This is a genomic window from Noviherbaspirillum album, from assembly GCF_035916955.1.
In the GTDB taxonomy this organism is placed as follows: domain Bacteria; phylum Pseudomonadota; class Gammaproteobacteria; order Burkholderiales; family Burkholderiaceae_D; genus Noviherbaspirillum; species Noviherbaspirillum album.
On the sequence record NZ_JAWIIV010000047.1, the window covers coordinates 1 to 40567 of the forward strand.

Sequence of the window (40567 nt, forward strand, 5' to 3'; positions counted from 1 at the left end):
CTTGCCATGGTCAACGTGACCAATCGTGCCCACATTCACGTGCGGTTTGGTCCGCTCAAACTTGCCTTTTGCCATTTTAGACTCCTAACGATTTGATGAGAATGTCTAGGCACGTGCCTGACTGTCTTGCATTGGATAAAACCAGAAAACTGGTGCCCTTGACGTGGATTGAACACGTGGCCTCTCCCTTACCAAGGGAGTGCTCTACCACTGAGCTACAAGGGCTTTCAGGATCGTTCGAGAATTCGCAAAGCGCTGTTTCCCAAAGATCTTTATTGTCCGTATTGGCATACGTCCAACTTAAAAACTGGAGCGGGTGAAGGGAATCGAACCCTCGTCATAAGCTTGGAAGGCTTCAGCTCTACCATTGAGCTACACCCGCAAGGACCGTCAACTTCAGCCGCATTTCTACTACGTTCCCGCGGAACCACTGGTGGAGGGGGCTGGATTCGAACCAGCGTACTCGTAAGAGGGCAGATTTACAGTCTGCTGCCATTAACCACTCGGCCACCCCTCCATCGGGGAACCCCAAACTATAGGCTAATAGCTTTCCTCCGTCAACTCCAAAATCTGTTTTGTGAGTAAGTTTTTGGCTTTTCCGGGGAATCTGTGGCGTGCCTGGTCTGTCGGCTCAAGTGGCCGGCAAGGGTTCGTCCCGTTTTCGGTCCTAGAATCCGGTCTCGCGCGCCGCATTTAGAAAGTCGTCGAGAATCGGTGTGCAATCCAGAAGTTCTGAACTCCCGCCGCGATGGAATTCCGGGTGCCATTGCAAGCCCATGACAAAGCGTGCCCGCCGATACCGGATCGCTTCGACGATATTGTCCTTGCCGGATACAGCCTCGACCACGAGGTCCCTCCCGAGGTCTTTCACCGCCTGATGATGAATCGAGTTCACCAGAGCTTCCGGCCGCGATGAGTACAGCTTGCCTAGTGCCGAACCCTCGGGGAAATGGATCATATGGTAGTGACTGTCGTAAAGATCATTTACATGCTCGATGGCAGCCGGAACGTCGGAGGCGATGTCCTGGTACAGTGTGCCGCCGAACGCAACGTTGATCAATTGACATCCGCGGCAGATTCCGAGCACCGGCTTTCCTGCTTCGACGAATTCATGAAGGAGTTCGAGTTCATACATGTCCCGCGCGCGGTCTCCGCTCCATTCCGGCCGGGTTGCGACTTCGGCATAGGTCTGGGGCGAGACATCCGCACCGCCTTGCAGCACTAGTCCATCGAGATGCTTGGCATAGTCCCGCAACCGGATATTGCTGGGGTGAAGGATTCCTGCGGCATTCACTGTCGGGATCATGAAAACGAGGACATCGCGCGACATGACCCAATGCGCGATCGATTCTTCCAGGTATTGCAAGTTCTTGCTTTTCAAGCCCTTGGCACCGGCTTCGGGATGAAAGATGCGAGCGGATATGCCGATCTTTAAAGTGCGGTGAGTGATTCGGCGGAAAAAGCGGTCCGAAATCGAGCGAAAGCGAGCACCGATCAGGCGCTGGGCTTGTGTCCATGGCGGTTCGGTTCGCTGGGTTTCGAAGGAGTGGGAATCGCTTCTGCCGGTCGCGGGGGATACCGCCGGTTCGGCTGTTCGGTTGCCGTTGACATCCAGTCCCTGCTTGATTTCTTCTGACATAGTTGAGTTTTGAACGAATAGCTTTGCTTTGCTACCGGATAAGCCAACCGGAAGCATTTTGCGGAAAAACGTTTCTGACATGAATCAGTTTATCCAGTTCAATTTCGTTGCCGAACGATTGGATAAAATGAAAACGCGCCCGAACCATGGACTTAAGTTGAAAAATGATCAAGATCTTTCATAATCCGCAGTGCTCGAAATCTCGCGAGGCGCTAACTCTCGTTGAGAACTTCTGCCGGCAGCATGATATGCCGCTGGAGATCGTCAAGTATCTGGAAGCTCCACTGACAAGAAGCCAGCTCGCCGCACTGCGCGAACAGCTCGGCATTCCAGCGGAAACGATGATGCGCCAGAACGAGGACGAGTACGCGTCCATGGAGTTGGCGCAGGCTGACGACGATGCACTGCTCCATGCGCTCGCAGGCTGTCCCAAGCTGTTGCAGCGTCCCATCGTGGCTTACCGCGACAAGGCCATCATTGCCCGTCCTCCCCACCTGCTGAACGACTTCCTGCGATAGATATCAGATTCGCAGCGGCGCGCGTTCAGTCCATGCCGATCGGACGGATACCGTATTTCCTCATGATGGATTGATAGAGCTCCTTGAGCGGCACCAACCGGGGGTTGCTCGGATCGAGGCGGCGGGCCGATTCGATATACCCGCGCGCCTGGTCGCCCAGCCTGTTGTCCCAGCCCAGGTTTTCCAGGTACTTGAGAACGGCGACCGCGGCGTTGAAGACGACCTGAGGATTTTCGGGCAGTTTGCGTACGGCCGCAGTCATCAATTCCACCGCGCCCTCGAAATCACCCTGCTTCGCTTTTTCCGCCCCCGAAGACACCAGCTCCACCACTTGGCGCCGGCTTTCCTTGGCCACGGTCTCGGCCAGCTGCATCTTGCCGGCCTGCTCGAATACTTTCATGGCCTTGGCAAAGGCCGTTTCATCTGCCGCATTGCTCATGACATCGCGCATGACTTCCGAGGCGCCGCTGTCCATGTTGCGTTCCAGGCAATTTCTCGCCAGTTCCATTTTCAGGTCGTTGGAAATGCCATGGGTATCGCGGCATGCGGCCACTGCCGCAGTCAATGCCTCGGACGCCTGGTCGGCATTGCCGACCTCGATGTGAACCAGGGCTGCCGAAAACGCCTTGCAGGCGGGTGTCTTGTCGAGGTTGCTCAGGGACTTTTCCATGTCCCGGATCACAGAGGCCGCAGTCTGGGTATCGCCCTTCTTCACCAGCGTCCGGACCAGGCGGACATGGTCCTCCGGGTCGCGGAATTCCGAATACTTGGCCTTGGCGATGACTTTCTGGAATGATTTTTCTGCAGTATCGATATCGCCGGTCTCCAGCGCCACCTCTCCCAGCTTGCGCAGGCGACGGATCGCATGCGGGGAAACGGTGACCGCATCGGTCAGCACTTCCTTCGCCTCATCCAGCCGGTCGGAGGCTTCGTGCGTCTTGGCCAGCCAGTCGTAGGCGTCCATGTACTTGCTGTTTTCCTCCACCAGCGACTTCAGCAGCATTTCGGCCTCGCCAAACTTATCCTGCATGAACAAGGTCTTGGCAAGGCCGAGGCGGGCCCAGGCGACAGCCTTGGTCTGCAGCAGATTCTGGTAGATCTTTTCCGCCGCTTCGGCTTCGCCGAGGATGACATGCAGTTCGGCGCGCAGGCGCATGAAGTCGATCGAATAGCGGCGGTATTTCTCCTCCCCGATCAGGCAGATCTCGATGGCTTCATGCAGGTTGCCATGCTCCATCAGGTGATATGCGGGCAGGAATGCAGCGCGCTTTTCGATGGCGCGGGCAATCCGTTCAAGCAGGGTGTCCGCGGTGAAAGGCTTGAGAATGTAATCGGTAGGCGCCAGTTCTGCCGCGCTCACGACCTTTTCATAGGCGCGTTCGGCGGTCACGATGATGAACACGGTCCACAGCGGAATCAGCTTGTTGTGCCGCAGGTCTTCCAGCAGCTGCTGGCCGTCCTGGCCATCGCCGAGATCGTATTCGCAGAGGATGAGATCGTAGGAACGACTCTTGAGCGGCCGGATCGCCGTGCCCGAACTGACGGCATGGTCGATTTTCGTCACGCCGCACAAATTCAGCATGTTGTGCATGCTCGCGCGCATGCCGGACTGCGGCTCGATGATCAATGCGGTCAAACTTCGAAGCGAGGTCATTCTCTGGGACTTCCATGCATCGCAAGCTGTTCTGGGATGAAGGCCGGGCAAACGCATGCCGGCGGCGAAGCGCTTTTGCAGCGCCAGTTCGCCAAAATACCATTGTCGTCAGGAAAAGCAAGCCGAAAACAGGGAATGAACTGAGCACCAATTGCCTGAAAAATCAGCTTTCCGGCGCTGCGTTGGAATTCGCCGGGCGCATGCGCCATGCCGCAAGCACCGCTGCGGCGCAAAGGAACGCCACCAGCAGGAAGGTTTCATGGAATGCGGGGATTTGTGCGTTTTCCCGGCCTGGCGATGCGGTCTCGTGCACCAGGAGCCGCCATTGAAGCACGATACCCACCATGCTCACGCCGATCGCTCCCCCCAGCTGACGCAGGAAGTTGATGGTGCTGGCGCCCTGGGCAATCATGGCCGATTCGATTCCCCGCATGGCGCCCAGGCTCAGTGCGGGCAGAACGAAACCCAGTCCGATGCGGCCGACGATCGCCCACAGAATCAGAGCGAAATAGCCGGATGCCTTGGAACCGCTGCCCATCAGGACAAAGGAAAGCGCGAGCAGGAATAGACCGGCCGACACCAGTACGTGAGCGGGAAAACGATCGGCCAGCTTGCCGGCCAGGATGATGGTGACAGCCAGCACGAGGCCGGCCGGCAGCAGTACCAGTCCTGCCTGTGAAGGTGCATAGTGCAGGGCCATCTGCATGTAGACCGGCAGCAGATAAGTCGAGCCGAACAGGCCCGCGCCGTAAATGAAGGCCACCAGCGCACCCATGGCAAACTGGCGATGGCGGAACAGGCCCATGTTGATCAGGCCGTTCGAGGTGTGAACCTGGTAGTAGATGAACCCCGCCACGACGCCGATGCCGATTGACAGCATGACCGCAGCCTGGACCAGGCTGTCATGCAGGTGGACCAGTCCATTAAGCAGGCTCATGATGCCCACGCTCGCAAGCAGCAGGCCTTTCCAATCCAGAGGACGGCGTTCGCCCATCATCGGAGAATTCACCGCCAGCAGGCGCTGCACCAGGAACAGCACCAGCAGGCAGAACGGCACGACGACGAAAAAGATGGAGCGCCAGCCGAAATGCTCGACCAGGAAGCCGCCCACGCTCGGCCCGAGCGCCGGCGCCAGCACCACGCCGAAGCCGAAGACGCCCATGGCCTTGCCCTGTTCATGCGGTTCGAAGGCGCGCAGCACCACGATCGAGGGAATGGGCTGAAGCACGCCGGCGGCCAGTCCTTCCACCACCCGCATCGACAGCAGCATCGGATAATTGAGACTGAAGCCGCCGACAATGCCGCCGGCCAGCAGCAGCAGGATGGCGCCGCTGTAGGTGCGGCGCAGGCCGAAGCGCAGCAACAGCCAGGGCGTGGTCAGCATCGACAGCGTCATTGCCAGCATGAATCCCGCCGACACCCACTGCGCGCGCTCCTGCCCCAGCGTGAAATGCCGGCTCAGATCAGGCACGGCCACATTGACGATGGTCGACGACAGGATGGACGCCATGGTGCCGATCATCACGGTCATCAGGACCAGCCATTTGTAGCGCTGTCCATGGCGCTGGCGCAGTTGTTCCAGAGTGGGTTGCATTGAGGTGCAGGAAGGGAATGACAGCCGGACAGTATATGGGTTTGACAATCCGGCCGCTTACGTGCGGATAAGTGCGGATAAGTTCGGGTAAAGGCATGAAGCCGAGCATGGCTTTACCCGCACGGGGCCATGCGCGGCGGCTTGCGGCAGCGGGGATTACGCGGGCATCAGCAGAAAATGCAGGTGTAGCTGACGATCTCGGCGATGAGGAAAGCGATGAAGGACCAGACCACCGTCGAACCGAAAGGCAGGCACAGCACCACCCCGCGCAGGCGGAAGCGGATATCCGCCGGCAGCCGGCCAACCCACAGCCGGTCGAGGAAAGGCAGCAGGGGATAGAAGACAAGCAGGGCGATGAAAATCGCGGCGACCCAGCGAATCATGAGCGAGCCCTCGTCAAATCAGGTGCGCCACGGCCATGACGCAGAGCGACATCAGGATGGTCGACGCGAACGGCAGCAGGATCTTTCGTCCGAACAACGTGAACCGGATATCGCCGGGCAGGCGGCCGATGCCCAGCTTTTCGAGCCACGGCAGCGCTGCCGAAAAGACGATGAGGCCGATGAAGATCGTCAGGAGCCATCGAATCATCGGCTGCCTCGCGGGCGAATACAGTTGGCGACATTGTGCATTGCGTGCTTTGCCTTTCCTTTATAGCCGATGACTGCGGTCGTGGCGGGCGAACTTGTCGGGCAGGGCCGCTCCCTTGCCGACCACCATTACCTTGAACAGTTCACCCATTTCGGCGGGAGACACCAGCTTTTGCAGGGCATTGGCCTGCGGCAGGTAGCGTCGCGGGTCGTCGGGCGACGTACGCAGGAGCAGTTCGCCGATTCCGGCGTCGAGCAGGAAGGCGGCCTGGCCGGTATAGGACATCATTTCCAGACCGCTGTCGACGGCTGCCTGCGCCATCGCGGTGAAATCCACGTGCGCGGTGATGTCCTGCAGCCCGGGCAGGTAAAAGGGATCGGGATGCGCGTGATGCCGGTAATGGCACATCAGCGTGCCCTGGCTGCGCTGCGGATGGTAATACTCGTGCGCCGGGAAACCATAATCGATCAGGATCGCCGCGCCGCCCGCATTCCTGCCATTGGAGAGCATGGCGCCGAGGGAATGCATGAAACCGATGGCCTGCGGATGCACTTCGGTGACATACCCTTCCGGCAATGCCTCCGCATCCGGTATCTGGCGCGCCGGATCCGCGTCGCAGGGACGGTCCTGGAAGACGAAGCGCTTGCCTGCCTCGAGGGCGACGCCGCGCTCCAGCCAGCCGCCGGAGGTCTTGACCAGCAGGTTGACCGGCATTGCATCCAGCACCTCGTTGCCGAGAACGACGCCGGAAAAGCATTCGGGCAGCTGCTCCAGCCAGACCACCTGAGGGAAAGCGCGCAGTGTCTCCTGCTGCCTCGCTCGCAGCTCGCCGGACAATTCGACAATTGCATAGCGCTCGACGGCAACACCGGTTGCCTGCATTTCAGTCAACAGATCGAAGGCCAGCTTGCCGGTGCCGGCACCGAATTCGAGGATCCGGGGCTGCGTCTGCGCCATCAGGCCGGCGGCAACCTGCGCCAGCGCGGCGCCAAAAAGCGGCGTGATTTCGGGTGCGGTTGTAAAATCACCGTCTTTGCCCAGTTTTGCCGCGCCGCCGCTGTAATAGCCGAGTCCGGGCGCATACAGCGCCAGTTCCATGTAGCGGGCGAAGGAAATCCAGCCGGAATTGCGGTCGATGTCGTCGGCAATCAGCTGGTGCAGCGAGTGCGACGCGGCCAAGGCGTCCGGAGAAGGTTCAGGGAGTTGCAGTTGCATGCTCCGTATTGTATTGAAATCGGCAAGGCGCGCGGAAATTAATCCGCGCCTGCGCCTCCCGGCTGAACTTCTCGGCTAAGAACAAGGGCCGGGCCATGCCCAACTTGGATATTCGACAGCAGACATGACGATGACAACAGGAAACGACAAGGTCGCTTTGGTGACCGGCGCGGCCAGACGCATCGGCCGGGAAATCGCGCTGGAGATGGCCCGGCGCGGCTGGGATATCGCCGTGCATTACGGCAGTTCCGCACGGGACGCCGAAGCGACCGTGCGCGACATCGAGACGCTGGGCCGGCGTGCCGCCGCGCTGCAGTGCGACCTGTCCGACGAGCAGGCGGTGAGGAAACTGCTGCCGCAGGCGGCAGCGCGCCTGGGAACGGTGTCGTGCGTGGTGAATAATGCCTCGCTGTTCGCTTTCGACGATGCGGCGGCGTTTTCCCAGGCCATGCTGGACAGGCACATGCATGCCAATGTTGCCGCGCCCATCCTGCTGGCGCAGGCATTGCATGCGATGACCCCGGACGACGGAGACAGCGGTCAGGCGGTCGTCATCAATATCCTCGACCAGAAGCTGTTCAACCTGAATCCCGATTTCCTGTCCTACACGCTGTCAAAAGCCTCGCTGCAGACGGCTACCGTGATGCTGGCCCAGGCGCTGGCGCCGAAGCTGCGCGTGGTCGGCGTGGCGCCGGGCATTACCCTGGTCTCGGGCGAGCAGTCGGAAGACGGCTTCGCCAAGGCCCACAAAGTCACGCCGCTCGGCCGTTCCAGCACGCCGGAGGATATTGCCTCCACCGTTTGTTTTGTTGCCGAGTCGCCGGCGATCACCGGCACCACGCTGCTGGTCGACGGCGGCCAGCATTTGATTCCCCTACAGCGCGATGTGATGTTCATCGCCAAATAACCGTTCATACCTATGCTTTCCACTCTTTCGCATCCCAGCCTTGCCGACTGCCGCCGCCTGTTCCTTCGCAATTACGAAGTCATGATCAACATTGGCGTCCATGAATTTGAAAAGAAAGGCGAGCAGCGGGTGCTGGTCAATGTCGATCTGTTCATTCCGCTGGCCGAATCCACGCCCACCGGCGACCACCTGAACGAAGTGGTCGACTACGACTTCATGCGCGACACGATCGCCAAGCGCATGGCGCAAGGTCATATCCACCTGCAGGAAACCCTGTGCGACGATGTCGCCCGCGCCATGCTGGCCCATCCCAAGGTGCGCGCGGTACGGGTATCGACCGAAAAGCCGGATGTCTATCCGGACTGCGACAGCGTCGGCGTGGAAGTCATCCACATCAAGCCATAAGGATGGAGCGGAACATGAACGACGTCTTGCACGACGATGCCGTGATCGGCGCGAAGAAAGCGGAAAAGATCGCCTATGAAAACAACAAGCTGCACAAGCGATTGTGCAGGCAGGTAGGCCAGGCGATCGGCGACTTCAACATGATCGAGGAAGGCGACAAGGTAATGGTGTGCCTGTCGGGCGGGAAGGACAGCTATGGTCTGCTCGACATCCTTCTGACGCTGCGCGAGCGGGCGCCCATCCATTTCGATATCGTCGCCGTCAACCTAGACCAGAAGCAGCCGAACTTCCCGGCGCATGTGCTGCCGGAATACCTGACGAAGCTGGGCGTGCCCTTCCATATCGAGAACCAGGATACCTACAGCATCGTCAAGCGTATCATCCCGGAAGGGAAGACCACCTGCTCGCTCTGCTCCCGCCTGCGGCGCGGCATCCTGTACCGGGTTGCCGATGAACTGGGCGCCACCAAGATTGCGCTTGGCCACCATCGCGACGACATCCTGGAAACCTTTTTCCTCAACATGTTCTTCGGCGCGAAGATCAAGGGCATGCCGCCCAAGCTGCAGTCGGACGACGGCAAGCACATCGTGATCCGGCCGCTGGCGTATGTGAAGGAGGCCGACATGGAGCGTTATGCCGAGGTCAAGCAGTTCCCGATCATTCCCTGCGACCTGTGCGGCAGCCAGGAAAACCTGCAGCGCAAGCAGATCAAGGCGATGCTTCGCGAATGGGAGAAGAAGCACCCGGGACGCGTGGAAAATATCTTTTCCGCCTTGTCGACGGTGGTGCCGTCGCATCTGATGGATCGCGGCCTGTTCGGTTTCGCCGAGCTGCAGGCCACCGGAGAGTCGGTGCCGAACGGCGATATCGCTTTTGACGAGGAGCCCTGCTCCACCGGCGTCAACGTGGTGAAGTTTTCCGGACTGGACGACTGATCAGCATCTCCGCCGCTGCCCGGGCAGCGGCGGCCGCGGTCCAGCCACTATCCGCTCTTACTTCACTACCCGCTCTTATTTCGCCGCCAGCGAGCGGCAATCGTCTATCCATTTCTGCAGCCGCTCGCGCGCATGCTCGCGCTGCTCCTGGGTAGCCACATTGGCAATCACCGCCACCATGTCCGCCGAACCGGCGCGCGTGTCATCGAAAAAGTTCTTGTGCTCGGCATAGGTGAAGTTTTCGAAACTCCGCTCGATATACTGTCGCAGCATCGCCGATACCGCTTCCCGGGCCGGCTTCTCGGACTGGATCTTGCGCAGGATGACCAGCAGTTCCTGCTGGCGCCGGCGCCGCTCCTCCGCCCATATCTCATTGTCCAGCGGGCGCGCATCGGACGCCTTGCGGATCTGCGCTTCCTGCTCGCTGCTGAAATTCCCGAACCAGTACTCGGCCTGCTTCAGCACTTTCTTGAAACGGAAAAGTTGACGGTCCTCAAGATTACCCCGCAAGTACTCTTTACGATAGGCCTCGTTGTTGGAGGCGAACTTCTTTTCCAGGTGCGCGATCTGTTCCGGTTGCAGATCCATCGCCAGGCGGGTCAACTCCGGCAAGGCCTTGTCGATGACGACCATGGAGCGTTTCCTGATACCCGCATATTCCTGCGTTACATCCTCCGGCTTGACCGGATGCTGCAGCCGCTGCTGAATCTGTCCCAAGGTTTGCGCATAATCGTTGAGCTGCGTCTTGCGGTGCCATGCGAACAGGCGCTCGATATCCTGCCTGACCCAGGGTTTCTGCTCCTCATTGATGTCGATGTATGAATTGAGCCACCAGTAGACGACGGTGTCGCCGTTGGCATAGCCCAGCCGCAGCGCGCTGCACCCCGCCAGCAGGCAGGCACACAGGAAAATGCCGTAGCGGAGCAGGAAGGCACGATAAGGCCGCATGATAAACTTTTGCATTCTTTTCATTGGTGTTCTATGAACGTTGTCATTCTCGCTGCCGGCATGGGAAAGCGCATGCAATCCGCGTTGCCGAAGGTGTTGCATCCGCTCGCGGGCAAGCCTCTCCTCTCGCATGTCATCGATACCGCGCGCACACTGTCGCCGGGCACGATCTGCGTCATCTATGGCCACGGCGGCGACGTCGTGCCGCAAACGGTGCAGGCGGCGGACCTCAGTTTCGCCAAGCAGGAACCGCAGCTGGGAACAGGCCATGCGGTGATGCAGGCCGTACCGCACCTGCGCGACGATGCGCCCACGCTGGTGCTCTACGGCGACGTTCCGCTGACGACCAGGGAATCGCTGCAGCAACTGTTGGACAATGCCGGCGGCAATAAGTTGGCGATACTCACTGTCGAACTGCAGGACCCGACCGGCTATGGCCGTATCGTGCGCAAAGACGGCAAGATCGTCGGCATCGTGGAACAGAAGGATGCAACCGAAGAGCAGAGGGCAATTACGGAAGTCAACACCGGCATCATGGTGGTGCCGACCGCCAAGCTGAAATCCTGGCTCGGCACCCTGTCGAACAACAATGCGCAAAAAGAATACTACCTGACCGACATCGTCGCCCGCGCGGTGGCCGATGATGTGGAAGTCGTCGCGGCGCAGCCCTCGGCGGTATGGGAAACCCTGGGCGTCAACAGCAAGGTCCAGCTTGCCGAACTGGAGCGCATCCATCAGCGCAATATCGCCAACGCATTGCTTGAGCAGGGTGTGACGCTGGCGGACCCGGCGCGCATCGACGTACGCGGAGAATTGCGCTGCGGCCGCGACGTCAGTATCGACGTCAACTGCGTATTCGAAGGCAAGGTGGAGATAGGGGAAGGCGCGGTCATCGGAGCGCACAGCGTGATCCGCAATGCCCGCATCGGCAAGGGTGCGCAGATCAAGCCCTTCTGCCACATCGAAGATGCGATGGTGGGGGCCGAATCGCAGATCGGCCCGTATGCGCGACTGCGTCCCGGCACCGAACTGGCCGAAGATGTTCATATCGGCAACTTCGTCGAAGTCAAGAACAGCCAGATCGCGGCGCACAGCAAGGCCAATCACCTGGCCTATGTGGGCGACGCCACGGTGGGTTCGCGCGTCAATATCGGCGCCGGCACCATCACCTGCAACTATGACGGCGCCAACAAGTTCCGCACCATCATCGAGGATGACGCCTTCATCGGCAGCGATACCCAGCTTGTCGCTCCCGTACGCGTGGGCAAGGGCGCCACGCTGGGTGCCGGCACCACGCTGACCAAGGATGCGCCGGAAGGCAAGCTGACCGTGTCGCGGCCGAAGCAACTGACGATCGAGGGCTGGCAGCGCCCGGTCAAGGTAAAGAAATAGGCGACGCGCCCCTTCCTTGCGACCTTACCAGGGGCCGCCATCCGTCCGGGTGGCGGCCCTTTCTTCATCCTGCATGGAAGGTGGCTTATACCGCAATGCGCGTTTCAAACTTGCTTCTGTAGACTGAAAAGAAGCTGCGCACATTCCTCACATTCGCATGGCCGGCAAAGATCCGATGGGCCAGCGCATGATAGGCCGGCATGTCGGCCACCTGCACGATCAGCACGAAATCCGGGCCCTGCGATACCCGGTAGCACTGAAGGATCTCGGCTTCCTCCGCCACCAGGGCCTCGAACTCTTCAAGATGTTCCGCCCCCTGCTTGTCGAGCGTGATTTCGACGATGGCCGTCAGGGTTTTGCCCACGCTTTCCGGCGACAGGATGGCGACCTGCCTTTCGATCACGCCTGCCTCAATCAAACGCTTGACTCGCCGCAAACATGTCGGCGGGGAAGCATGCACACTTGCTGCTAGTTCATTGTTTGTCTGTGCGGCATCCATTTGCAGCGCGTTCAGGATGCGCCTGTCCAGATCATCTAGCTGGAATGACATATATAAATATTAAATTAAGCAGAAAGTTTTGAAATTATATTTCACCTCACTACATCTTTGAAATAAAAATTCATAATAATCATAAATTAGACTGCTTATTTCATACGTAGTCTTCTACGATAACACCGTCACCATCATCGCAAAGGGAGCAAGTCATGTGCGGCATCGTCGGCGCGGTAGCGCAGCGCAATATCACCCCGATTCTTTTACAAGGCCTGAAACGGCTGGAATACCGCGGCTACGATTCCTGCGGCGTCGCACTGCACGTGGATGGCAAGCTGCAGCGTTCACGCAGCACATCGCGTGTGGCGGACCTCGAATCGCAAGTGGAAAAAGCCAGCCTGGAAGGCTTTACCGGCATTGCGCATACCCGCTGGGCGACGCATGGCGCTCCCGCATCGCATAATGCACACCCGCATTTCTCACGCGAGCGCATTGCACTGGTCCACAACGGCATCATCGAAAACCACGACGAACTGCGCGCCGAACTGACCGCGATCGGCTATGTGTTCGAAAGCCAGACGGACACCGAAGTCATCGCCCACCTGGTCGACCACATGTACACCGGCGACCTGTTCGAAACCGTGCAGCAGGCGGTGCGCCGGCTGCAGGGCGCCTATGCGATCGCGGTCTTCAGCCGCGACGAACCGCATCGCGTCATCGGCGCGCGCCAGGGTTCGCCGCTGATCGTCGGCGTCGGCAAGGGCGAAAACTTCCTCGCTTCCGATGCGATGGCCCTGGCCGGCACCACCGATCAGATCATCTACCTGGAGGAAGGCGACGTGGTCGATCTGCAGCTGCAGCGCTACTGGATCGTCGATGCCGCCGGCAAGCCGGTGGAGCGCGAAGTGCGTACCGTGCATGCGCATACCGGCGCGGCCGAACTCGGGCCTTACCGCCATTACATGCAGAAGGAAATCTTCGAACAGCCGCGCGCGATCGGCGATACGCTGGAAGGCGTTTCCGCGATCATGCCCGAACTGTTCGGCGACAAGGCCTACAGCGTGTTCAAGAAGATCGACTCGGTGCTGATCCTCGCCTGCGGCACCAGTTATTACGCCGGCCTGACCGCGAAATACTGGATCGAATCGATTGCGCATCTCCCGGTCAACGTCGAGATCGCCAGCGAATACCGCTACCGCGACAGCGTGCCGAACCCAAATGCGCTGGTGGTGACCATTTCCCAGAGCGGCGAAACGGCCGACACGCTGGCCGCACTCAAGCATGCGCGCTCCATGGACATGGTCAACACGCTGACCATCTGCAACGTCGCCACCAGCGCGATGGTGCGCGAATGCATGCTGTCCTACATCACCCGTGCCGGCGTCGAAGTCGGCGTCGCATCGACCAAGGCATTCACCACCCAGCTGACAGCCCTGTTCCTGCTGACGCTGTCATTGGCGCAAGTGCGCGGCCATCTGAACGACGAGCAGGAAGCCGCGCATCTGAAGGCGATGCGCCACCTGCCGGTATCGATTGCCGCCGTGCTGGCGCTGGAACCGCAGATCATCGCCTGGGCCGAAGAGTTTGCGCGCAAGGAAAACGCGCTGTTCCTCGGACGCGGCCTGCACTATCCGATCGCACTCGAAGGCGCGCTGAAGCTCAAGGAAATTTCCTATATCCACGCGGAAGCCTATCCGGCCGGCGAACTCAAGCACGGTCCGCTGGCGCTGGTGACCAAGGAAATGCCGGTAGTGACGGTGGCGCCGAAAGATGCGCTGATCGAGAAGCTGAAATCCAACATGCAGGAAGTGCGCGCCCGCGGCGGCGAACTGTATGTGTTCGCCGATGCCGATTCCCGCATCATGCCCAGCGAAGGCGTGCACGTGATCCGCATGCCGGAGCACTACGGCGCCCTGTCTCCCATCCTGCACGTGGTGCCGCTGCAGCTGCTGGCCTATCACACCGCGCTGGCGCGCGGCACCGATGTCGACAAGCCGCGCAACCTGGCGAAATCGGTGACGGTGGAGTAAGCAAATAAGCGCCACCGGCGCTGCCGGCATCCGGGCGATGCCGGCCATCCAATGAAAAAGCCGACATGCAGGCGCTGCAGTCGGCTTTTCTGTTTGTGTTTCACGATCGGCTCCAATGCCGGCGCCATCCTGCCCTGTCAAGGCAGGGAACTGCGCGTCAGCAGCGCCCCTTCTTTGCCTGGCCCGGCGGGCAGTGATAACCGCCGCCGCCCCCGCCTCCGGTAATGACGACTTGCGCCGACGGCACATCCGGTACGACGACGCATCCGGAAAGCGCAAGACTCATGGCTGCAATCAGCGATGCGGTTATTTTTGATATTTTCATGGTGACTACCTGGAATTGAAATAAGTGAGATCGCAGGGAAAGCAAAGCGATGACCTTGCATAAGGCTAGTCTCTGCGTTGCACACAGTCAATTTTTGAATCCTCCTGTTACATGGGTGATCCTGCTCAAGCTTCTTGCTTGCATTGCAGCTGCCATAAAATCAACGGCCGGCATTGCAATGAATGCAATGCCGGCCGGATAAAGAGTCAAGATCGTCGAACTTCGAGATCTGGGAAGCAGACGTCTCAGGCTTTCTTCGCCAAGCCCATGCTTTCAATCATTTCCTTTTCTTCCTTGAAAGTCTGCTGGGCAAACTTGGTATAGGTGGCGCTATCCATGTAGATGATCGGCTGGTCGAACTTTTCAAGCGTGGCGGTGACCAGCGGATCTTCCAGTGTTTTCTTCAGGGCATCCTGCAACCGCTTGACCAGTGCCGGATCCATGCCTTTCGGTCCGCCGATGCCGAACGGGGAGTCGGAGACAGTCTGGTATCCAAGCTCCAGCAGGTTGGGCACGTTCGGCCAGCGCTTGGTGCGCTTGCTGCCGTAGGTCACCAGCAGGCGAGCGCGGCCGGCTTCGACCGCGGAAGCCCAGCCGGTGGCATCGCTATGGGCCATCACATGGCCGCCGAGCAGGGCCTGCATGCCGTCGGCATTGCCCTTGAACGGCACATGCAGCAGCTTGATGCCGGCGCGCTTGGCGAACTGCTCGACCACAAGGTGCGGCGTGGTGCCGGTGCCGGTGGAGCCGTAGCTCAGCATTTCGGGATTGGCCTTGGCGTAGTCCACGAAGTCCTTGATGTTCTTGATCGGCGAATCCGAGCGCACCACCAGGCCGAAGGTGTAGCCGGTCAGGCAGGCGATGTAGGTCAGGTCCTTCATCGGATCGAACGAGACCTTCTGCATGTGCGGCAGGCGGAAGATGCCCAGCGGCAGCTGCGACAGGGTGTAGCCGTCCGGCTGGGCATTGGCCAGCTCGCCGGCGCCGAGGATGCCGCCGGCCCCTGGCTTGTTTTCAATGATGACGGTTCCACCCAGGGCTTTGCCGAGGCTGTCGCCGAAGGCGCGCATCACCACGTCGGTGGAGCCGCCGGCCGGCCATGGGCAGATCAGGCGTATCGGACGGTTCGGGTAAGTACCCTGGGCGAAGGCTGGAAAGGCGATGGTAGCGCCTGCGGCAACGGATGCTTTCAGAAAATGCCGGCGATTGAGTTTGGTATGGGTCATGCAATGTCTCCTGGTTCTTTTATTTAAACGGGCGTGCACTGCTCAGGATAGCAAAATGGTCCGCACCCGGACAGGGTGCGGACCATGTTTCATGCTCCTAGCAACAGCCGGTTCAGCGTCCCGACGATGCAGGTGCTGCCGGAATCGGCTGGCCGCCCGGTCCGGCGGCAAAGCTCAGCGGCGACACGGCGGCCTGCTGGCCGACGCCCGGCTTGCTCCAGTCGCAGACGCCGGTCGGGAACACCGCCTGCAGGCGCTGCAGCTGGGGTGCGCTCAGGGTCTGCGGTGCATAGTCGGCGGCATTGAGCGGCTTGAGCTGGCACTTCAGGACGTCTTCCGACAGCGGTCCGCCCGCAACCTGGCGCGGCGAGCTGGCCGGGCGCAGGAAGGGATCTGCATTGCAGGCGGCCTGGTCGGTGACCTTGACCGACTGCGTCGCATCGCTGCTGAGGTAGCAGAAATCCCGTGCCTCGGCCGGCTTGGCGCGCACGATCTTTTGCTCGATCGGCAGCGTGCTGGTATCGGCCGTCAGATTGGTCAGCCACTTGTCCATGGTCAGGAACGAGTCCAGCGTGATGGCCGGGAAAGGCGCGAAGCCGGTGCGTCCGAAACGCCACATCACATGGTTGTCATGGTTGCCGTTGGCCTTGTCGAGGCGGTCGCGCAACTGGAAGCTGCGCCAGACATGATGAATGCCCGTCAGGCCTGCGGCCGAGCCGGCGGCGCCGGTGGGCAGCGGAACGATCATGGAATCATCCCAGCCGCGCAGGTCGATGATCGCCGTCTTGGCCAGCTGCTTGCCGCTGCTGACGATGCCGGCGCGGTAGGCGACTTCCAGGCCTTCCGGGTCAGCCGCGGTGCGGGTCGTGGTGCGGACCGAATCGCGGGTGATGCCGCCGATCTGCTCGTTGAGCGTGACGAACTCCTCCGCCGTGATCGCGCCGCTGACGAAGGCTCGCAAACCGTACTGCACGCCGACGTTGTCGCGGGTGTCGCGCGGGAAGTTGGTGCCCGGCACCTTGCCGAAGATCGACACGGCGCTGTCAAGCGCACCGCAACGCGGACCGGTCGGATTGGTCACCGGATCGTAGACCACGCTGGCGGGCAGGCCGCAGTTGTTGGTCGATGTCGGCGATTGGGTGATGGCGCCGGTGTCGTTGTTGGCGGGGGCCACGACGCGGGCAAAGAAATTGCCCGGCTTGGCGTTGTTGCCGAACAGGTTGTTCCAGGCATGGCATGCGGTCTGGTCGAGATGGCCATTGATCGCCGCCTTCTTCGCATTGATCTGCGCCTGGGTATAGCCGGAACCGGTCATCAGGTCCAGCCACGCCGGCTGCTGGTAAGTTTCGACCAGCATCACGCAGTCCTGGACTTCCATGGTGGTGGTTTCCGAATCCGGATAGGTGCAGCTCGGCTGGATGCCGTCGAGCAGGCCCGGCATGATGGAGGACGCGGTGTACTGGTTGATCGAGCCGCCCGAGCAGCCTGTGCCCATGGTGAACTTGATCGGGCCGAAATTCTCGGTGATGCGCTCCTTCATCATCATCAGGGTTTCGGTCATCAGTACCCGGTTCGAGTTGTACTGCGAATCGGTCAGGCTGTTCTGAGCCACCATGAAACCGCGTGACAGCGACTTGTCGTCGGCCCAGGAGCCTTGCGGGCGGAACTGCTTGCGCGGCTGGCCGGTGCTGGATCCGAACTGGTACAGCACCTTGCCGTTCCAGGTGGCCTGCGGGGCGGCGGCGGTCCAGGGCTTGGTCGGATCGGCCAGTACCGCGATGTCATAGATGCCGCGGTTGAGCGTGCCGCGTTCGCGGCGGACGATGTAGGGCACCGTCAGGCCGGTATCGGTAGTGGTGGTGGCCAGATCGGCCGGCGCGGCGGCCGCCGGGTTGTAGGGTTTGAAGCAGGCGTTGGCCGGCGCGGATGCAGGCGCGGCCGGGTCGGGCAGCGCGTTGGCGCAACCGGCGGTCGTGGTCTTGTAGAAATAGGCGACTTCAGTCCTGATGTTGCACTGGGCATCGGTCGCGGTGGTCGACAGGCCGCTGGCGTTGGTCGAGGGCGTGGCACCGGATTCGGGCTGCGCAGCCGGGGTCGCGCACACCCAGGGCTGGATCTGCGGCCCGGAGATGATTGGTCCGCCGACCGGGAAGTTGGTGACCTTCAGGGTGGCTGGCGCAATGCCGCTGCCCTGGGCAGTGATCGTATTGTCGCCGTTGGCCAGGCCGGTGACGAGGCCGGTATAGCGGCCGTTGCGCAGCGCGAAGGCGCTGCTGACGTCGCGGCCGCCGACGTCGACCTTGATGTCCGACGCATTCACGCCGGCCGGAACGCCAATCTCCACCAGCGCGTCGCCGCCGCTGACGAAGTCGGCCCGGCTGGACAAGACCTTGATCTCCGGGGCGGCGGCGTTATTGCCGCCGCTGCCGCCGCATGCCGCCAGAATCATGCTGATTGCAGTCACGGGAAGGGCCCGCGACCACGGCTTGAAGTCAACCATCTGTGTCTCCTGTCTGTTGTTGTAGGCGTCATCGACGCGCCGCATCCAGTGTCACATTGGACGCAGGATGGCGAAAAAAATAATAGGAAGCCTTGCCATGCCACACAAGTCGGAAAGCGCAGGCGCGGCTGTCAGAAAGTTCTGACAGTCGCACGAAGCAAAGACATGCTGCATTGCGATTTCCATGCAACGTCCGGCTACATGCTGCAAATGGAGCGAGAAGCGAAGAGCTTGCGGATCAGGCGGACGCAACCCGCCGCAGCGGGATATTGCGGCAAATCAAATGCGGCCTACCCACCCGGATGTCTTCAGTCGATGAGCTTGTTGCGCACCGCGTACTGGATCAGCTCGGCATTGGTGCTGACGCCGCGCTTCTCAAGAATGCGGCTGCGGTAGGTGCTGACGGTCTTGACGCTGATGGACAGCTTGGCGGCGATCATGGTGAGGGATTCGCCGCGCACCAGCATGTCGAAGATCTGGGATTCGCGGATCGACAGTTTCTTTTGTTCGCCGGGATTGTCGTCGGGGCCGTGCAATGACGAAATCAGCATTTCGGTAACCGCCGGCGTCATGTATTTCTGCCCCTTGGCCACCATACGCACCGCGCCGATCAGGTCGGCAGCTTCCATGTCCTTGGCCACATAGCCATGGGCGCCGGCGCGCAGCGCGCGCAATGCGTATTGCTGCTGCGAATACATGCTGAGCATGATGACTTTCAACTCGGGCGCCTCGACCTGTATCGTTTCAAGCAGGTCGAAACCGCTGCGCGCCGGCAGGTTGATATCCAGCAGCAGGATGTCCAGATCGCCATGGCTGCGCAGGCGGGCCAGCCCATCGGCCCAGTCTCCCGCCTCGTCGACCACGCAAAAATCCGGTTCGTCGTGCAGCATCTTCTTCAAGCCGGAGCGGAACATGGGATGGTCGTCGATGATCATCAGTCTAATCATGCGGAGCCCCCTTCTCATGCTCGCCCTGGTCGTCGGACTCCGCCGGGTCCAGCGGCACGCAAAGCATGATGGTCGTGCCCAGCCCTTCGGTGGATTCGATGGCCAGCGCGCCGCCGAGCTCGCGGGCACGCTCCTTCATCGACAGCAGGCCGAAGCAGTGCGCCGCCGATTCCGGCGCCGTGGCCACGCCCGCCGGCATGCCGCGTCCATTGTCTTCGATGTGCAGATGCAGCCTGCCCTGCTCCACCGCCAGCCGCACCTCCACTTCCGTTGCCTGGGCATGGCGCGCGACATTGGTGAGCGCTTCCTGGAAAATGCGGTAGACCATGGTGGCGCGGGAGCTGTCGAGGGGAAGGGGAAGTTCCTTGGGACACATGGCGGCGTGGATGCCGGAGCGCTTCTCGAAGCGCTCCAGGTGGGATGCCATCGCGGTCGCCAACCCCAGATATTCGAGCGCCTGCGGATGCAGCGACTCGGAGATTTCACGCACGCTGTTGATCGCTTCCTGCAGCAGGCCGTTCAGGTCGTCGGCAATCTCGCGGATCTCGCCGGGCGCGGCGCGACGCAGGATGCGGCCGACATTGAGCTTCATGGAAGTCAGCAGGCCGCCCAGCACGTCATGCACTTCGCGCGCATAGGCGGAACGCTGGCGTTCGCGCACGGCGATCAGGTAGGCCGCCAGTTCCCGGTACTGCTGTTGCGAGCGCTCCAGTTGGCGGTTGCGCTCGAGCTGATCGGTCACCTCGATGCCGACGCCGACCACCGCCGGCCGCCCGCGATAGTCGAGCGCCATGCCATGCACGTCGATGAAGACGATGCTGCCGTCGCGGTGCAATCCGCGCACCACGAAGCGCATGCTGGGCTCGACCCCGGACACGCGCCGATGATAGCGGGCGCTGACTTCCTCCGCATCCTCCGGCGGCACGAACCTGCTGACCGGCTGGCCGATCAACTGCTCCGGCGTATGCCCGGTCATCGCCGCCCAGGTGGCGTTGGCATATTGGAAGACTTCATCCTGGATGATGTAGACCCCGGCCAGCGCCTGCTCCACCAGTCCGCGGAAGGGAATGCTGCCGAGTTCGAAGTCGTGTGCCGGTTCGGTCATGGAGGGTTGGCTGTGGTGCGGCTTAACTGAATCGGTCGGATCAGTCGAGTTTGGCGCCGGAGCGCCTGACGACTTCCTGGTAGCGCCTGTTCTCGCGCCGCACCAGTTCCGCGAACTGCGCCGGGGTGGTGGGCGCCGGCTCGGCCGCAATCTTCAGCATGCGTTCGCGCACCGCCGCCGACCGAAGCGCAGCGGTGAACTCCCGGTTGAGCCTATCGATGGCCGCCGTCGGCACGCTGGCCGGCGCAAAGATACCGAACCAGGTCGTGATTTCGAAGTCCCGGAAGCCGGCCACGCCGCTTTCGGCGATGGTCGGCAGGTCGGGATAAGCGGCGGCCCGGCGCAGGGTGGTCACCCCGAGCGCCTTGATGCGGCCCTCGCGGATGCGCGGCGCCGCCGAACCGAGATTGTCGAACATGAGCTGCACGTCGCCGCTCAGCAGGGCGGTCTGCGCCGGAGCGGCGCCGCGGTAGGGAATATGCACCATGAATACGCCAGCGAGCTGCTTGAACAGTTCCGCCGCCAGATGCCCGCCGCTGCCGTTGCCGCCGGAGGCGAAGTTGATCTTGCCGGGATTGCGCTTGAGATAGCCGATCAGGTCGGAGACATTGGCAATCCTGTTCTGGCTGGCGAACTCGGTATTGAGCACCAGCACGTTGGGCAGGTCGGCCAGCAGCGTGATGGGCGCGAAGTCCTTGAGCGGGTCGAAGGGCATGCGCGGATACAGCCAGGGATTGATGGCATGGGTCGACAAGGCGCCGATGCCCAGGGTATGACCGTCCGGCGCCGCCTTGGCGACCGCATCCATGCCGATGTTGCCGCCCGCCCCGGAGCGGTTTTCAATCACGACATTGCCCAGCGTGGGCCGGACTGCCTCGCCGACGATGCGGGCGACCGCATCGAGCGGCCCGCCCGGCGGGAAGGGAACGATCAGGGTGATCGGCTTGGCGCCCGGATTGAATTCGGAAGTTTGCGCCTGCGCGGGCGCGGCGAGCAGGCCGGCGGCCGGCGCCGCCAGTGCTGAAAGGGTCGCGAGCGCCAGCTTGCGGCGGCGTGCCAGGAAGGTCGGCTTTCGGTTCATGGAGCGTGTGCGATCAGGTCGTGGAAGGAGCCGACAGTATAGCGAGTGGATCGCGGCATGCCAGCCGCGACGATGACGGTGACGATGAATGCGGCATGGAGCCGATTGCGGCTCAATGCAGATTGCTTGCAGCCGCCTCGCCGGCTCCGGGAAACCGGTTCATCCGCGACCAGTTGCCGTTTTGCATCAACTCCTCGAATTCCAGGGCCGGCACGGGCGGGCTGAAGATGAATCCCTGCGCGCTGGTGCAATCCCGGGCCTTCAGGTAGGCCAGCTGCTCGGCGGTTTCCACGCCGCCGGCGACGACGGCGATGCCGAGGTTGTGCGCCAGGCTGATGATGGCCGACGTGATCGCCGAATCCTCGCGCCGGTGCGGCAGGTGCCGAACGAAGGCCTTGTCGATCTTGAGGGAATCGATTTCGAAGTCGACGAGATCGCTCAGCGCGGTGGCACCGGTGCCGAAGTTGTCGATGGTCAGGCGTATGCCCAGCGAGCGCAGGTACGACAGCTGCTCCTTGATCTCCGGATGCTGGGCCAGCATCGATTCCGGAACTTCCAGCTCCAAACTGGACGGTGCGATGCCGGCATCGGCCAGCACGAAGGGAATCATGGTGACGAATTTCGGATCGCTGAACTGGCGCGCCGAGCAATTGACCGACAGCCGCAGTTCGGAAAGTCCGTTTGCCTGCCAGCGGCGCACCTGGTGGCAGGCTTCGCGCAATGCCCATTCGCCGATATCGACGATCAGGCCGCTCTGCTCGGCGATTTCCAGGAAGTCGTTCGGCAGGACCGTTTCCAGCTCGGTGGCGTTCCAGCGCAGCAACGCTTCCACGGTGGAAACCTTCCAGCTGCTCAGGTCGATCAGCGGCTGGTAGTACAGCTCGAACTGGTGGTTCTTCAGGGCTGCGCGCAAGGCGGCTTCGCGGTCGCGCTTCCAGGTCTGCTCGGAGAACAGGTCGGACGTGTAGAACTGAAAATTGTGGCGGCCGCTGTTCTTGGCGCGGTACAGGGCAAGGTCGGCGCGCTTGAGCAGCTCCACCGAGTTCCTGCCGTCCTTCGGATAGATGCACAAGCCGATGCTGGTGCCGCTCAGCACTTCCTGGCCCTCCAGCTCATACGGGCGCCCCAGTTCGAGCACCAGCTTGCGGGCCAGCGTCTCGGATGCATTCGGCTGCGAGACGTCGGTCTGGATGATGACGAATTCATCGCCGCCGAGCCGGGCGACGAAATCGGTCTCCCGCAGCGACGACCGGATGCGCAGCGCCACTTCCTTGAGCAGCAGGTCGCCGGTGTGATGGCCGAAGGTATCGTTGACATGCTTGAAGCGGTCGAGATCGAGCAGCAGCAGCGCCATCGGCAAGTTATTGCGCTGCGACAGCGCGATCGACTGGTGCAGCTGGTTGCTGAAATAGACCCGGTTGGGCAGGCCGGTCAGTACGTCATGGTTGGCCAGGAAATGGGTCTGCTCTTCCGCCAGGCGGTGCGAGGTATGGTCGCGCATGATCTTCACGAAGCCGCGCAGGCTGCCGTCGGTTTCCAGCAGCGGCGTGACCGCGCCGGTGGACCAGAAGCGGGTGCCGTCCTTGCGCAGGTGCCAGCGGTCATCGTCGGAACGGCCGCGGCTTTTCGCTTCTTCCAGTTCTTTCCAGGGCTCGCCGGCGCTGCGGTCCTCGCTGGTAAACAGGCGCTCCACATGCTGCCCGACCGCTTCCTCCACGCTGTAGCCGAAGATGTGCTCGGCGCCGCTGTTCCAGCTGACGATCAGGCCGGCGGTGTCGAGCATCATGATCGCATGGTCGGTCGAGGCCTCGACCAGCATCCGGAAATCCTGCTGCGACCGTTTCAGCGCGCGCTCGGTTGCCACCTGCTGGGTGATGTCGGCATTGGTTTCCAGATAACGGTAAGGTTCGCCATCGTGGAATTCGAGCGCCCACTGGCTGAAGATGGTCAGCTCCCGCCCGTCCCTGGTCGTATGAATGACTTCGCCTTCCCAGTAATGCTCGCGGCGCAGCGTTTCGCGGATCTGTTCCAGCGGGACGGAATACCGGGTGCGCAGCAGTTCATGGCTGACCTTGCCGAGCGCTTCCTCGCGGCTGTACTGGTACAGCTTTTCGGAGCTGCGGTTCCAGTAAGTGATCACATCATCGGTGGTGCGGGCGAGAATGGCGTCACGCGCCAGATCGAGCAGGCTGGCCTGTTCCTGCAGCAGGCGCGCCTGCCGGACGGACTCCTCGTCGCGGCGCCGCAGTTCCGAGATATCGTGGAAGACCACCACGCCGCCCACCGGAGCGCCGGCATTGTCGAGCAGAGGACTGGCATTGGCGCTGACCCAGATGCCGCCGCCATCATTGTTCGTCGGCACGAAAGCGATGAAGCCATTGATCTGCTCGCCGCGCAGCGCGCGCCGCATCGGCCGTTCCTCGGGAAGATACGACGTCACCTGGTCCGGCCGGTACAGGTTGATTGCGCCCATGTAGCCATGTCCGACGACAGCCGACGGATCGAGCCCGAACAGGTCCTGGGCGGCGGGATTGATCAGGATGAGACGCTCTTCCAGGTCGGCGACGACCACCGCGCCGGCCATGCTGTGCAGAATGGAGTGCGTGATGTTGGCCTGGCGATGGATTTCCTTTTCGAGTTCCTCGCGCTGCGTCATGTCCCTGAGCGAGGCGAGAAACACCGGGCAATCCGCTGACGCGATCGCCGTCACGGTCAGTTCGATGTTGATTTCGCTGCCATCCTTGCGCCTGGCCGGCATTTCCATGCGCTTGTTGAATACCTTTGCTTCGCCGGTTTCCAGATAGCGGCGCAGGCCGGCGTGATGAGCTTCGGCATAGCGCTCGGGTACGATCGTGTCCGTCAGGCTTCTGCCCAGCACGTCTTCCCTGCTCCAGCCAAAGGCTTCCTCGGCCTTGCGACTCCAGTCGAGGATGCAGCTGTCCGCATCGATCGCAATGAACGCATCAAGCGCATTGTCGATGATAAGCCGATAGAGCTCCTCGGCTTGAATCGGCTCCTGGAACAAGAGTTTCATTAAGGTTTTCAGCGACGCAATATGTACGTCGTTCTGACAACATGCCCGCCCCCGGGTTTCTTGAAATGCAGCAGAAAGTGAGAAAACGCAACGGGTTCGGAGGCGGCGCGCGGCGAGCCGGCCCTGTTTTCCGATAGCCGGAGTATTGCTGCACCAGCCTTGCCGGCGGTGCAGACAAAAGGATCAGGCCGCCAGCGCGAGCTTGCTGGCGCAGGCCTCGCGCAGGTGAAAAGGCAGCCATGCCCATAGCACCCAGTTCGCAAATTCCGGCCCGTTCAGCAGCGCGGCATTGCCGTCGTCACCAAGGTAGCGCTGAACATCTTCGCTGCCCGCATGCTGACAACCGATCTCGCTGAGGATATAGAGGTCACGCATCGCAGCCAGGTTTTCATGAAGAAACAGCACCAGCACGACGGCGGCGGTATCCGGGTCGCGTCGGGCATTGAAGAATGCCTGCGCCCAGATGCGCATGTATTCCGCGAAACTGATTGTGTCGCTGATGCCGAAACGCGCCTCCAGATAAGCGGAAGCGGCCGGGCTATAGGTAATGCGTGGACCGAAACTGCGGCTGTCGTGCCAGAATTCGTTTTTTCCGATGCGGTAAATGAAGGCTTCCGGACAGCGGCTGGAAGACAGGCCGCCCAACTCGCCATTGCCGAAGATGGCCTCGAGTTCCGCCATGCGGTGGCGAACCGTCAACTGATGGTTGGAACGAAAATCTGGAAATGGGAGCATGCTGGCCTCGAAGTATTCAATATGCCTGGGTGGCAGATCGGCAAAGCGAGGCCGAGTAACGATTGTCGGACGCGGGAACAGGCGACCTTGAAGGGAGCGTTTTGCCGGCGCGCGGAAGCGGGATGAGGCTCCTCTTGCGTGGGAATCCGGCAAAACGATCGGAAGACCAGCGAACAATACCGCAAAATCTTGCCCAATTGCAACCAGTCTTTTCTTTTGTTTCCTATAAATACGGGAAGTTGTCTATTCGTTCATTCGTTCATTCGTTCCGTCCGCTCATCAGCTTATTTCGCCCGGCCGTGTTCCAGAAAACTCGGGCGAAAGGCATTCAGGGTCTCTTCCGCCTTGAGCAATTCATTGGCCACCTCATTGATCTTGCGGCGATGGGAACGCGCATGATCGCGCAACACTTCGAATGCGGTATCCCGGTCGGTTTGAAACCGCGCCATCAGCAGGCCGACGGCCATGCTGGTTTCCCGGCCCGCCGCCAGGGCGGCGGTAAGATTGATTTCGCTGCGCTTGAGGCGCCGGATGTCATCGGCGCGCGCCAGCGCCGCTTCCACCGCCGGCACGATCTGCGCGGCCTCGACCGGTTTGACCAGATAACCGACGGCACCGTAGGTGGTGGCTTCCCTGACAACATCCATCTCGCCATGCGCCGACAGGAACATGGCCGGGATGGCGCCTTCCTGCTGCAGCCGCTGCGCCAGTTCGATGCCGGACATGCCCGGCATCGTCACGTCCAGCAGCGCCAGGTCCGGCGGATTCTCCAGCGCGAGCGGCAGCGCCTCTTCGGCCGAGCTGGCTTGTACCGTGTGATAGCCGGCATGCCGCAGAATCGAGGATACGAAGGACAGGATCAGCGGATCGTCATCGACAACGAGCAAACGTCGGCTGGCAGGATTTTTCATAGTCATTGCAGGCACTCCGAATAGGCATGTCCAGCCCTATTTTAACCAGTTCCCGTGCCCGCCCGCCCGCTTGCGGCAGAGTTTGCTGGCATTCCTGTCGATATTGACCATGCAAGCGGCCATCGGACGGCGGCACGCAAATGACATAAATACGACAGGCGTCTACACTTGGGCCGATTCGGGATAGAATACCCCCAAGGTCGTATGAACAATTATCAAGGAACCCGTCGATTTATCCCGTTCAAGCCCTTGCTTGCGGAGTGACGAACGCTTCCCGCATTTTTGCCACCGCTCACAGGAATCAGGACCATCCGCTTCATGCTGAACCATTTTCGCGCACATGTCCGGCCGAACCTGATCCGTGTCCTCGCCACCGGTGATTTCGGAGCTTGACGATGCAAGCCCTGCTCAAGCACCTGGTGGACATCACCTGCCAACGCGACCACACGCTGCTCGATACGTCGATCGTTTCCGCGTTGCGCGAGCTGGTCGGCGCGTCCCAGGTCCGGGTTCATGAATTGTTCCGCTATCGCGACGAATTGTTCGTCCGCCCGCGCGCATGGGTCAGGGACGACCAGGTGGTTTCGCAGGAGGAAGGCCCGGACAATCACGGTGAACCGATTACGAACTATCCGTCCCTGGTCGAATGCATCAAGCAGCGCAAGAACCACACGGAAGAATCCGGCCCGGGCGGCGAACACGTGCTGTGGCTGCCGGTCTGGCTGAACGACAAGGTCAACACCTGCCTTGAGGTCATCAACCCGGTGCCGTATAGCGGCGATACGCTGCGCATGATCGAAGGCATCCTGTGCGTCTACCGCAATTATCAGAACATCCTCGATTACAGCGAGCGCGACTCGCTGACCGGCCTGCTCAACCGCAAGACCTTCGACGAGAAATTTTCCAGGCTGCTGGCGGCCAACGTGCCCGAAGCCACGCCGCAGGACCAGGAAGAGCGCCGCCTGCAGTGCTCGCCCGAGATCGGCCAGTGGCTGGCCGTGGTCGACATCGATCACTTCAAGCGCGTCAACGATCAGTTCGGCCACCTCTACGGCGATGAAGTGCTGATCCTGGTTGCCAACCTGCTGCGCCAGTCGTTCCGCTCGCAAGACCGGGTGTTCCGCTTCGGCGGCGAGGAATTCGTGGTGCTGCTGCGTTCCACCACGCTGGATGACGCCCGCAAGATTTTCGACCGCTTCCGGGCAAACGTGGAACAGCATGAATTCCCCCAGGTCGGGCGCGTCACCGTCAGCGTAGGCTTCGCCAGCATCTCCACCGAATCCCCGGTAATGATCCTCGGCCACGCCGACCAGGCGCTCTACTATGCCAAGGCCAACGGCCGCAATCGCGTCTGCTTCTATGATGAACTCGTCAGCAGCGGCGAGCTGCATTCGGAAGTGTCGAACGTGACGGTCGAGTTCTTCTGATTCCTGCCGCTTCCAGTGGCAGGATCAAGTCCAGTCAGGTCCTTGCAGACTGAATGAAGAATTCATTCGGTGAACAGGCGTTCATGCACCCAGCCATTATTGGTGAGCACCAGGGTATGGATTGCCTTGATCGGCTTGTTCGCCGAATCGGCCGCCTCCTTCAGCGCAGGTATCCCCGAAGTCACTTCCGGCAGTGTGGCCCAATCGGGAAGCTTGTCGACGCTGTAGGTATAGTTCACTTTCGTGATGCGGTGACCAAACATGTCGGCGGGTTCGGTATAACGGGTGATGTCCTTGACCGTCGCCTTGCCGATGCAGAAGCCGCCCCGGTCGCCGCTTAGCGTCTGCCTGGCATCGGGGTTATAGAACTTGCGCCCCGTTTCGGTCAGCGCGTATTCGGACTTGATGGCGACATTCAGGACGCCATTCCAGTCCTTGTACTCTTTGCGGGACAACTCCTTCTCCGACAACAGACCCGCCTTCGCGAGGCTCCGCAAGGCCGCGCGCCTTCCGAGGAAATCGGAATTGACGATGGCGGGAAAATTCTCGTTGACGAAACACTTCGGATACACGGTATCGAGGTAGGCCTGGATCGCGCTCTTGAAGTTTTTCTCATTTGCCTGCTTCGAATTGGAACATCCAATCAGGACAATGAAGAATGCGGCAGTACAAATACGTTTCAGCATGGGGAAGTTTTTTATGGAAGATCGGTGACCCGCTTGGATGGAAACTGCAGGGTCTCGGTGCAGCCGGCAAGCAGAAGAAATAGGGGACGTTTGAAGATTGCGCTGCTCAATATGGGCTCCTGATGTCGTGGGAATTAAACCCGGAACTTGTTGAACAGGCAATTTTATTGCCGTTAAAACAATTGCAAAAGTGATATTTTCAAACGTCTCATTTATTCAACAATCAAGTGTTGAATTATTGGGCCGGATTGAATGCGACCGCATCGTTTCTGGCATTGATGCGGGCGCAGATGCTGCACAAACCGTATTACTAAAATAGCTCACACCGCCCGCTTGACCGTCGCCATCATCGCCCCGGCCAGCATCAGCAGCACGCCGGCCGTACGGTTGCTGGTCCTGACGAAGCGTTCATTCGCCGTGAAGCGCTGCGTCTTGCTGCCGAGCCAGGCATACAAGCTGTAGGCGACGGTGTCGAGGCCGATGCAGGTGGCGCCGAAGATCAGCATCTGCATGCCGACCGGACGCGAAGGATCGATGAACTGGGGCAGCAGCGCGACGAAATACAGCAGCGCCTTGGGATTGGACAGTTCCACCACCATCGCCTGCCAGAAGGCGCGCGGGCCACTGGCAGTCTGCTGCGCATCGCGGCTGACGGTCAGTGCGCTGGCCTTGCTGCGCAGTGCGGACAGGCCGAGATAGAACAGGTAGGCCACGCCTATCCACTTGATCACCGAGAACAGTGTCCCGCTGGCGACGATCAGCGCCGCCACCCCGGTCGCAGACAGCGCGAAGTACACCGCGTTGCCGAGGGCGATGCCGGCAATCGCCCAGAAGGACGGCCGAAAGCCCCGGGACATCCCCTGCGCCACCACCAGCAATGCGGCCGGTCCCGGCGTCAGGCAAACTACGGCCGTCGTCACGACGAAAATCAGATAGGACTCCCAGCTCATGTTGTTCCCCTTGTTAAGTCATTATTCTGCGGAGATTCAGTGTAGTTAACAAAAAGCGCGGAATGAATGGATAATGCAAGGCAATCTCAGCCTTGCACTTTGGATTTCATCGAAATGAAGCGGATTTTCCATGAACATTGAATTCGATACGATGGACGCCAGGATCCTGGAGATTTTGCAGGCGGATGCGCGCACGACCCTCGCGGAAATCGGACGCCGCATCCACATGAGCCAGCCGGCAGTAGCGGAAAGGGTGCGCCGGATGGAAGCCTCGGGCGTGATCTGCGGCTACCACGCGCGGGTAAATCCCGCCGCGCTGGGCTACGGCATCACCGCGTTCATCCGGGTGTCCAAGCGCAGTCATGAAACGCCGGTGGAAGTGGTGGCCGCGCAGGTGCCGCAGATCGTCGAATGTCATTCGATCACCGGCGACGACTGCAGCATCGTGAAAGTCGTCGCCGCCTCGGTCGGCGAACTGGAAAAGGTGATCGTCGAGCTGACGCGCTGCGGCGTCACGTCCACCTCGCTGATCCTGTCGTCCTCCATCGAACGCAAGGCCATCAGGCCGGCGGGATGAGTCAGGCTATCATTCGTTCATGGAACTGCGCCAACTCCGCTACTTCGTCGCCATCGTCGACCACGGCTCGCTGTCGCGCGCGGCGCGCGTGCTGCATATCGCGCAGCCGGCGCTGACGCAGCAGGTGCAGCAACTGGAAGAGGAGCTCGGCGCGCAATTGCTGCACCGCTCCGCCCAGGGCGTGATGTCCACCGACGCCGGCAAGACCTTCTACGAGCATGCGCAGGCCATCCTCAAGCAGGTGGAAGATGCTAGGTCGGCCGTGGCGCAGTCTTCCGACAAGCCGGCCGGCACAGTGGCCCTCGGCATTCCGCAAAGCGTATCCAGCGCCCTCGCCCTTCCGCTGCTGACCGCGGTGCGGGAAGCCTACCCGGAAATCACGCTGCAGCTGACCGAGGAATTGTCGGGCACCCTGATCGAGCAGCTGAAATCCGGCCGCATCAACCTGGCGGTGCTGTTCGATGACGGGCAGCTGGGCGCGTTCGCGAGCATGCCGCTGGTGGAGGAAGAGATGATGTTCATCACCCGCGCCGGATCGCAGTTCGCGCCGAAGAAGAAATCCATTCCCCTGTCCAGGGCGGTCGAACTGCCGCTGATCCTGCCCGGGCTGCAGCATGGGGTTCGTCCCCGCATCGAAAACATCGTGCGCGCCGAAGGGCTGTCCATCGGCAATGTGATCGACATCAATTCGGTGGCGATCCTGAAGTCGGCGCTGCTGGCCGATCTCGGCGCGACCATCCTTCCGGTGGCGCCGCTGCTCTCGGAAATCGAGCATGGCCAGATGACAGCCTATCCGATCACCGGCGCAAGCATTTCGCGCACCGTCACCCTGTGCTCTTCCAGGAACATCCCGCTGACCAACGCCGGGCATGCCGTCCAGCGGTTGGTGGTCAGCGTTGCCAGCCGTTTGTGCGTGAGCGGATACTGGCTTGGAGCCAAGTCATTGGCAAAGTCTGAATCCGCCTGAAGGCGGGGTATCACTTTTTCTTATACCCCCATCCCGATTCCCTATTTGCCGCGCGCCGGCAATCCGCCTACACTTGTCTCCATGGTACTTACTCACCGGTGAATGCCATCCGCTACCGCGGTGCAGCAGTCTGGCAGCGACTTCGTCTTACCCGTCGAACGACCTTGCCAGGCGCTATCTGAAATAACCATTTTGGAGACGAATCAATGCAAGCCGATACAGCAGTGGCCACTGCTGGGCAGGCCGGCGACGCCGAACGCGGCGCTCCCGCCCTCGCCCCCGTCAAGCTCGACGACAAGTACACTTCCACCTCGGGAAAGATTTTCCTGTCCGGCATCCAGGCGCTGGTGCGCCTGCCGCTGATGCAGCGCCAGCGCGACCTGGCGGCCGGACTGACCACCGCGGGCTTCATTTCCGGCTACCGCGGCTCACCGCTCGGCGGGCTGGACGAGACGCTCTGGAAAACCCAGAAGCTGCTCGAAGAGAACCACATCAAGTTCGTTCCCGGCGTCAATGAAGACCTGGCGGCGACCGCCGTCTGGGGCACCCAGACGGTGGACCTGATCGGTCCTGCCAAATACGATGGCGTGTTCGCCATGTGGTACGGCAAGGGGCCGGGCGTGGACCGCTGCGGCGACGTCTTCAAGCACATGAACCATGCCGGCACCGCCAGGCACGGCGGCGTGCTGCTGGTGGCCGGCGACGACCACGGCGCCTATTCTTCCACCCTGCCGCACCAGTCAGACCATATCTTTTCCGCCTGCATGATCCCGATGCTGTATCCCTGCAACGTGCAGGAATACCTCGACCTCGGCCTGCATGCCTGGGCGATGTCGCGCTATTCCGGCTGCGCGGTCGGCTTCAAGGCGCTGGCCGATACCGTGGAATCGACGGCCTCGGTCGATGCCGATCCGTTCCGCCTGCAGATCGCCTATCCCGACGACTTCGTGATGCCGGAGGGCGGGCTCAATGCGCGCCTGTCGACCGACACGCTGGGCGTGCAGGCGCGCAAGCAGGAAGCGTTGATGCAGGATTACAAGATCTATGCGGCGCTTGCCTATGCGCGGGCCAACAAGCTCAACCACACCACCATCGACAGCCCGAAGGCCAGGCTGGGCATCATCGCATCCGGCAAGTCCTACCTCGACGTGCTGGAGGCGCTGGAGGAACTTGGCATCAATGAGCAGCTGGCGGCCGAGATCGGCATCCGCCTGTTCAAGGTTTCCATGCCCTGGCCGCTGGAGCCGGACGGCGTGCGCGAATTCGCGCAGGGGCTGGACGAGATCCTGGTGGTGGAGGAAAAGCGCCAGATCGTCGAATACCAGCTCAAGGAACAGCTCTACAACTGGCGCGACGACGTGCGCCCGCGCGTGATCGGCAAGTTCGATGAAAAGGGCGAATGGGTGCATCCGCGCGGAGAGTGGCTGCTCACATCGAAAGCCGATTTCTCGGTGGCGCAGATCGCCCGCGTGATTTCGCAGCGCATCGCGCGCCTGCAATTGCCGTCGCAGACCAACGACCTGATCAAGGCGCGCCTGGCTTTCCTCGAAGCCAAGGACAAGGTGCTGACCAAGGCGGTGAATACGCCGCCGCGCCCGGCCTACTACTGCTCGGGCTGCCCGCACAATACCTCGACCAAGGTGCCGGAAGGCAGCTTCGCGCTGGCCGGCATCGGCTGCCACGTGATGGCCACGGCAATCTACCCGGAATTCAACAAGCTGACCACCCACATGGGCGGCGAAGGCGCGCCGTGGATCGGACAGGCGGCCTTCTCCAAGGTGCCGCACGTGTTCCAGAACCTGGGCGACGGCACCTATTTCCATTCGGGTTACCTGGCGATACGTGCCGCCGTCGCGGCCAGGGTCAACATGACCTACAAGATCCTGTACAACGATGCGGTGGCGATGACCGGCGGCCAGCCGGTCGACGGCACGGTGTCGGTGCCGCTGATCGCGCAGCAGATGGCGGCCGAGGGCGTGAAGCGCATCGCGCTGGTCACCGAAGACCTGTCGCGCTATGCGGACCGCTCGACCTTGCCGGCACAGGTGACGCTGCATGACAGGAAGGACATGGATGCGGTGCAGCGCGAACTGCGCGAGATCGAGGGCGTGTCGGTGCTGATCTACGACCAGACCTGCGCCGCCGAGAAGCGCCGCCGCCGCAAGAAGGGCGAATTTCCCGATCCGGACAAGCGCCTGTTCATCAATGACGCGGTCTGCGAAGGCTGCGGCGACTGCGGCGTGCAGTCGAACTGCACTTCCATCCTGCCGCTGGAAACCGAATTCGGCCGCAAGCGGGTGATCGACCAGTCGTCGTGCAACAAGGACTATTCCTGCGTCAAGGGCTTCTGCCCGAGCTTCGTCACGGTCGAAGGCGGCAAGCTGAAGAAGTCGAAGACCGGTACTGCAAAACAGGACGACTTCGGCGCGCTGCCGGAGCCGGTGCTGCCTTCCTGCGACTCGGCCTACAACATCCTGCTCAACGGCATCGGCGGCACCGGCGTGATCACCATCGGCGCGCTGATCGGCATGGCCGCCCACCTTGAGGGCAAGGGCGTGTCGGTGCTGGACATGACCGGCATGTCGCAGAAGAACGGCTCGGTGACGTCGCACATACGCATTGCGAACGTGCCGGGCACGCTGCGTGCGCAGCGCATCGCCACCGGCGAGGCCGACCTGGTGCTGGGCTGCGACATGCTGACCGCCGGCGCGCAGGATGCGATCTCCAAGATGCGCGCCGGCCGCACCCGCGCGGTGGTGAATACCCACCAGCAGCCGACCGGGCATTTCGCCAAGCAGCCCGACTGGCAATTCCCGTTCGAGGAAGTGCAGGCGCTGATCAATGAATCGGTGGCCGACCGCGCCGATTACATCGATGCAACCCGGCTGGCGACGGCGCTCATGGGCGATTCGATCGCCACCAACCTGTTCATGCTCGGCTTCGCCTACCAGAAGGGCGCGCTGCCAGTGTCGGAAGCGGCGCTGCTGCGCGCGATCGAACTCAACGGCGTGGCCGTCGACGCCAACAAGAAGGCCTTCCTCTGGGGCCGCCGCGCCGCGGTCGACCTGGCCCGCGTGGAGCGCATCGCGGTGCCGGCCCAGACCGTGACGCTGCAGATGCCGCAAAGCCTGAACACGCTGATGAAGCGCCATGTCGCCTTCCTCACCGACTACCAGGATGCGGCCTATGCGGCGCGCTATGCCGAACTGGTCGAGCGCGTGCGGCAAGCCGAGGCACAGTTCGGCCAGGGCGATAAGCTGGCGCGCGCGGTGGCGAAGTCTTACTTCAAGCTGATGGCCTACAAGGACGAGTACGAGGTGGCGCGGCTGTACACCGACGGCCGCTTCGTCGAGAAGCTGAAGCAGCAGTTCGAAGGCGACTTCAGCCTCAAGTTCAATCTCGCGCCGCCCCTGCTGGCGAAGAAGGATGCGAAAGGTCACCTGGTGAAGGCCGAGTACGGCAGCTGGGTATGGCAGGGTTTTAAACTGCTGGCCAGGCTGAAGAAGCTGCGCGGCACGAAACTGGATGTGTTCGGCCACACCGCCGAGCGAAAGATGGAACGCCAATTGATCACCGAGTACCGCGACATGATCCTGTCGTTGCTGGACGACCTGGATGCCGCGCGGCTGCCGCTGGCGGTGGAGATCGCGGCGCTGCCGGAAAAAATGCGCGGCTTCGGCCATGTGAAGGAAGCGGCGGTGGCGAAGGTCCGGGAAGAGCAGGATGCGCTGCTCAAAAAATATGCAGCGATGCGGGAAGGACTTCCGCACGCTGCATGAAAGTGAGCGAAGCGACCCGTTGGCCAGGGAGGGAGCGGCCGGCGGACCGGTCCGGACGAAAAGGAGGGAGCCACGCGTCCGGACCGGGAACCAGTGTATGGTCCGCCAATAATTTTTCGGCAAGCCGTTACAGGCTTTTACCCGAGCCGCGATTCCGATACAGGATGTTACTTGCCGCTGCATGACATCACGTGCATTTGCCCAGCATGAAGCGGCTTGTCCATTCTTGCGGCAATTGCACCGCTCTACCGACGGCATCGCACCATTGCTGGGATAATGCAGCCACGCTGGCGTCTTGTTCGTCCGCATCATCCCTGATCGATCCGCAATGAATACTGGAATGCTATACGCGGCCTCGGCCTATGCGCTGTGGGGCGTGTTCCCGCTTTACTTCAAGGCGCTGCAGGAAGTGCCGCCGCTGGAAATCCTGCTGCACCGGATGGTGTGGTCGCTGGTATTCGTCGTTCTTGTGCTCAGCTGGAAGAAGCAATGGGCCTGGCTGGGCGAAGTGCTGCGCAAGCCCAGGGTCGTGCTCGGATTCACCGCCAGCGCGGTGCTGCTGGGCGGGAACTGGTTCATCTACATCTGGGCCGTCAACAACGGCAACGTGGTCGAAGCCAGCCTCGGCTATTTCATCAATCCGCTGTTCAACGTGCTGCTGGGCTCGCTGCTGCTGCATGAGCGGCTGCGCCCGGTGCAATGGTGCGCAGTGGCGCTGGCCGCCTGCGGCGTGGCCTGGCTGACCTGGCAGGCCGGCAGTTTGCCATGGATCGCGCTGATGCTGGCGGCCACCTTCGGCCTGTATGGCCTGCTGCGCAAGACCGCTTCGCTTGGCGCGCTGGAAGGACTGGCGCTGGAAACCCTGGTGCTGTTCCCGGTGGCATTCGGTTATCTCGTTTTCCTGTCGGTGCAGGGACACAGCAGTTTCGCCGGCGCATCGACCACGACCCAATTGCTGCTGGCCGCGGCCGGCCCGATCACCGCGGTGCCGCTGCTGCTGTTCGCCTCGGGCGCCCGACGCATTCCGCTGTCGCTGCTCGGACTGCTGCAGTACATCGGGCCAACGATACAGCTGCTTCTCGGCGTCTGGCTGTATCACGAACCCTTCGGCGGCGCGCGCCTCGCGGGCTTCGCTCTGATCTGGGGCGCGCTGGCCGTCTATTCGCTCGAAGGCCTGTGGCAGGCATGGAGTAGGAAGACGGCGCCCGCTACCCAGGCGACCAAGGCCTGAGCCGGCGGCAGCTGGTGCTGCTGGTTCAAATCGTGATCTGCGTGCCGAGTTCGATCACGCGGTTGCTCGGTACTTGGTAGTAGTCGGCGGCGCCGCGCGCATTGCGCGACATGCCGACGAACAGGTGCTCGCGCCAGGTCGCCATGCCGGAGCCTGGACCGTGGATCACGGTCTGGCGGGCGATGAAATACGAGGTTTCCAGGCTCTCGAATTCCAGCCCGCACGCCCTTGCCGCTTCCAGCGCCTGCGGAATGTTGGGCACATCCTTGAAACCGTAGTGCACGTTCAGCTGGTAGCACTCGTTGCCGAGCGCATGGACTTGCACCCGCTCGCCCGCCTCCACCCACGGCACCTCATGGGTCACCACGGTCAGGAATACCACCCGTTCATGCAGCACCTTGTTGTGCGACAGGTTGTGCAGCATCGCATGCGGCACGCCGTCGTTTTCGCCGCGCAGATAGATCGCGGTGCCGGGGACCCGCATCGGCGGATCGAGGAACAGCGATTCGAGAAAGACTTCCAGCGGAATGGTGTGCTTCTTCAGGCTGTCGATGATCAGCTCCTTTCCGCGCTTCCAGGTCAGCATCACCGTGAACAGCACTGCGCCCAGCAGCAGCGGGAACCAGCCGCCGTGCAGGATCTTCAGCACATTGGCCGAGAACAGCGACACGTCGATCAGCAGGAAGAAGCCGGTGGCGAGGAAGCACAGCAGCAGGTGGTAGTGCCAGCGGAAGCGGATCACGAAGAAAGTCAGCACCGTGGTGACCAGCATGGTGGCGGTGACCGCGATGCCGTAGGCGGCGGCGAGGTTGGACGAGGAGCCGAAGCCGATCACCGCCAGCAGCACGACGGCAAGCTGCAGCCAGTTCACCATCGGGATGTAGATCTGCCCCATCTCGCTAGCCGAAGTGTGTTCGATGCGCATGCGCGGCAGGAAGCCGAGCGCGATGGCCTGCTTGGTCATGGAAAAGGTGCCGGAGATGGTGGCCTGCGAGGCGATGACAGTGGCCATGGTCGACAGCGCCACCAACGGGTAGATGCTCCATGCGCCGAGCTGCTGGTAAAAGGGATTGTCGACTGCCTCGGGATGCGTGAGCAGCAGCGCGCCCTGGCCGAGGTAATTGAGCGCCAACGCCGGAAAGGCGACCAGGAACCAGGCCATGCGGATCGGCCTGGCGCCGAAGTGGCCCATGTCGGCATACAGGGCTTCGGCACCGGTGAAGGCCAGCACCACGGCGCCCAGCGCGATAAAGGCGGTGAAACGGTTGTCGGCGATGAAGGCGAGCGCATGCCAGGGATTGAGCGCGGCGAGAATGGCCGGCGCGGCAACGATATTGACGATGCCCATGATGGCCAGCGCTGAGAACCAGACCACCATGATCGGGCCGAACCATCTGCCGATGCCGGCGGTGCCGCGCGACTGCAATGCATACAGCGCGATCAGCACCGTCACCGTCAGAGGCACTACATACGGTTCGAGGCCGGGCGCGGCGACTTCCAGCCCCTCGATCGCCGACAGCACCGAGATCGCCGGCGTGATCACGCTGTCGCCGTAGAACAGCGTGGCGCCGAACACGCCCATGAGCATCAGCGGGAAGTAGAAGCGCGAAGTCTTGCTGACGGAAGACAGCGCCAGGGCCATCAGCGCCATGATGCCGCCCTCGCCGCGGTTATTGGCGCGCAGGATCAGGGTGACGTACTTGAGGGAGACGATCAGGATGAGGCCCCAGACGATCAGGGAAACCACCCCGACCAGGTTGGCCGGGTTGAGCGGCAGGCCATGGTCCTTCGAGAAGACTTCCTTCATCGTGTACAGCGGGCTGGTGCCGATGTCGCCGTAGACGATGCCAACCGCCGCCAAAGTCAGTGCGGCAAGACTGCTCTTGTTTTGTTGTGACACGTTGTTGTGCGCTGCTTTTTGTTTTGATGCATTGCACAATAGGATATGGGAATGCCAATTGCAAGGGGCTTTTTGCGGCGGCCGTGCAGGTGCATCAAGGCCGCTCGATAAAAAGGCCGGTCATGGACCGGCCAAATGCACCCGGCAAGTAACGCCGGGGCCAGGGAAACCGCGCCGGTTATCCGGTCAGAAACGGTAGCCGAGGCCCACGCCGATCAACACCGGGTCAACCTTCACCTTGCTGACCGCGGTTCCGCCAACCAGCACGTCGCTGCGGATCTGCACTTTCTTCACATCGAAGTTGAGGGACCAGTTCTTGTCGATCCTGAAGTCGACGCCGGCCTGCAGTGCCAGGCCGAAGCTGTGGCTTTCCAGGTCCGCCGTGCCGTTGAGCAGCTTGACGCTCGAAATGCGTGTGTAGTTGACGCCTGCGCCGACGTAGGGACTTATCTGCGCAGCGGGCGTGAAGTGGTATTGCAGCGTCAGGGTTGGCGGCAGGTGCTTGAAGCTGCCGATCCTGCCGAGACCGGATACCGAGACATCATGCTTTTGCGGATAGGTGAGGATCAGTTCCGCCGCCAGATTCGGATTGAAGAAATAGCTGATGTCGACTTCGGGTATGGTCTTGCTGCTGACAGAAATGGCGTCGGCTGGCAATCCGGCCAGTGCGCCGCTGCCCGCAGCCGACTTGCCGGCCGTGTCGATATGGACAGCGCGCGCCCTGATCTGCCAGGGACTCTGCTGTGCCGATGCTTGCGTAGAAACCAAGCCAAAAGCCGAAGCCGCCAGCGCGGCGGCCAGAATTGTTTTTTTCATGGGATGCCTCTTCAAGTTGCATGTCGGAACGACGCAGCCAGTCTAGTAACGAGCAGCAACAAATTGATTGACCCAAGTCAAATTAACCATGCTTCCTGCAGGGTTTTTAGAAACGTGCCGGTAAAGCGTTTATCCACGCTGCAAAGGCACCGAAATTTTGCGTGCGCCTCCAACTGCCGCGCGCATCGGTTATCCTTGCAGCTCTCTTCTTTTGCAGACCCGCTACTGAATACCTCTATGGCTCAATACGTCTACACCATGAACCGGGTGGGCAAGATCGTCCCGCCCAAGCGCCAGATTCTCAAAGACATATCCCTGTCCTTCTTTCCGGGCGCCAAGATCGGCGTGCTCGGCCTGAACGGTTCGGGCAAGTCGACGCTGCTCAAGATCATGGCCGGCATCGACAAGGACATCATTGGTGATGCCATGCCGATGCCAGGCCTGAACATCGGCTACCTGCCGCAGGAACCCCAGCTCGACCCGGAACAGACGGTGCGCCAGGCGGTGGAATCCGGCCTGGGCGAAGTCGCCGAGGCCCAGTCCAAGCTGGATGCGGTCTACGCCGCCTATGCGGAGCCGGACGCCGATTTCGACGCGCTCGCCGCCGAGCAGGCGCGCCTGGAAGCGATCATTGCGACTTCGGGCGGCGGCAATCTCGACCAGCAGCTGGAAATCGCCGCTGATGCGCTGCGCCTGCCGCCCTGGGATGCAAAGATCGGCGTGCTGTCCGGCGGCGAAAAGCGCCGCGTGGCGCTGTGCAAGCTGTTGCTGTCCAAGCCCGACATGCTGCTGCTCGACGAGCCGACCAACCACCTCGACGCGGAATCGGTGGACTGGCTGGAGCAGTTCCTGCAACGCTTCCCCGGCACCGTGGTCGGCATCACCCACGACCGCTACTTCCTCGACAACGCAGCCGAATGGATCCTGGAACTCGACCGCGGCCACGGCATTCCGTGGAAAGGCAACTACAGCTCCTGGCTGGAACAGAAGGAAACCCGGCTGAAGCAGGAAGAAGCGACCGAATCGGCGCGCCAGAAAACCATCCAGAAGGAACTGGAATGGGTGCGCCAGAATCCCAAGGGCCGCCAGGCCAAGAGCAAGGCGCGCCTGGCCCGCTTCAACGAGCTGTCGGAACACGAATACCAGAAGCGCAACGAAACGCAGGAAATCTTCATCCCGGTGGCCGAGCGCCTCGGCAATGAAGTGATCGAGTTCAAGAACGTTTCCAAGGCCTTCGGCGACCGCCTGCTGATCGACAATCTGAGCTTCAGGATTCCCCCGGGCGCGATCGTGGGCATCATCGGCCCCAACGGCGCCGGCAAATCGACGCTGTTCAAGATGATCGCCGGCAAGGAGCAGCCCGACAGCGGCGAAGTGGTGATCGGACCGACGGTCAAGCTGTCGCTGGTGGACCAGTCGCGCGAGGACCTGGGCAACAAGAAATCGGTGTGGGAAGACGTCTCCAACGGCGCCGACATCCTGACCGTCGGCCGCTTTGAAATGCCGTCGCGCGCCTATCTCGGCCGCTTCAACTTCAAGGGCAGCGACCAGCAGAAGATCGTCGGCAACCTGTCGGGCGGCGAACGCGGCCGCCTGCATCTGGCCAAGACGCTGCTCATGGGCGGCAACGTGCTGCTGCTCGATGAACCGTCGAACGACCTCGACGTGGAAACCCTGCGCGCGCTGGAAGATGCGCTGCTGGAATTCGCCGGCAGCGTGATGGTGATTTCCCACGACCGCTGGTTCCTGGACCGCATCGCGACCCACATCCTTGCGTTCGAGGGTGATTCGCAGGTCACTTTCTTCGACGGCAACTATCAGGAATACGAAGCCGACAAGAAGAAACGCCTCGGGGAAGAAGGCGCCAAGCCCAGGCGCGTACGCTACAAGCCGGTGACACGCTAAGCCGGGATGGCTTGGTCGAAGTAAAAAGTTGAATCGGAAAGAAATAAAAAACGCCTCGGGAACGAGGTAATGCCGTTCAGTTAAGACTGAGCGGCATTTTTCTTTTCGGGTGTTGTAAACGGTCGCGAGGGCTGTTAACCTGCG

At 61.5% G+C, this 40567-nt stretch carries 33 protein-coding genes, 3 tRNA genes and 1 pseudogene; 12 read left to right on the forward strand and 25 right to left on the reverse strand.

Going from position 1 to position 40567, the window contains the following annotated elements:
- The 5 genes and pseudogenes from RY831_RS29190 to RY831_RS29210 all read right to left on the reverse strand — a co-directional run.
- A pseudogene (locus RY831_RS29190) lies at positions 1-75 on the reverse strand (GTP-binding protein); the annotation flags it as partial.
- Positions 76-150: 75 nt separating this feature from the next.
- Positions 151-225, reverse strand: a tRNA-Thr gene (locus tag RY831_RS29195).
- 83 nt (positions 226-308) lie between these two features.
- Positions 309-382: transfer RNA gene (locus RY831_RS29200), tRNA-Gly, on the reverse strand.
- Between the two features lie 49 nt (positions 383-431).
- Positions 432-517 (reverse strand) — tRNA-Tyr (locus RY831_RS29205).
- Between the two features lie 150 nt (positions 518-667).
- Entirely contained in the window at positions 668-1639 is a 972-nt protein-coding gene (locus RY831_RS29210; RefSeq protein WP_326509854.1) for a gamma-glutamyl-gamma-aminobutyrate hydrolase family protein, read from the reverse strand.
- A gap of 164 nt (positions 1640-1803) precedes the next feature.
- Here RY831_RS29210 and arsC point away from each other — a divergent pair, with 164 nt between their 5' ends.
- Complete coding sequence (gene arsC / locus RY831_RS29215; protein ID WP_326509855.1) at positions 1804-2157, forward strand: arsenate reductase (glutaredoxin); 354 nt, start codon at positions 1804-1806, stop codon at positions 2155-2157.
- Between the two features lie 25 nt (positions 2158-2182).
- Here the strand turns inward: arsC and RY831_RS29220 are convergent, their stop codons facing one another.
- From RY831_RS29220 to RY831_RS29240, 5 genes are all read right to left on the reverse strand, one after another.
- Positions 2183-3811 (reverse strand): response regulator, encoded by a 1629-nt coding sequence (locus tag RY831_RS29220; protein ID WP_326509856.1) that lies wholly within the window; start codon positions 3809-3811, stop codon positions 2183-2185.
- A gap of 163 nt (positions 3812-3974) precedes the next feature.
- Positions 3975-5405 (reverse strand): DHA2 family efflux MFS transporter permease subunit, encoded by a 1431-nt coding sequence (locus tag RY831_RS29225; protein ID WP_326509857.1) that lies wholly within the window; start codon positions 5403-5405, stop codon positions 3975-3977.
- A gap of 167 nt (positions 5406-5572) precedes the next feature.
- Positions 5573-5788 (reverse strand): DUF2905 domain-containing protein, encoded by a 216-nt coding sequence (locus RY831_RS29230; RefSeq protein ID WP_326509858.1) that lies wholly within the window; start codon positions 5786-5788, stop codon positions 5573-5575.
- Positions 5789-5801: 13 nt separating this feature from the next.
- Positions 5802-5996, reverse strand: coding sequence for a DUF2905 domain-containing protein (locus RY831_RS29235; RefSeq protein ID WP_326509859.1), 195 nt, complete (start codon positions 5994-5996; stop codon positions 5802-5804).
- Positions 5997-6056: 60 nt separating this feature from the next.
- Positions 6057-7211, reverse strand: coding sequence for a class I SAM-dependent methyltransferase (locus RY831_RS29240; RefSeq protein WP_326509860.1), 1155 nt, complete (start codon positions 7209-7211; stop codon positions 6057-6059).
- A gap of 130 nt (positions 7212-7341) precedes the next feature.
- On the opposite strand from RY831_RS29240, the gene RY831_RS29245 reads away from it, so the two are divergent.
- The 3 genes from RY831_RS29245 to ttcA are packed head-to-tail and all read left to right on the forward strand — an operon-like array spanning position 7342 to position 9458.
- Positions 7342-8118, forward strand: a complete 777-nt coding sequence (locus RY831_RS29245) for an SDR family oxidoreductase (protein WP_326509861.1) — start codon at positions 7342-7344, stop codon at positions 8116-8118.
- Between the two features lie 12 nt (positions 8119-8130).
- Positions 8131-8523, forward strand: coding sequence for a dihydroneopterin aldolase (locus RY831_RS29250; protein WP_326509862.1), 393 nt, complete (start codon positions 8131-8133; stop codon positions 8521-8523).
- Positions 8524-8537: 14 nt separating this feature from the next.
- Entirely contained in the window at positions 8538-9458 is a 921-nt protein-coding gene (gene ttcA / locus RY831_RS29255) for a tRNA 2-thiocytidine(32) synthetase TtcA (protein WP_326509863.1), read from the forward strand.
- Positions 9459-9533: 75 nt separating this feature from the next.
- Here ttcA and RY831_RS29260 read toward each other — a convergent pair whose 3' ends face one another.
- Positions 9534-10421: a DUF6279 family lipoprotein gene (locus tag RY831_RS29260; RefSeq protein ID WP_326509864.1), complete on the reverse strand. Its 888-nt coding sequence runs from the start codon at positions 10419-10421 to the stop codon at positions 9534-9536.
- Positions 10422-10439: 18 nt separating this feature from the next.
- Here RY831_RS29260 and glmU point away from each other — a divergent pair, with 18 nt between their 5' ends.
- Positions 10440-11798 carry a bifunctional UDP-N-acetylglucosamine diphosphorylase/glucosamine-1-phosphate N-acetyltransferase GlmU gene (gene glmU, locus RY831_RS29265; RefSeq protein WP_326509865.1) on the forward strand — a complete coding sequence of 453 codons (1359 nt, stop codon included), beginning with the start codon at positions 10440-10442 and terminating at the stop codon, positions 11796-11798.
- Between the two features lie 85 nt (positions 11799-11883).
- On the opposite strand, the gene RY831_RS29270 is transcribed toward glmU, so the two are convergent.
- On the reverse strand, positions 11884-12348 hold the full coding sequence (locus tag RY831_RS29270) for an Lrp/AsnC family transcriptional regulator (RefSeq protein WP_326509866.1): 465 nt from the start codon (positions 12346-12348) through the stop codon (positions 11884-11886).
- A 155-nt stretch (positions 12349-12503) separates the two neighbouring features.
- Here RY831_RS29270 and glmS point away from each other — a divergent pair, with 155 nt between their 5' ends.
- Positions 12504-14321, forward strand: coding sequence for a glutamine--fructose-6-phosphate transaminase (isomerizing) (gene glmS / locus RY831_RS29275; protein ID WP_326509867.1), 1818 nt, complete (start codon positions 12504-12506; stop codon positions 14319-14321).
- Positions 14322-14478: 157 nt separating this feature from the next.
- Here glmS and RY831_RS29280 read toward each other — a convergent pair whose 3' ends face one another.
- The 9 genes from RY831_RS29280 to RY831_RS29320 form a co-directional block, all read right to left on the reverse strand.
- A complete protein-coding gene (locus tag RY831_RS29280) occupies positions 14479-14646 on the reverse strand; it encodes a hypothetical protein (RefSeq protein WP_326509868.1) in 168 nt (55 codons plus the stop codon).
- Positions 14647-14891: 245 nt separating this feature from the next.
- Positions 14892-15872, reverse strand: coding sequence for a Bug family tripartite tricarboxylate transporter substrate binding protein (locus tag RY831_RS29285; RefSeq protein ID WP_326509869.1), 981 nt, complete (start codon positions 15870-15872; stop codon positions 14892-14894).
- A 112-nt stretch (positions 15873-15984) separates the two neighbouring features.
- Positions 15985-18372 (reverse strand): DUF6351 family protein, encoded by a 2388-nt coding sequence (locus tag RY831_RS29290; protein WP_326509870.1) that lies wholly within the window; start codon positions 18370-18372, stop codon positions 15985-15987.
- A gap of 308 nt (positions 18373-18680) precedes the next feature.
- The gene (locus RY831_RS29295) at positions 18681-19319 is read right to left on the reverse strand and encodes a response regulator (protein ID WP_326509871.1); all 639 of its coding nucleotides are present in this window, start codon (positions 19317-19319) and stop codon (positions 18681-18683) included.
- On the reverse strand, positions 19312-20424 hold the full coding sequence (locus tag RY831_RS29300; protein WP_326509872.1) for a PAS domain-containing sensor histidine kinase: 1113 nt from the start codon (positions 20422-20424) through the stop codon (positions 19312-19314). Before RY831_RS29300 ends, RY831_RS29295 begins: the two co-directional genes overlap by 8 nt.
- Positions 20425-20464: 40 nt before the next feature.
- Positions 20465-21505 carry a Bug family tripartite tricarboxylate transporter substrate binding protein gene (locus RY831_RS29305; protein ID WP_326509873.1) on the reverse strand — a complete coding sequence of 347 codons (1041 nt, stop codon included), beginning with the start codon at positions 21503-21505 and terminating at the stop codon, positions 20465-20467.
- A gap of 112 nt (positions 21506-21617) precedes the next feature.
- Positions 21618-24539 carry a sensor domain-containing protein gene (locus RY831_RS29310; protein WP_326509874.1) on the reverse strand — a complete coding sequence of 974 codons (2922 nt, stop codon included), beginning with the start codon at positions 24537-24539 and terminating at the stop codon, positions 21618-21620.
- Between the two features lie 183 nt (positions 24540-24722).
- Positions 24723-25274 carry a hypothetical protein gene (locus RY831_RS29315; protein ID WP_326509875.1) on the reverse strand — a complete coding sequence of 184 codons (552 nt, stop codon included), beginning with the start codon at positions 25272-25274 and terminating at the stop codon, positions 24723-24725.
- Between the two features lie 284 nt (positions 25275-25558).
- Positions 25559-26191 carry an ANTAR domain-containing response regulator gene (locus RY831_RS29320; protein ID WP_326509876.1) on the reverse strand — a complete coding sequence of 211 codons (633 nt, stop codon included), beginning with the start codon at positions 26189-26191 and terminating at the stop codon, positions 25559-25561.
- Positions 26192-26580: 389 nt separating this feature from the next.
- Here RY831_RS29320 and RY831_RS29325 point away from each other — a divergent pair, with 389 nt between their 5' ends.
- Positions 26581-27612 (forward strand): GGDEF domain-containing protein, encoded by a 1032-nt coding sequence (locus tag RY831_RS29325; RefSeq protein ID WP_326509877.1) that lies wholly within the window; start codon positions 26581-26583, stop codon positions 27610-27612.
- A 62-nt stretch (positions 27613-27674) separates the two neighbouring features.
- On the opposite strand, the gene RY831_RS29330 is transcribed toward RY831_RS29325, so the two are convergent.
- Together RY831_RS29330 and RY831_RS29335 are read right to left on the reverse strand one after the other, a co-directional pair.
- Complete coding sequence (locus tag RY831_RS29330) at positions 27675-28298, reverse strand: SEN1982 family lipoprotein (RefSeq protein ID WP_326509878.1); 624 nt, start codon at positions 28296-28298, stop codon at positions 27675-27677.
- A 320-nt stretch (positions 28299-28618) separates the two neighbouring features.
- Positions 28619-29248: a LysE family translocator gene (locus RY831_RS29335; RefSeq protein WP_326509879.1), complete on the reverse strand. Its 630-nt coding sequence runs from the start codon at positions 29246-29248 to the stop codon at positions 28619-28621.
- A gap of 130 nt (positions 29249-29378) precedes the next feature.
- Between RY831_RS29335 and RY831_RS29340 the strand changes: the two genes are divergently transcribed.
- The 4 genes from RY831_RS29340 to rarD all read left to right on the forward strand — a co-directional run bounded on the left by RY831_RS29340 (position 29379) and on the right by rarD (position 35802).
- Positions 29379-29825 (forward strand): Lrp/AsnC family transcriptional regulator, encoded by a 447-nt coding sequence (locus tag RY831_RS29340; protein ID WP_326509880.1) that lies wholly within the window; start codon positions 29379-29381, stop codon positions 29823-29825.
- A gap of 19 nt (positions 29826-29844) precedes the next feature.
- Complete coding sequence (locus RY831_RS29345; protein ID WP_326509881.1) at positions 29845-30792, forward strand: LysR substrate-binding domain-containing protein; 948 nt, start codon at positions 29845-29847, stop codon at positions 30790-30792.
- Between the two features lie 206 nt (positions 30793-30998).
- Complete coding sequence (locus tag RY831_RS29350) at positions 30999-34571, forward strand: indolepyruvate ferredoxin oxidoreductase family protein (RefSeq protein ID WP_326509882.1); 3573 nt, start codon at positions 30999-31001, stop codon at positions 34569-34571.
- A gap of 328 nt (positions 34572-34899) precedes the next feature.
- Complete coding sequence (gene rarD, locus RY831_RS29355) at positions 34900-35802, forward strand: EamA family transporter RarD (protein WP_326509883.1); 903 nt, start codon at positions 34900-34902, stop codon at positions 35800-35802.
- A 25-nt stretch (positions 35803-35827) separates the two neighbouring features.
- Here rarD and RY831_RS29360 read toward each other — a convergent pair whose 3' ends face one another.
- On the reverse strand, positions 35828-37702 hold the full coding sequence (locus tag RY831_RS29360; protein ID WP_326509884.1) for a potassium transporter Kup: 1875 nt from the start codon (positions 37700-37702) through the stop codon (positions 35828-35830).
- A 186-nt stretch (positions 37703-37888) separates the two neighbouring features.
- Positions 37889-38518, reverse strand: a complete 630-nt coding sequence (locus tag RY831_RS29365) for an OmpW/AlkL family protein (protein ID WP_326509885.1) — start codon at positions 38516-38518, stop codon at positions 37889-37891.
- A 237-nt stretch (positions 38519-38755) separates the two neighbouring features.
- On the opposite strand from RY831_RS29365, the gene ettA reads away from it, so the two are divergent.
- A complete protein-coding gene (ettA, locus tag RY831_RS29370; protein WP_326509886.1) occupies positions 38756-40423 on the forward strand; it encodes an energy-dependent translational throttle protein EttA in 1668 nt (555 codons plus the stop codon).
- Positions 40424-40567 lie beyond the last annotated feature (144 nt).

Excerpts from the sequence above, each read along its gene's own strand:
- RY831_RS29210 (WP_326509854.1), bottom strand. The coding sequence starts at position 1,639 with ATGTCAGAAGAAATCAAGCAGGGACTGGATGTCAACGGCAACCGAACA.
- arsC (WP_326509855.1), top strand. The coding sequence starts at position 1,804 with ATGATCAAGATCTTTCATAATCCGCAGTGCTCGAAATCTCGCGAGGCG.
- RY831_RS29220 (WP_326509856.1), bottom strand. The coding sequence starts at position 3,811 with ATGACCTCGCTTCGAAGTTTGACCGCATTGATCATCGAGCCGCAGTCC.
- RY831_RS29225 (WP_326509857.1), bottom strand. The coding sequence starts at position 5,405 with ATGCAACCCACTCTGGAACAACTGCGCCAGCGCCATGGACAGCGCTAC.
- RY831_RS29230 (WP_326509858.1), bottom strand. The coding sequence starts at position 5,788 with ATGATTCGCTGGGTCGCCGCGATTTTCATCGCCCTGCTTGTCTTCTAT.
- RY831_RS29235 (WP_326509859.1), bottom strand. The coding sequence starts at position 5,996 with ATGATTCGATGGCTCCTGACGATCTTCATCGGCCTCATCGTCTTTTCG.
- RY831_RS29240 (WP_326509860.1), bottom strand. The coding sequence starts at position 7,211 with ATGCAACTGCAACTCCCTGAACCTTCTCCGGACGCCTTGGCCGCGTCG.
- RY831_RS29245 (WP_326509861.1), top strand. The coding sequence starts at position 7,342 with ATGACAACAGGAAACGACAAGGTCGCTTTGGTGACCGGCGCGGCCAGA.
- RY831_RS29250 (WP_326509862.1), top strand. The coding sequence starts at position 8,131 with ATGCTTTCCACTCTTTCGCATCCCAGCCTTGCCGACTGCCGCCGCCTG.
- ttcA (WP_326509863.1), top strand. The coding sequence starts at position 8,538 with ATGAACGACGTCTTGCACGACGATGCCGTGATCGGCGCGAAGAAAGCG.
- RY831_RS29260 (WP_326509864.1), bottom strand. The coding sequence starts at position 10,421 with ATGCAAAAGTTTATCATGCGGCCTTATCGTGCCTTCCTGCTCCGCTAC.
- glmU (WP_326509865.1), top strand. The coding sequence starts at position 10,440 with ATGAACGTTGTCATTCTCGCTGCCGGCATGGGAAAGCGCATGCAATCC.
- RY831_RS29270 (WP_326509866.1), bottom strand. The coding sequence starts at position 12,348 with ATGTCATTCCAGCTAGATGATCTGGACAGGCGCATCCTGAACGCGCTG.
- glmS (WP_326509867.1), top strand. The coding sequence starts at position 12,504 with ATGTGCGGCATCGTCGGCGCGGTAGCGCAGCGCAATATCACCCCGATT.
- RY831_RS29280 (WP_326509868.1), bottom strand. The coding sequence starts at position 14,646 with ATGAAAATATCAAAAATAACCGCATCGCTGATTGCAGCCATGAGTCTT.
- RY831_RS29285 (WP_326509869.1), bottom strand. The coding sequence starts at position 15,872 with ATGACCCATACCAAACTCAATCGCCGGCATTTTCTGAAAGCATCCGTT.
- RY831_RS29290 (WP_326509870.1), bottom strand. The coding sequence starts at position 18,372 with ATGGTTGACTTCAAGCCGTGGTCGCGGGCCCTTCCCGTGACTGCAATC.
- RY831_RS29295 (WP_326509871.1), bottom strand. The coding sequence starts at position 19,319 with ATGATTAGACTGATGATCATCGACGACCATCCCATGTTCCGCTCCGGC.
- RY831_RS29300 (WP_326509872.1), bottom strand. The coding sequence starts at position 20,424 with ATGACCGAACCGGCACACGACTTCGAACTCGGCAGCATTCCCTTCCGC.
- RY831_RS29305 (WP_326509873.1), bottom strand. The coding sequence starts at position 21,505 with ATGAACCGAAAGCCGACCTTCCTGGCACGCCGCCGCAAGCTGGCGCTC.
- RY831_RS29310 (WP_326509874.1), bottom strand. The coding sequence starts at position 24,539 with ATGAAACTCTTGTTCCAGGAGCCGATTCAAGCCGAGGAGCTCTATCGG.
- RY831_RS29315 (WP_326509875.1), bottom strand. The coding sequence starts at position 25,274 with ATGCTCCCATTTCCAGATTTTCGTTCCAACCATCAGTTGACGGTTCGC.
- RY831_RS29320 (WP_326509876.1), bottom strand. The coding sequence starts at position 26,191 with ATGACTATGAAAAATCCTGCCAGCCGACGTTTGCTCGTTGTCGATGAC.
- RY831_RS29325 (WP_326509877.1), top strand. The coding sequence starts at position 26,581 with ATGCAAGCCCTGCTCAAGCACCTGGTGGACATCACCTGCCAACGCGAC.
- RY831_RS29330 (WP_326509878.1), bottom strand. The coding sequence starts at position 28,298 with ATGCTGAAACGTATTTGTACTGCCGCATTCTTCATTGTCCTGATTGGA.
- RY831_RS29335 (WP_326509879.1), bottom strand. The coding sequence starts at position 29,248 with ATGAGCTGGGAGTCCTATCTGATTTTCGTCGTGACGACGGCCGTAGTT.
- RY831_RS29340 (WP_326509880.1), top strand. The coding sequence starts at position 29,379 with ATGAACATTGAATTCGATACGATGGACGCCAGGATCCTGGAGATTTTG.
- RY831_RS29345 (WP_326509881.1), top strand. The coding sequence starts at position 29,845 with ATGGAACTGCGCCAACTCCGCTACTTCGTCGCCATCGTCGACCACGGC.
- RY831_RS29350 (WP_326509882.1), top strand. The coding sequence starts at position 30,999 with ATGCAAGCCGATACAGCAGTGGCCACTGCTGGGCAGGCCGGCGACGCC.
- rarD (WP_326509883.1), top strand. The coding sequence starts at position 34,900 with ATGAATACTGGAATGCTATACGCGGCCTCGGCCTATGCGCTGTGGGGC.
- RY831_RS29365 (WP_326509885.1), bottom strand. The coding sequence starts at position 38,518 with ATGAAAAAAACAATTCTGGCCGCCGCGCTGGCGGCTTCGGCTTTTGGC.
- ettA (WP_326509886.1), top strand. The coding sequence starts at position 38,756 with ATGGCTCAATACGTCTACACCATGAACCGGGTGGGCAAGATCGTCCCG.